At 51.3% G+C, this 57671-nt stretch carries 43 protein-coding genes and 1 pseudogene (2 of these 44 running past the window's edge); 13 read left to right on the top strand and 31 right to left on the bottom strand.

Annotation, left to right across the window (positions count from 1 at the left end):
* The 8 genes from Q9L42_RS08475 to Q9L42_RS08440 form a co-directional block, all read right to left on the bottom strand.
* On the bottom strand, window positions 1-1336 hold the 5' portion of the coding sequence (locus Q9L42_RS08475; protein WP_349432621.1) for a hypothetical protein. 443 nt of this gene lie to the left of the window's left edge; 1336 of the gene's 1779 nt are visible here — the first part of the coding sequence; its start codon is at window positions 1334-1336; its stop codon lies off the left edge, out of view.
* 91 nt (window positions 1337-1427) lie between these two features.
* Complete coding sequence (locus tag Q9L42_RS08470) at window positions 1428-1814, bottom strand: hypothetical protein (protein ID WP_305908876.1); 387 nt, start codon at window positions 1812-1814, stop codon at window positions 1428-1430.
* 106 nt (window positions 1815-1920) lie between these two features.
* Window positions 1921-3003 carry a type II secretion system protein gene (locus Q9L42_RS08465; protein WP_305908877.1) on the bottom strand — a complete coding sequence of 361 codons (1083 nt, stop codon included), beginning with the start codon at window positions 3001-3003 and terminating at the stop codon, window positions 1921-1923.
* Complete coding sequence (locus Q9L42_RS08460) at window positions 3000-3671, bottom strand: type II secretion system protein (protein ID WP_349432620.1); 672 nt, start codon at window positions 3669-3671, stop codon at window positions 3000-3002. The genes Q9L42_RS08465 and Q9L42_RS08460 overlap by 4 nt, the downstream gene beginning before the upstream one ends.
* Window positions 3672-3777: 106 nt before the next feature.
* A complete protein-coding gene (locus Q9L42_RS08455) occupies window positions 3778-4971 on the bottom strand; it encodes a type II secretion system protein (RefSeq protein ID WP_305908879.1) in 1194 nt (397 codons plus the stop codon).
* Window positions 4972-5085: 114 nt separating this feature from the next.
* Window positions 5086-5277 (bottom strand): hypothetical protein, encoded by a 192-nt coding sequence (locus Q9L42_RS08450; RefSeq protein WP_305908880.1) that lies wholly within the window; start codon window positions 5275-5277, stop codon window positions 5086-5088.
* 483 nt (window positions 5278-5760) lie between these two features.
* Complete coding sequence (locus Q9L42_RS08445) at window positions 5761-6177, bottom strand: hypothetical protein (RefSeq protein WP_305908881.1); 417 nt, start codon at window positions 6175-6177, stop codon at window positions 5761-5763.
* On the bottom strand, window positions 6174-7904 hold the full coding sequence (locus tag Q9L42_RS08440; protein WP_349432619.1) for a type II secretion system protein GspD: 1731 nt from the start codon (window positions 7902-7904) through the stop codon (window positions 6174-6176). The genes Q9L42_RS08445 and Q9L42_RS08440 overlap by 4 nt, the downstream gene beginning before the upstream one ends.
* A gap of 607 nt (window positions 7905-8511) precedes the next feature.
* Between Q9L42_RS08440 and Q9L42_RS08435 the strand changes: the two genes are divergently transcribed.
* Together Q9L42_RS08435 and Q9L42_RS08430 are read left to right on the top strand one after the other, a co-directional pair.
* Window positions 8512-9165 (top strand): response regulator, encoded by a 654-nt coding sequence (locus Q9L42_RS08435; RefSeq protein ID WP_305908884.1) that lies wholly within the window; start codon window positions 8512-8514, stop codon window positions 9163-9165.
* 22 nt (window positions 9166-9187) lie between these two features.
* The gene (locus Q9L42_RS08430) at window positions 9188-10144 is read left to right on the top strand and encodes a PQQ-dependent catabolism-associated beta-propeller protein (protein ID WP_305908885.1); all 957 of its coding nucleotides are present in this window, start codon (window positions 9188-9190) and stop codon (window positions 10142-10144) included.
* A 313-nt stretch (window positions 10145-10457) separates the two neighbouring features.
* Here Q9L42_RS08430 and Q9L42_RS08425 read toward each other — a convergent pair whose 3' ends face one another.
* From Q9L42_RS08425 to can, 5 genes are all read right to left on the bottom strand, one after another.
* Complete coding sequence (locus Q9L42_RS08425; protein WP_305908886.1) at window positions 10458-10979, bottom strand: PepSY domain-containing protein; 522 nt, start codon at window positions 10977-10979, stop codon at window positions 10458-10460.
* A gap of 467 nt (window positions 10980-11446) precedes the next feature.
* Window positions 11447-11779, bottom strand: a complete 333-nt coding sequence (locus Q9L42_RS08420; RefSeq protein ID WP_305908887.1) for a hypothetical protein — start codon at window positions 11777-11779, stop codon at window positions 11447-11449.
* 509 nt (window positions 11780-12288) lie between these two features.
* Entirely contained in the window at window positions 12289-16056 is a 3768-nt protein-coding gene (locus tag Q9L42_RS08415; RefSeq protein WP_349432618.1) for an EAL domain-containing protein, read from the bottom strand.
* Window positions 16057-16366: 310 nt separating this feature from the next.
* Window positions 16367-17905: a SulP family inorganic anion transporter gene (locus Q9L42_RS08410; protein WP_305908889.1), complete on the bottom strand. Its 1539-nt coding sequence runs from the start codon at window positions 17903-17905 to the stop codon at window positions 16367-16369.
* Window positions 17906-18126: 221 nt separating this feature from the next.
* The gene (gene can, locus Q9L42_RS08405; RefSeq protein ID WP_305908890.1) at window positions 18127-18771 is read right to left on the bottom strand and encodes a carbonate dehydratase; all 645 of its coding nucleotides are present in this window, start codon (window positions 18769-18771) and stop codon (window positions 18127-18129) included.
* A gap of 218 nt (window positions 18772-18989) precedes the next feature.
* Between can and Q9L42_RS08400 the strand changes: the two genes are divergently transcribed.
* Both Q9L42_RS08400 and Q9L42_RS08395 read left to right on the top strand, forming a co-directional pair.
* A complete protein-coding gene (locus Q9L42_RS08400; protein ID WP_305908891.1) occupies window positions 18990-19664 on the top strand; it encodes a response regulator in 675 nt (224 codons plus the stop codon).
* The gene (locus Q9L42_RS08395) at window positions 19657-21048 is read left to right on the top strand and encodes a sensor histidine kinase (protein WP_305908892.1); all 1392 of its coding nucleotides are present in this window, start codon (window positions 19657-19659) and stop codon (window positions 21046-21048) included. Before Q9L42_RS08400 ends, Q9L42_RS08395 begins: the two co-directional genes overlap by 8 nt.
* Before the next feature lie 338 nt (window positions 21049-21386).
* On the opposite strand, the gene Q9L42_RS08390 is transcribed toward Q9L42_RS08395, so the two are convergent.
* The 12 genes from Q9L42_RS08390 to hxlA (Q9L42_RS08335) all read right to left on the bottom strand — a co-directional run bounded on the left by Q9L42_RS08390 (window position 21387) and on the right by hxlA (Q9L42_RS08335) (window position 37835).
* Window positions 21387-21992: a nitroreductase family protein gene (locus Q9L42_RS08390; RefSeq protein WP_305908893.1), complete on the bottom strand. Its 606-nt coding sequence runs from the start codon at window positions 21990-21992 to the stop codon at window positions 21387-21389.
* A gap of 9 nt (window positions 21993-22001) precedes the next feature.
* A complete protein-coding gene (locus Q9L42_RS08385; RefSeq protein ID WP_349432617.1) occupies window positions 22002-23012 on the bottom strand; it encodes a class 1 fructose-bisphosphatase in 1011 nt (336 codons plus the stop codon).
* 1025 nt (window positions 23013-24037) lie between these two features.
* Window positions 24038-25492: an aldehyde dehydrogenase family protein gene (locus Q9L42_RS08380; protein WP_305908896.1), complete on the bottom strand. Its 1455-nt coding sequence runs from the start codon at window positions 25490-25492 to the stop codon at window positions 24038-24040.
* Window positions 25493-26220: 728 nt separating this feature from the next.
* The gene (gene fbaA / locus Q9L42_RS08375) at window positions 26221-27300 is read right to left on the bottom strand and encodes a class II fructose-bisphosphate aldolase (RefSeq protein WP_305908897.1); all 1080 of its coding nucleotides are present in this window, start codon (window positions 27298-27300) and stop codon (window positions 26221-26223) included.
* A gap of 127 nt (window positions 27301-27427) precedes the next feature.
* Window positions 27428-28414, bottom strand: coding sequence for a transaldolase (locus tag Q9L42_RS08370; protein WP_305908898.1), 987 nt, complete (start codon window positions 28412-28414; stop codon window positions 27428-27430).
* 377 nt (window positions 28415-28791) lie between these two features.
* Window positions 28792-29472 (bottom strand): hypothetical protein, encoded by a 681-nt coding sequence (locus Q9L42_RS08365; RefSeq protein ID WP_349432616.1) that lies wholly within the window; start codon window positions 29470-29472, stop codon window positions 28792-28794.
* 111 nt (window positions 29473-29583) lie between these two features.
* The gene (tkt, locus tag Q9L42_RS08360; RefSeq protein WP_305908900.1) at window positions 29584-31596 is read right to left on the bottom strand and encodes a transketolase; all 2013 of its coding nucleotides are present in this window, start codon (window positions 31594-31596) and stop codon (window positions 29584-29586) included.
* Between the two features lie 114 nt (window positions 31597-31710).
* Entirely contained in the window at window positions 31711-32244 is a 534-nt protein-coding gene (gene hxlB / locus Q9L42_RS08355) for a 6-phospho-3-hexuloisomerase (protein ID WP_305908901.1), read from the bottom strand.
* Between the two features lie 2 nt (window positions 32245-32246).
* Window positions 32247-32894, bottom strand: a complete 648-nt coding sequence (gene hxlA, locus Q9L42_RS08350) for a 3-hexulose-6-phosphate synthase (RefSeq protein WP_305908902.1) — start codon at window positions 32892-32894, stop codon at window positions 32247-32249.
* A gap of 2075 nt (window positions 32895-34969) precedes the next feature.
* Complete coding sequence (locus tag Q9L42_RS08345; RefSeq protein ID WP_349432613.1) at window positions 34970-36118, bottom strand: hypothetical protein; 1149 nt, start codon at window positions 36116-36118, stop codon at window positions 34970-34972.
* Window positions 36119-36650: 532 nt separating this feature from the next.
* The gene (gene hxlB / locus Q9L42_RS08340; RefSeq protein ID WP_305908905.1) at window positions 36651-37184 is read right to left on the bottom strand and encodes a 6-phospho-3-hexuloisomerase; all 534 of its coding nucleotides are present in this window, start codon (window positions 37182-37184) and stop codon (window positions 36651-36653) included.
* Window positions 37185-37187: 3 nt separating this feature from the next.
* Window positions 37188-37835 (bottom strand): 3-hexulose-6-phosphate synthase, encoded by a 648-nt coding sequence (gene hxlA / locus Q9L42_RS08335; protein ID WP_305908906.1) that lies wholly within the window; start codon window positions 37833-37835, stop codon window positions 37188-37190.
* Between the two features lie 272 nt (window positions 37836-38107).
* On the opposite strand from hxlA (Q9L42_RS08335), the gene Q9L42_RS08330 reads away from it, so the two are divergent.
* Window positions 38108-38938: an HAD-IIA family hydrolase gene (locus tag Q9L42_RS08330; RefSeq protein WP_349432611.1), complete on the top strand. Its 831-nt coding sequence runs from the start codon at window positions 38108-38110 to the stop codon at window positions 38936-38938.
* 327 nt (window positions 38939-39265) lie between these two features.
* The gene (gene dhaK / locus Q9L42_RS08325) at window positions 39266-40258 is read left to right on the top strand and encodes a dihydroxyacetone kinase subunit DhaK (RefSeq protein WP_305908907.1); all 993 of its coding nucleotides are present in this window, start codon (window positions 39266-39268) and stop codon (window positions 40256-40258) included.
* A 548-nt stretch (window positions 40259-40806) separates the two neighbouring features.
* Here dhaK and dhaL read toward each other — a convergent pair.
* Together dhaL and Q9L42_RS08315 are read right to left on the bottom strand one after the other, a co-directional pair.
* The gene (gene dhaL, locus Q9L42_RS08320; protein WP_305908908.1) at window positions 40807-41439 is read right to left on the bottom strand and encodes a dihydroxyacetone kinase subunit DhaL; all 633 of its coding nucleotides are present in this window, start codon (window positions 41437-41439) and stop codon (window positions 40807-40809) included.
* A 97-nt stretch (window positions 41440-41536) separates the two neighbouring features.
* Window positions 41537-42825 (bottom strand): annotated as a pseudogene (locus Q9L42_RS08315) (transposase).
* 284 nt (window positions 42826-43109) lie between these two features.
* Between Q9L42_RS08315 and Q9L42_RS08310 the strand changes: the two are divergent.
* The 6 genes from Q9L42_RS08310 (at window position 43110) to Q9L42_RS08285 (ending at window position 50965) form a co-directional block, all read left to right on the top strand.
* Window positions 43110-44012, top strand: coding sequence for a carbohydrate kinase family protein (locus tag Q9L42_RS08310; RefSeq protein WP_349432609.1), 903 nt, complete (start codon window positions 43110-43112; stop codon window positions 44010-44012).
* An 841-nt stretch (window positions 44013-44853) separates the two neighbouring features.
* Entirely contained in the window at window positions 44854-46323 is a 1470-nt protein-coding gene (zwf, locus tag Q9L42_RS08305; protein ID WP_349432607.1) for a glucose-6-phosphate dehydrogenase, read from the top strand.
* A 23-nt stretch (window positions 46324-46346) separates the two neighbouring features.
* Complete coding sequence (pgl, locus tag Q9L42_RS08300) at window positions 46347-47057, top strand: 6-phosphogluconolactonase (protein ID WP_305908909.1); 711 nt, start codon at window positions 46347-46349, stop codon at window positions 47055-47057.
* 102 nt (window positions 47058-47159) lie between these two features.
* Complete coding sequence (edd, locus tag Q9L42_RS08295; protein WP_305908910.1) at window positions 47160-48980, top strand: phosphogluconate dehydratase; 1821 nt, start codon at window positions 47160-47162, stop codon at window positions 48978-48980.
* A 488-nt stretch (window positions 48981-49468) separates the two neighbouring features.
* Window positions 49469-50095, top strand: a complete 627-nt coding sequence (locus tag Q9L42_RS08290; RefSeq protein ID WP_305908911.1) for a bifunctional 4-hydroxy-2-oxoglutarate aldolase/2-dehydro-3-deoxy-phosphogluconate aldolase — start codon at window positions 49469-49471, stop codon at window positions 50093-50095.
* 105 nt (window positions 50096-50200) lie between these two features.
* Window positions 50201-50965 (top strand): exodeoxyribonuclease III, encoded by a 765-nt coding sequence (locus Q9L42_RS08285; protein ID WP_349432605.1) that lies wholly within the window; start codon window positions 50201-50203, stop codon window positions 50963-50965.
* A gap of 37 nt (window positions 50966-51002) precedes the next feature.
* Here Q9L42_RS08285 and Q9L42_RS08280 read toward each other — a convergent pair whose 3' ends face one another.
* Together Q9L42_RS08280 and Q9L42_RS08275 are read right to left on the bottom strand one after the other, a co-directional pair.
* Window positions 51003-51932 carry an HDOD domain-containing protein gene (locus Q9L42_RS08280; protein WP_305908912.1) on the bottom strand — a complete coding sequence of 310 codons (930 nt, stop codon included), beginning with the start codon at window positions 51930-51932 and terminating at the stop codon, window positions 51003-51005.
* A gap of 10 nt (window positions 51933-51942) precedes the next feature.
* Window positions 51943-53259, bottom strand: coding sequence for a sigma-54 interaction domain-containing protein (locus tag Q9L42_RS08275; RefSeq protein WP_305908913.1), 1317 nt, complete (start codon window positions 53257-53259; stop codon window positions 51943-51945).
* 252 nt (window positions 53260-53511) lie between these two features.
* On the opposite strand from Q9L42_RS08275, the gene Q9L42_RS08270 reads away from it, so the two are divergent.
* The gene (locus Q9L42_RS08270; RefSeq protein WP_349432602.1) at window positions 53512-54198 is read left to right on the top strand and encodes a PEP-CTERM sorting domain-containing protein; all 687 of its coding nucleotides are present in this window, start codon (window positions 53512-53514) and stop codon (window positions 54196-54198) included.
* A gap of 674 nt (window positions 54199-54872) precedes the next feature.
* On the opposite strand, the gene zwf (Q9L42_RS08265) is transcribed toward Q9L42_RS08270, so the two are convergent.
* Together zwf (Q9L42_RS08265) and gnd are read right to left on the bottom strand one after the other, a co-directional pair.
* Window positions 54873-56360 carry a glucose-6-phosphate dehydrogenase gene (gene zwf / locus Q9L42_RS08265; protein ID WP_305910254.1) on the bottom strand — a complete coding sequence of 496 codons (1488 nt, stop codon included), beginning with the start codon at window positions 56358-56360 and terminating at the stop codon, window positions 54873-54875.
* Window positions 56361-56369: 9 nt separating this feature from the next.
* Window positions 56370-57671, bottom strand: partial view of a decarboxylating NADP(+)-dependent phosphogluconate dehydrogenase gene (gene gnd / locus Q9L42_RS08260; RefSeq protein WP_305908917.1) — the 3' portion only. Its footprint extends 144 nt past the window's final position; 1302 of the gene's 1446 nt are visible here — the last part of the coding sequence; its start codon lies off the right edge, out of view; the stop codon is at window positions 56370-56372.

The following is a 57671-nucleotide window of genomic DNA, read 5'->3' as shown; positions in this document are numbered from 1 at the left end:
CCTGTTTGCGTTGCTTGATCGCCTGGATCTGCGCGTCGATACGTTTTTTCGCCGCGCTGATGCTCTTCCAGCGCGCCTCTATTTCATCGTTGTGACTTTGCGCCTCGCTCTGTCGCAGCTGTAGCGACGCCTCCGTCCCCGCGAGCCCGAGCAACAATACGCCTGCCAAGGCGGCGGCTCTCACTTCCAAACGTTGCGCCAGCGGCGGCAAGGGGCCGCCCACCCTGACTTCGATACAACGTCCCGGTTCGCAGCCCCCCAAGGCATGACGCGCGACGCCGAGCATACCCGGCGTGAGCGAGTCGTCCAGCGCCGGATCGTGGAGTAAATTGACCTCCACTTCGAGCATACGCCGCAATTCGTTCGCCAAGTCTTCCCCATTTTCATCCCAGCTCGCCAGCCACAACGCTTCGTTGGGCGCGACATGCATGGCGTGATAACTTTCCAGGCACAATTCCAACGCCGATTTGTTGAAATGTAAATAGGCTTGTCGGGCGGTCATCTGACCCGACTGCAACCTGATTGCCTTAACCAGGCCCGGATGCGTTTCCAACAGCACCTCGGATAACGAACTTTCTGGCAACAGACCGGCGGCGCAACCGGTCAACGGATACATCGCTTTAAGCTTCACCCCCTGGCGAGCGAACACCTCCAACCATCGTTGAAGCAAAGATTGGCTGACACAACTGACCAACCAATTAAACGTACCCGGAATATCCTCCACCGCTCCCTGCGGGGTCCAGTTACACTCGATGTGTTCGTCATCGATCTTTAACCATTCCTGGCCGGTCAGGCAAGCGTTCAACTGGCTGCGTTTGATATAACCGAGTTCCTCGGCCAGTTCGCCGAAACGGCGAAAGGAAAATTTATCCAATATTTCCAGGCCGCCGGCCGGATTGGGCTTGCCCTGCTGCAAATCCATCACCGCCTCGACCTGCTCCTCGGTCATATACCCCCGACTGACCAGCAAATGTCCTAGCGACCAACGCGCCAGGTGCTGCAACAACACGGCCTCCGCCTCACCCTGCACCAGCGCCATCATCTGCGGCAAGGACCGCGGTTTTTTCGGATTGACCGGCAATTCCACCAGGGTAGACAAGACCGCCGGGGACAACAGCACCGCCGAACCGCCGCCTTGCCAACCGTCCGCCTTCAGCGTTTCGGTCAGATCCATCACCGCATCGGCCATATCCACCTGATTGATCGTCGCACGGTGCAGCACCTCGATACGCGTACCGAACCGTTTCACCACCGCGCCGCGCAGGGAGAAGCCGTCGGTTTCGCAGACCAGCAACTGGCTTGATCGGGCGAAGGAAAGGATTTTATCGAACATCATAGTCGTTCACCCCGCGCGGCGCGTAGGAACGTGGCATGGTTGAAAAAAGAACTTAATCATTCGATGACAACCATTTAGTGTGTATTGAACCTTAAACATGACCGAGCAACACAAAACCAATCCATCCAAAGCCAACCGTCGTTATCGCAAAACTTACCGCGGTATAGACTTTCCACCGCTTTTTCTCCCAAAAATCGGGATCGAACGAAGCGATCACGAACACCGAAGGATTGGTAAAACCGCCTATCGCGACACACCAGCAGGCAATAACCGGCAAATCCAGCCCCAACCCATAGAACCCGAGGTTAAACAATGCCATCAACGCATAATCGATATGCGCCCGAATCATCGTTTTATAATCCACCAAAAACTTACCATCCACGCCCTCGATCGGAAACCAACGCGCAAAGGTCATCAACCACGCCGACACAATCAAGGCGAATATGCACGCCACCGCGCCCACCAATAAAATACCCATCACATTCTCCTTACCAAAAAGCCAATCTTTTTATCACCGGCCGTGTTCATTCTTACGCTCCCGCAAGGGAATGCCGAACGAGACCAAGGAATTAAGCCTGACACATTCAAGATACGATCCATTCAAGATTAATGCTTAGCCGTGGAGCCGCAATGAACTTGCGAATATCGTTATTGCCGGGCACTCCATTATCAGAATCGCAATTACCGTCAAACAGGACAAAATTGTCCGCATCCGGCTCTGCGGCGTCATGACAAACGATCGCATAGGCACGGCTACCCAAAGGTACGGCGGAGGTCGTGCTGAAAATGAAAGTCCGGCTGTCCGTGCCATTGGCGGCAACCGAGCCGCCGGTAAGCCTTAAATAGTTGTTTGTCCCATCGCCGCCATCGACGTAGCTTGTTGAGTCGTTCAAATAAACTCTCAACACCAGGTCTTCATTGGCGACGGGCAAGTCGCCAGCGCTTTCATTTTTGAACGTGACATTAATATCCGTGACTTGCCAGTCCGATCCGACCACTAATTTATCCGCGTTCACATCGTCGGCTGGATCGAGTACGTCAAACCCTGAACTGGTCAAACTGATTTCGCTACCCGTCACCGTATAATCCCACCCCGAATTCAGCGCATCGTTGGTATCCGAATTGCCATAACCATCGCGGAAACGCAGTTCTCCGTTTCGTTCCGGCAAAACATGAATATAAGGCCCGCGCCAGCCAAAACCGATCCCCGTCGTCGTGTCCGTATTCCATTCCGTGATAGTGACCGATGAATCGCATGGCGACTCAAATGTTCTCGGATCGGTAACCGGCGTTTTTTCATCCCCCAACTCCAATAGTTCCGCCAAACACCCAGGCAACCGCCCCATATCGGCGACAAAGCCGCTGATTTCCGGCCCGCCGTTGACGGTGCGGGTCGGGTCGCCGACGATGGCCTTGCGAATCATTTCCATGCGGCGCTTGGTTTCGTCGTATTTGGCCTGGTCTTCGACGCCCTCGGTCAACATCATAGCCGCCGACGCCATCAGCCCGACCAAAAACAGCACCAGCACCATTTCCAGCAACGTGAAGCCGGCGCAAAACGGTAGAGTGCGCTCCGCGCACCTTTGCCCGCGCACCAAGACGACCACCTTGGTGCGCGGAGCGCACCCTACGGCCGGTGCGGTTAACGTGAAAAGGGATTGATTCATCGCAGCAAAAATAATGTTTTATCGCCTGAACCGGCGCCTCGACTCACAAGGCGTGCAGTCTCGTCATCGTCCAGTCCTTGTATTTCATACGGTTCTTGATAAGGATCGAGAATGCCCCACGCCCCATTCGCCAGCAGGCTGTTTTTTCGTTGAATATAAGGCCCGTTCCAGCCGCGTTTCCGGTCTTTATCCCAGCCATCGCCTATTGGATCGGTAAACAGCATCCAGAAATTTGTAGGAGATTCGCACCAGGCGATTTTTTCGGCATCGGTGCTTCCTGCTTCAGCAGGAAAAGTCATCGCCGTATTGGCATCGGTATCACTGCCGCCATTGACACTGTCGCTGCAATCATAAATCCCCTGGCCCGGAAAATCGTTGGAACCGCTGTCTCGGCGAAATTGCAACAAGGCCTTTCTGATCTCGGCCATTTCGAACCGGGTGACATCCTCGCGGCCCTGGTCCTGCACGCCTTCGTAGCCCAACACCACGGCGCCGGCGACGAGGCCCAGCAGGGTGATGACGACCAGCAGTTCGAGCAGCGTGAAACCGCTTTGTTTACATGCCACGGACGGGTGATGGGAAAAATGCTCGGTTTGGCGTTTTAAACGCAATTCGGTCAACGCGCCAACGGTGAAAAAAGGGAAATGCACAAACAATAAACCTCTCATTTACTTGCTTGTATGGATTGAATACAGCTTGGGTGGATGGCGTGAATGCGCCCACCATCAACATGGGTTCCCACGGGGGACCGTGGGAACCAGGCTAAGCTAACGATTAAGCGCCTTGGTTAGCGCCGGCGATCGCCGCGTCCAGCGTACGGCCTTCCGGATCGACCACGCCGATCAGGCGGGCTCTTGGAAAAATTTCTGCAGCTGTAATATCACCATCAGCTGTTGAACCGTCTGAACCATCTTCGCCGACCTGGAACAAGGCGATATAGCGCGCATAGTTGGTCGCTGGATTGACGTTTTCGGTGCCGGCGGTCGGCGCCTGGCCGATCGCCACGCGGCTGTCGATGGTGGTGCCCGGCACGTCCTTACCGAAGCCGAATGCCATAACCAGATGACAGTCATCATCACCCAATGCATCGTTGATCAGATTAAGCGTTTTGTTATCAGTCGCCGTCGTGGTGCCGTCATAAAAGGTACTGATAGTGGCGCCATCGGCGGTACAGGTTGAAGCGACACCTGCAATTTCGCCGCCCGATGGAACGATCGACAAGGCGACTGGGCTGCCCAATTGTGTCGTTTCATCCCACAGTATATCTTGTAAAACACCATCATCATCTACATCAAACTCCAACTCAGACGCCCCGCCCGCAGTTACGCCAGGCGCGCTTTCGTTCCAGGACAGGTTTGGAATGGGATTAGTGTAAGTTGTCGTGGGATCCAGCGTTTGCAACTCGTCAATCCCGACCGCCGCCAATGCCTGACCGACGGCTTCCAATACCGTGCCACCTGCCAGAGTAGCCGCAGGCGTAGTCACCCATTGCCCCAAGAACGCTTCGGTCGCATCGGCCAGTAACGGTTCGGTTCCGGTCGTTCCTGGTATCGTGCCGTCCAAATTCGCCAAATTATCCCACTGGTTCGGATAGACGTTTTCCACCGCGCGGTAGTTGCGGATAGAACTTTCCGCCGCCAGGATATTGTTGGCATTGGCGGTATCCTGGGCGTTTTCGCCGATACCTTCATAGGCCACCAGCGCCGCGGTCGACAAGGTCGCCAGCAGCGTGATCACGACCAACAGTTCCAGCAGCGTGAAACCGCCTTGCTTGGCTTGTAGTTTTCGCGCCCTGGCGCGCAGTTTTTGGTCTTCGATCAGCGACACGTCGGCCGCGCGGAAGCGTTTGATCGCAGATTGCATTTGTTTGATGTTCATTTGCCTTTCTCTTTGCTTGAATGCCGCAACCGCCTCGCGCGGCCTGTTGGTCATCGATTTTTCTAGTTGTTGCTGATGTGACCCGTTCACACTCATTTTCCAATTCCCCGCCGGTTTGTAGCCCGCATGAAGCGCCGCGTAATGCGGGAACGATCGCCGCCACAAACGCCGGCTGTCGCCAAACCGCCTTCCGGCGGGCGTACGCTACGCCGGCGCATCCACGATAAAGCGGTATTGTTTGCCGCAATGGATGATCACCTCTTTTTGCTTGCGCTTGAGGATCTTGACTTCCACGCGAATGTCGCCGAAACCGTCGTGTCTCAACACGTCGTCTAGCAGTTCCAGCAGTTTGTTTTTGACAGGGTCGGTCTGGTAGTCGATTCCTGTTGTCGTCATGTTCTGAGTTACTCCCATTCAGTTTTCGTTCGTTCACACGTACCCGTCTGGCTTAAAAACGGGTATATACTGTTCGCACTTCAAATTTCACTTCTTTTGATGCCCTCATCCAGCCTTCTCCCGGAGGGCGAAGGTATTAAGGCGTCGAACGTTGAAGTGCGATGACTATATGTACCTGCCGGTTTCCTCGCTTCCCATTTCAATCGCGCCGAGGGCGGCGCTCCTACCTCTATCCGGGCATGGCCAGCAAACCGCTGCGCCTGGCCTGTTTAAGCCGGTAATCGTATTATCATGGCTCCCATGCTCCAGCGTGGGAGCACGCCCCCGCCGCTCTGCGGCGCGGGACGCAGAGCGTCCCCAAATGCATATCCACGCTGGAGCATGGATACGAGTACATTGGGCATTCCAGAAAGTTATTTTTATCAAATCCTTACCGTGTCAATCGCGCCGGCGGCGGGCGGCGCGCCTGCCCATAGCGCCCACTCATTTCTGCAAGGCCAGCTTGTAACCGCTTAGCCTGGCCTGTTTCAGCCAATAGTCGGCTTGTTCGCGTTCATCGCCTTGTTCGCTATGCCGGTAAATCCGGTACAGCATGTATTGGCTGTGGGCATGGCCTTGTTTGGCGGCCTTGCCGTACCACTGCGCGGCCAGGGTCCAATCCTGCGCCCCGCCCAATCCCAGGTAATAGAGTTCGCCCAACAGCGTCTGGCTGTTGGCGTCGCCCCAACGCGCCGCGCGATGACACCAATCGAAGGCCTGGGCGAAATTGATGCGCCGCAGTTTGTCGCCATAACGATAGGCGTAACAGTTTTCCGCCGCCACGTCGGCTTCCGAATCCAGGCCGACATGGGCGCAAGCCTGAAGACTAAGCGCGACAACCATCACCGCCAGCCGCGTCATAAGTCCGAGCGCCTTAAATTGGCCGGCGCGCAATAGTCGCCGCACAGCGGCGGCGCGTCTTTCTCGTCTTTCGGCAAGGGCTTGGACTTGAAGGCCAAATCCGGCGCGTAATGGTGGTATTTATCGGTCGGGTCGAACGCCGCCTGTTCTTCGCCCTGATTCAGAACATAAGGCGTGATCAACAACACCATTTCCGATTTGCTGTCCTGGTCCTCGGTGCTGCGAAACACGTTACCGACCACCGGTATATCGGCCAGATACGGCACTTTACGCCGGCTTCTGGAAAAACTGTCGCGAATCAGGCCGCCCACCGCGACGGTGTAACCATGCCGGGCGAAGATCTCGCCTTGCAATCGCGCCGTCGTCACCGTGTCCACCGGCAGATCGATCACGCCGCCGCTGCCGTCCGCAACCGGAATCAGGGCCGCGCCTTCATTCAGCGTCGCATTCTCCTGTTTCAACTGGATATGAATGCTGCCGTCGTTGTTGATATGCGGCGTGATTTCCAGGGTCGTGCCGATTTCCTCCAATTCGGTTTCCGGCGTCGTGATCGTGCGCGTGGTATTCAGGTTGTCGATGGTGTCGATCGAATAGCCTCTCACCATGATCCGTTCCTCGCCGACGAACAACGTCGCCGGCCGATGATTGGACGCCACCAGCATCGGGTTGGAAATGACGTTGACGCGGTTGTTTTGTTCCAGCAACTCGATATTGGCCTTGATGTTCTGACTGACGAACTCGTAAACCAGGCTGCCGCCCCCCGATAACGCCGCCGCGCCGCCGAGTATGATCGGGTTGACGCTGTCGCCGCTCAGCTTGGTATCGGTCAATTCAAAATTGAACAAGGAGTTAAAGTCCTCGCCGACCTTGATGTCGACAATTTTCATTTCCAGCATCACCTGGGTTTGCGGCCGGTCTAATTGCTCGACCAGACTGGCGATGGATTTCAGAATCGTCGGGTCGCTGGTCTTGACGATCAATAGATTGTGTTCGGTATTGACGGTCACATAAATCAACTTGCTCATGCCGGACACCGACGCCAGTTGCCCGGCTTCGACCTGACTGCCGCCGGCGGACAACGCCGCCAATTGTTCCACGGTCAAATCCTCCGGCAAGGTCTGTTGCCGGCTTAAAGTCCCGGAACCGCTACGCCCCGAACCGTTCCGATTCCTGTTTCTGGAATTATTTCGCCGACTGTTATTGCCGGCGTTGCCGCGCCCGCCGAAACGATTATTGCCTTGACCGACATTGCCGCCGGCGCCGGTAACATTACGGCCATAGGACACCTCGACCCGGTCGCCGTATAAATCCTCGATCGCCGAGGCGATGGCGATCACGTTGGGGTTGCGCAATTGAAACACGCGTATCGCATCGTCCTGTCCGACCACCAAGTCCTTGCTGTATTGTTCCTTGGTCATCAGCCTGAACGCGCCGCTTTCGTCGCGCCGATACCATAAATCGCTGATACGGCAGATCGCTCGGATCGCCTGCTCCAGCGTCACTTTTTTCAAAAATATCGTGACTTTCTTCTCCCCCGCCTCCGGGGTCGCGATGATGTTGTTGCGCGCATCTTCGGACAATACCCGGATAATGTCCATGACTCGAGTCCCTTTGAATTCCAGCTCCTCGATTTCAAAGGGTTTGGCCGCGTCCAGCGCGGCAAACGGCATTAACATCAACATCACGGATAAAAACTTGATCAGTTTTTTTACACTATTCAACAGCACCTTCGTTAACCTGGTAATCCATTCTTCATACGCCAGTCGAAAACAGTTGCCCCCCACGGGCTCAACCGTCTGCTTTCGGCTTTAATCGGCCCTAACGGATCAGCCGGATTAATACAGTTCCCATCGCTTTCAAACCTCTAATAAAAAAAATCTGCGGGCGTCGTCTTAAAAACGTACCGCAGATTAAATCAGCTTAAAACTACACACTCATAGGAAACATAACATTGCAAACACCTTCCCTAACGCTTCTGACAACTACCATGCCGTCCGCACCCGTCCATCACAATCTAGCTGATAGCAAGCGCTGTAGCAGCATCCTATTGCATCTGCCGATAGAGATAAATATTGGCAAGGCGTATTGTATGGAAGCATTCATATACTGGTTAGGGAACTATTCCTAATGAGGCCAGGAATTTTTCCCGGCGTCAGAAATACGGAAGCCTTCCTGTTAGCAACGACTCACTTTAGGAATAATTCCTATGGCATTCAGTCTTAATACAAGGGAAGATTGCATCTCTTTGACACGACTGTAACGAACGACAATACTTCGAGTGCTTGCCTGGCCAAACCATGAATTCAATCAGTAAACCGACTAAAGGAGTCCGCTATGGCCGCTAAGATCAGTGTCTTATTAGTTGATGATCATGCCGTCGTCCGAGCCGGTTATAAGACCTATCTAGGCCTGTCGGAAAAAATCGGCGACGTCTTTGAAAGCGATCGCGGCGAAAATGCTTGCCAGCTATACGAACAACATCGTCCCGATATCGTAGTGTTGGATATATCGATGCCCGGCATCGGCGGTTTCGAGACCATGCGGCGCTTGCTTAGCCGCGATCCGCAGTGTAGGGTTTTAATCTTCAGTATCCATGATGAACTGATTTATGTCGCCCGCGCCATCAAGGCCGGCGCCAAAGGCTATATCGTTAAAAACAGTGTTCCGGAAACCCTGATCACGGCGGTTTGCACCATAGCCCAAGGAAAAACCTTCGTAGCGCCGGAACTAGCGCAAAAATTGGCTGTCACCATGGCGGTCGAGGAAAATGAAGACGACAAGATCAAACAATTATCGCCGCGCGAGTTCGACATCTTCTGCCTGCTGGCCAACGGCATGACCACACGGGAGGCGGCGGAAAAGCTCTGCCTCAGTTACAAGACGGTTTGCAACCATAGCACCGCGATCAAGGATAAATTGGGTACTAAATCGATTGCGGAAATGACGCTGCTGGCAAGCCGCCAGGGACTGATCAACTCGATACATTAGCTTTATATCTAAAGGAGGACTCATGAAACACTTTTTTTGCGCCGCCCTGCTGTTGACCAGCAGCCAGGCTTTTTCAGAAACGCTATTTGTCACGCTGGAGAAGGACAACGCGCTGGCCGTGGTCGATCCGATTGAAGGCAAACTGCTGAAGACCGTGCCGGTCGGTCAACGTCCGCGCGGTATCGCGATCAGCAAAGATCATCGTCATCTGTATATCGCCGCCAGCGATGACGACACCATTCAAGTCGTCGACACCACCACTTTTCAGGTTGTCGGCACACTGCCTTCGGGCGAGGACCCAGAAACCTTCGCGCTCGGCCCGAGCGGCAAGCGACTCTATGTTTCCAATGAAGATGACAGCCTGGTCACGGCCATCGATATCGAACCGGCCAAGGCGATCAAGAAAATACCGGTCGGCGTCGAACCTGAGCCGGTCGCGGTGAGTCCGGATAATAAATGGGTGGCCTGTGCTTCGGAAGCGACCAATATGGTGCACTGGATCGATCGCGCAACCCTGGAGGTCGTCGACAACACCCTGGTCGACCCGAGACCGCGCGGCCTGACCTTTACCGACGACAGCGAACAGCTCTGGGCCAGTTCGGAGCTAGGCGGCAGCGTCAGCGTCATCGATGTCGCAACCCGCAAAATCATCAAGACGCTGAAATTCCACATATCCGGTGTCACCGACGACAAGATCCAACCGGTCGGCATCGCCATCGACAAGGAGCGAAAATGGGCCTTCGTCGCCCTTGGCCCGGCCAATCGGGTGGCGCTGGTCAATGCGCAAACGCTGGAAGTGGAGGATTATTTTCTGGTCGGCCAACGGGTGTGGAATCTGGCATTTTCGCCTGACCAAAAGCGGCTGTACACGACCAATGGCGTCAGCAACGACATCTCGATCATCGACCTGGAAGACATGAAAGTCACCAAATCCATCGGCGTCGGCCGTTATCCCTGGGGCGTGGCGGTCAAGCCTTAAAGGGATTCAAAAAAATGGCGCATGGAATGCGCCCTACGGGAATTTGTGTACCCGAAGACCGGTAAATGTCCAAATGCAGTGGAGATGATCAGGCAACAAGATCCAACCTTCTATCGTGAAAGGATGCTCAATTCGGATGGTCCGGATGGCTTCGCGCAATGAGGCTCTAACGTCCTCATTACATAGGAAAGGCCGGCGATGGCGAGTCACGACGGTAAAGAAATAGGTCGCGCCTGGGGTGATCGCTCGCCGGCAGTTTGACATAATCGTTGAATTTTTTTTCGGCAGGTGCATGGAATGCACCCTATTTGCCTTATCTTCTTTCGTCGGCTTCCTCGCCGATTTCCCATTCCTCGATGGAAACCTCGATGATCTTGCCGGTGGCCGCGTCGACTTCGACCTTGGTTTCGACGCCTTTGTCGTCGACGATGTCGAATTCATAGGACGCGTCGCCGTTGGACTCGATTTCGTACTCGACTTCCTCGATCACGCCGGGATGGGCCTTCAACGCAATCGCGGCCGCATCTTCCTCGGTCACTTTCATTTTGCTTTTGAAAGCCTTGCTGTCGACGGAACTGACTTCGCTTTCGGTTTCGGTGATCTTACCGCTTTCGACATCGCACATGAATTCCCACTCGAAGCCGTTGGCGTCCCGAATTTCCAGTTCGTACATGGCCTTACCGTCTACCTTCAGCTTCTCCAGCTTGAGCATATCGCCGGCTTTTTGCTTTTGCGCCGCGGCGATGCAGCTTTCCAGGCCATGATCGGCCGCTTGAACATGAGCGGCCGATCCTGCGGCTAACATAATTACACCACTGATGATTTTTGTGTTCATTATTGGCTCCGTTACAAAACAAATATCGTCGCAAAATGGACGTGAATGCCATTTTTTCGCGGATATTATACCACTACGACCTGTAAAAAACGCTCAAGCCTGCCGATTGTTCCGATAACGCCAACGGAAGCCGCGGCATTAAAAGCAGAAACTCGCTAACGAGTGTACGGGGCGGAAAACTCGACTTACCCACAAAGTCTGTGGATAACTCTGTGGGTATTTTGTCGGAAACCCTCGATAAGGCCCGTCATTATTACATTTTTGTTAAATTGACCAAATTTTAGACAACACATTAATAGCTATAATTATCAATAGCTTATAAAAGTCAACAACAAATTTAACCGACAATAAAATTCCTTTCCAAGAATAATATCGACACCGAACCATTATGTGCATAAACCCGTAGCACCCACCGTTTTTATCCCTAGCCCGGATAACGGATCAAGACCCTCGAAGTCAACGATTGGCTAGCCAGTGATCCAGAGATATTGTCGAATTGAATCAATCCCGCGGCGATGCTGACCGCGATCACCATCGGGGTGTGGCTGTTGATCGGCAAGCCCAGCGGCGCATGTATCTTTCCCAGGCTTTTTCATTGACTGTGTCAGCCAAAGTTTGCTCGATGGTATCGAGCTTGCGTCGACGAAACCGGGCAGCAAATAAGCCGAGCCGGGGCGCTCATCGCCTAGCTGACGAATGTCCCGGATGATGCCCTGCCGCCAACGGATTTCAGCAAAGAAAATACGCCGCTGAATGATGTCGACCAGGTTGCTTACGATGTTGCCGCTCTGTTGTTCCATGATTTCATTATAGGACCGAATCGCTAAATAAAATAGCGTCCTTCAATCGGCGCGCCAGTGCGTGTCTCATGATAGATTTTGGGACTCCATGTCACCAAAAGAACGGCACGGGGTCTAGAAAAATAGCTCTAAATCTAGACCTGACACTGTTTTTGTTTCGCTTCCTATCGTCAGCACACCCTACCGCACCGTAGGGCGGCTGCCGCCAAAAACCGCCACCGGGGCAAAATTGGCCGTGCACGCGGGGTGGGGTATTTAACACACCCTAAACGTTTAACTTACTTTAGGCGTATTTGTCGTTAAATTCTGTTTTGCCACTCATTCATTTAATGAGGTAGCCCTGGCATATATAAAATGACTGAGTACTAGCTGCCAACTGACTTAATTTACATACTATTGCACAATCCTTATGACCAGCAAAACGTTCGGGAGGAAATGTGCTATTTTCCCGTGCCAATTCAAATTCAGACATCATCGCCAAACGGGTCTGATCACAAGGGCAATAGATCTCAGCCGGCTTCTTGCTGACGCAAATTATCTTTTGCCATTAACTCGGCAAACTTTTCGGCGGTGACCGGTTTGCTCAAATAAAAACCTTGCAGCTCATCGCAATGTTTTTGCTGCAACAGCCGTAATTGGGGATCGTTTTCGACACCCTCGGCAATGGTGCGCAGGCGCAGACTCTTCGCCAGGCCGATGATAGAATCGACAATATTTTCGCTGTCTTTGTTGGCCATCATATTTTTAATGAATGACCGATCAATTTTCAGCTTATCCAACGCAAACCTCTGCAGATAGCTGAGTGATGAATAGCCGGTTCCGAAGTCATCGATGGCTAATTGAATGCCCAAGCCTTTCAGCCGACGCAGAATATCGACCGCATATTCGGCGTTATGCATCGCAATACTTTCCGTCAATTCAAGTTCCAAATAATGGGGCGACAATTGATGACGCTCCAATGAGTCCCTGATGGTTTGGTAAAGGGTATTTTCTTTAAATTGCGCCATCGACAGATTTACCGCGATACAAATCGGTTTAAAACCGGCCCGTTGCCAATTGGCCGCCTGGGCGACCGCTTGTTCCAATACCCAGCCGCCTATCGGCAGAATCAAGCCGCATTCTTCCGCCACCGGTATGAACTCAGCCGGGGAAACCATGCCCCATTCGGGATGATGCCAGCGCAGCAATGCTTCCGCGCCAATGATTTTTCCATTCCCGGCATCCACTTGCGGCTGATAATAAACCTGCAGTTGACTTTTTTCCATGGCTTGTCTTAGGTCGTGCTCAATTTCCATGCGCCTCATCGCCGCCTGTTGCATCGCTTCGGTAAAAAATGCAAATTGATTGCGACCTTTTTGTTTGCACTGAAACATTGCCGTATCGGCGTTTTTCGATAGCGTTTCATAATCCTCGCCGTTTTCCGGATAAAGGCTGATGCCGATCGAAGCTCTAACATGCAACTGATACTGATCTATCTCTATCGGTTGCGCGATGATGTGAATCATGTTGTCTGCGACATGGGCCGCGCCGCGAAAATCGGTATTCGGCAACAGGACATTGAACTCGTCACCGCCCAGTCTCGCTACGGCGTCCTCTTCCCGCAGCGCCTGTTTCAGCCTTTCCGAGACTTTGAGCAACAACTGATCCCCGACTGAGTGGCCTAACGAGTCATTGATATTTTGGAAATGATCCAAATCCAAAAACAGCAACGCAAACGGCTGGTGCTGACGCTCAGAGACAGTCAGTTCATGATCGACATAGGCTTTGAACAGAATACGATTAGGTAAATCAGTTAACGGATCATAATGAGCCAGATGCTCGATGCGCGCTTCCGACTCTTTGTATTCGGTAATATCGGAAAAAATACCGATGTAATGCGTGATATTCTGACGACTGTCCTTGACGCCACTGATGGTCATCCATTCCGGAAATAATTCGCCATTCTTGCGCCGATTCCAGATTTCTCCCTGCCAATAATTATTTTCATTGATCATTTGCCACATCTGGCGATAGAAATCTCGATCATGACGGCCTGATGACAGTATGTGCGGATTTTGCCCCAATACCTCCGCCTCGCTGAAACCGGTGATCTCGGTGAACGCTCGATTGACACAAATAATCGCGTTGTTTTGATCGCTAATCAGAATCGCATCACGACTTTGCTGAAAGACCTTGGCCGCCAATTTGAGATCTTCCTCCGCTCTCCGACGCGTTATTTCACGATCATAGGCATCCAAGGCAAAATTCAGATCATTTTTCATTTCGACAAATAACTGGACGATTTCCTCATCGAAATAATCCACTAGGGACGTATAGACATTGAGCACCGCATATACGTCCCGCTGACGTGAAATAGGAATCGCACAGCTCGAGGCCCATTGATGTTGACTGCCCTGTTCATGCCAAGGGGCGGTTGTCGGATCATGAAGAAAATCATTGCAGACGACAATGTTACCGCTGTGATAAGCCTTGGCCGTAGGACCTTGTCCTTCCGGTAACTCGGCGTTGACGGAAATGCTTATTTGCCGGGTATATTCCTGGCGCTCACCGACGACCGCCACCGGCACAATCGACTCCTGTTCGCTGACAACGCCTATCCAGGCCAGCTCCAGATGCCCGAACTCGACGGTAATTCTACAAATCTCTTGGAATAACTCATCTTCGTTACTGATGGTTAGGATGGCATGATTAACCTGATGCAGAGTCTGATAGAGATGAGTCATACGTTTGATTTTTTCATCGTAGACCTTGCGCTCCGTGACATCATTAATCAATGCATAAAAAAACGGCTGACGCTCATCGTTATAATACTGTAGATCGACTTCCACCGGATAAAGACTGCCGTCTTTACGTTTATGGACCGTTTCAAACACGACCTTGCCCAAGCCGGCTTTCAACATCTCTGTCATACGGGTCAACTGAGCCGGCATAAAATCTGGTTTTAAATCCAACGGCGTTAACGCCGTTAACTCTTCCATGCTATAGCCTAGATTTTTACGCGCCGCATCATTCACCTGAATGAACAGCAAGGTCTCCGCATCGAAAATATAAATCTCATTCAATGAATGCTCCAGGATATCTCCCAGACGCAAGCTATCGGCCTCGGCCTGCTGCCGCGCCGCAATCTGTACTTTCAGGGCGCGACTCAGCCGCCAGTAATAGAGGGCGCCGATCAGCGCGATCGTCAACAACGCCAATGCGCCATAGTAGTATTCGGCCGGATATTTCCGATACCATGGTTCAGGCTGTCGATAGATAAAGCCATTCAAGCCGCCATCTTGCGGCGCCAGCCCCTGACTGACCAAGATGTCCGCCATGCGCCGCCAGCGCCGAGGATTGGCATGCCCGATTTCTATCAGGTCGGGCATGATCAATCGTCTGATCGCTGCGGCTTCGAACTGTAAATGCTCACGGGATTTGTTGACGCCGTATTGTTCAATCAGCAAGTCGATGATTTCATCGGGATGGGCCATCGCATAACGCCAACCACGCAAGGTGGCGGCGCGGAACCGTCGAACGCGGTCCGGGTGCCGCTTGATCTCTTCCTCGGTGGTGTAAAGTGTGTCACCATAAAAATCGATGCCGTAATTGAGCGGATTCAGGATATGATAGCCGACTCCTCGCTGTTTCAGCTCAAAGGGTCTATTCGTCAGATACACGCCAACCGCATCGACTTGTCGAGACAGCAGTTCTTCGACGCCATAGCTTTGCTTGACGATGTCCAAGTCTTCCAGCTGCACGCCTTCCTGCTTCAACATGGCGATAATGCTGGTCGCATGATCGCCCAACTCCAGCATCACTCGTTTGCCCTTCAGGTCATGCGGCGAACGGATGCCGCTATCCTTACGCACCAACAACACCGACGGCGAATGCTGAAAAATAGGAGCCAAAGCGACCAGCGGCTTGCCATGCAGGCGATAATAAAGTAAATCGACCTGGGTCTGGCCATACTGAGCATTGCCCAACAACACCTGATCGATCGAATTAGAGGCTAACGAGGGCTGAACCAGATCCACCTCCAGGCCGGCATCTCGGTAATAGCCCTGGGCGATAGCGGCGTAAAAGCCGGCAAACTGAAACTGATGAAAATAACGCAGCTGTACCGTGACTTTTTCCGGTGCTGATTGTTGTTTCTGTGGGTTTGCGTCTACGCACCCCATGTTCAGCAACAAAAACGCCAATAATAATCGGTGGATTTTTTTAGCGGAAAGACAGCCGTTTAATCGTCCTATTACCTGCTTCAGGACAATATTGGCATGAACACCTACGCCAGCCATTTTCGATATAAATCCTTTTCCGGCTTTGAGAGCTTAGCCCCTCCTGCGTCAAGACCTTGACCACAAAACGACGACAATGCATAACAACATCGCTGAGTAAATCGTATCCGACGCCTATCGGTCGGCCAACCGCTTATTGTGACGAAATGATGATCCATAGTAACTGCCCTGAGCGCCGACTCGGCTTCCATCTGTGATCAATGAAAACCAAATCCGGGAATATCCTGGATAAATGTACCAGAATTCAGAGCAATACCCTAGCTAATTTAGAGATGGGCTTTCCCGGACAGGCAAACCCTTAACTGCGCGATTATAGGCTTTTCATCTCTACCGTTTCGACCACGATATTGTCATCCGGCGCCGTCTTTAAGAAATCCTGCAATGTTTCCATGATGTCATGATCGATAAATTGCGCCTTGCTGGCGTCTATCGTCACAGTGCTGTTTTCATCTATCTGTAACAACTGCCTACGCAATAAGGGCTTATTGAGAAAAGACACGTCTTTGTTCAATGATAAGCTGTAGTGACTGCCTTCCTGATGCAGGGTAATGGAGGCATGGTAATGAGCCCGAATGACAAAATACAAACCCACAACGATACCGATAATGATGCCTTGCAGCAAATCGCTGATCAGAATGGCGATCACGGTGACGACAAACGGCAAAAACTGTCCCCAACCCTGTCTGAAAACTTCCCTGAATAGCTTCGGCGTGGCCAGCTTATAGCCGGTCTGTAGTAAAATGGCCGACAGGCAGGCCAGCGGAATCAGGTTGAGAAACTGCGTCAAATACATCACGCTCAACAGCAACAGGATGCCATGGATAAAGCTGGCGATTCGGGTTCGACCGCCGGCATTGATATTGGCGGAACTACGAACGATAACCGCGGTTATCGGCAAACCGCCGACCAGACCACTGATCATATTGCCCAAACCTTGGGCCTTGAGTTCGCGATTTGTCGGCGCGGTACGTTTCAACGGATCGAGTTTATCCACCGCCTCCAGACTCAACAAGGTTTCCAGGCTGGCAATGATCGCCAGGGTCGCCGCTATGACATAGACTTGCGGGTTGGCAAAAAAACTGAAATCAGGCAATTGAAATAACTGCACAAATTGCTCGACGTCGGCCGTGACGGGCAAGGTCACCAGATGTTTGCCCGTCACCGCCCACTCCGGATAGTAATTCAACGCGACAATGTTATAGGCGATACCCCAGGCGACGGCTATCAATGGCCCGGGGATCAACCTGACCAGCATAAAGCGCTTCATCCACGACAACTCCCAGACGAAAAGAATCGCTAAGGCCACTGTGGAGATCAAGGTAGCGCCCGGGGAAAGCGCGGAAAACGATGAAATCAGCTCCTGAAAACTGGAAGCCGCCGTTTCATGCATATAACTTTCATCGCCCTCAAAACTGACGTCATAACCGACTGCATGAGGAATTTGTTTGATAATCAAGATAATGCCTATCGCCGCCAGCATGCCTTTGATCACCGATGACGGAAAAAAGGCCCCGATAATGCCGGCGCGCAAGAAACCCAGAATCAGCTGCAGAACGCCGGCCAAAAAAACACAAAGCAAAAATCCGCTATAACTGCCCAACTGCTCGATGGCGTTGAAAACAATCACCGTCAAGCCGGCGGCCGGCCCGGAAACACTGAGCTGCGAGCCGCTGCACCAGGACACCAAGATGCCGCCTATCATGCCGGCAATCACGCCGGCGAACAACGGCGCTCCCGACGCCATCGCAATCCCCAAACACAACGGCAAGGCGACCAAAAAAACCACAATGCCCGCCGGAATGTCCTGTTTAATATGTTCGATATAGTAATTTAGATGTTTATGAATCATAAGTGCAGTAGCAGTGAAGACCGGTTAAGGCACTGCCGATGCATTAGGCGGTGCCGGGTGTGCAGGGATGCGAAGCCAAAACGAATGACATTCGAACGAGTGATTGACTTTAGCATAAAAGAAAAATGCTAAGCGCCCTAACTAAGGCGCAGTTAAAGTCTCAGAGGATTACGCCGACGGCAATCTTTTTTCTTGGCGCTGTTGAACGGAGTATCTTGCAATCAGCTTTCCGCCGGTTCATATTCATAAATAGGATGAATCGCATCCCCCGCTTTGAGTTTAATCAATGGATTTATCAGGCCGTCGCTGATGCCGTAAACCCAGCCATGTATCATCGGTCTTTTATGTTTATCCCAGGCTTCCTGGATAATCGACGTATGCGACAAGGCATGGACTTGTTCGATGATATTCAGCTCGACCAATCTATTGACTCGTTGCTCTTCGGTAGGAAGCATGTCTATTTCATTTTGATACAAACGATAAACATTTTTTATATGCATCAACCACTTGTTGGTAATCAGCAATTGCGCATTCTGCTTATTGAGCGCCGCCTTGACGCCGCCGCAGTTGTAATGCCCGCAGACGACAATATGCTTAACCTGCAGTACATTAACCGCATACTGTAAAACGCTTAGGCAATTGAAATCGGTGGCAATGACCTGATTGGCGATATTACGATGGATGAACATTTCACCGGGCTGGGCGCTGACCACCAGTTCCGCCGGCACCCGACTGTCGGAACAGCCTATCCACAACAATTCGGGCTTTTGTTCCTTAGCCAACAGTTCGAAATAAGCCGGGTTTTCTTTCTTTATCTTGTTGGCCCAAAGCTTGTTATTATTTAAAAAGTCGTCAATCTTTTGCATGCTTAATCCTTTTGATAATGTATTTTGACGTTGTTAACAATAGCCGCTTAGCAAGCGACTAGACTTCGATGCCTGAAAAACTACAGCATAGGTTAATGGCTATTTTTTTATTAGAATAGCTTGGATAATTATCCTGCTCCGGCACAGTAGCGTGATTATTTTGCAGAAACCTTGATCAGCATTGTAAGTTCTAAACCTTTCAACAACCTTTCACCTTAATGAATATCTTATTAATTGAAGATGATGCGGTCTTGGCCGATGGCCTGACCCACACTCTGACCAAAAACGGCTTTGTCGTCACCGTTGCCACTTCGGGCGCTTATGCCGAACACTTGCTCCACGCGCAGGACTTCGACCTGATTGTCCTTGACCTATGTTTGCCGGATATGGACGGCCTGGAATTGTTGCGTAAATTACGCAATCAGAAGCTCCCGGTGCCGATTATGATTTTGACCGCCCGCGATGGCTTGAACGATCGCATCGACGGCATCCGGCAGGGCGCCGATGATTATATGACCAAGCCGTTTGAACTCAGGGAGTTGGAAGCGCGATTACAGGCGCTGATCAGACGTTGTTATGGCGGTTTCAGCAACACCATCGAAGTGGGCCGCCTGATATTGGATACCCGAAACCATCAAGTCCAGGCGGATGGCCAATTACTGTCGTTGTCTGCACGCGAATCCGCGGTGCTGGAGATCTTGTTGATGCAGGCCGACAAAGTGGTCAGTAAAGAGCGCATCGCGCAGCGCTTATCGGCCGAGGGCGATGCGCTCGCCGATAATGCCATCGAGGTTTATATCCACCGCATCAGGAAACGCATCGAACCTTACGACGTCGTCATTCGCACAGTCCGAGGCCTGGGCTATCTATTGGAAAACAAATCGCATGAATAAACCCGCAAGCCTGAAAACGACGATTATTTCTCGTCTGATCATACCGGTCATCCTGTTTCTGACCATTGAAACGGTGCTATCCTATTTTGTGACCCTGCACTATGTCGACGTGGCCTATGACCGCTGGCTGCTGGACTCGGCCAATTCGTTGACCCAGGAGGTCAAAGTCATTGATGATGACGTTTACGCCAACCTGACCACGACAGCGATGGAAATTTTTAAATGGGACGAGGTCGATAAGACTTATTTTAAAATCATCGCCGAAAACAAGGGGGTGCTCGCCGGCGACATGTTCGTGCCCGAACCGACGACCGAGATAAACTGGAGCAAACCGTACTTTTTCAATTCCACCATCCGCGACACTCCCATCCGTGTCGTTTCCATGGAGGTGCAGAACGCCGATCTGCCGGAACGGGTCTACATCCATGTTGCCGAAACCCTGAACAAGCGTCAGGAAATGATGACCGATATCCTACTCGCCGACCTGGCGCCCCAACTGTTATTAACGCTGATAATCAGTATTTATCTGTTCATCGCCGTTAACCGGGGACTGGCTCCGCTACACAAATTGGCCAATGAAATTTCGCAGCGTTCTCCCCGAGACTTAAGCCCGATACCGGAAACCCATGTTTTCGCCGAGGTGCGCTCGCTGACAGACACGATCAACCATCTGTTAGGAAGGCTCTCGGCCGCGATCGCCGCCCAGCAACGCTTCATCGCCAACGCCGCGCATCAACTGCGCACGCCGCTGGCGGGTCTGAAACTGCAGGCTGAACGGGCGCAGCGCGAAAATGATATCCAGGCCATGCAACCGGCGCTGTTACAAATTCAAAATAGCGCCGACCGGGTTTCACACATGATCGCGCAGTTATTGGCGCTGGCCCGCTCCGGTCCGATTGAGGGGGATCATCGATTCAAAGCGATTGATTTGCGCCGATTGGCCCGAGATACGTGTATCGAATGGGTGCCGAAAGCCCTGCAAAAACAAATCGATCTGAGTTTCGATGAGCCGAAACAGCCTCTCTATGTCAAAGGCGATAAATTTCTATTGGGCGAATTATTGTCCAATTTGCTGGATAACGCCATTGCCTATGGGAAGCAACACGGCCATATCGCCGTCAAATTGACACACCATCCCAACCCCAGCCTCAGCGTCATCGATGATGGCCCCGGCATACCCGCCGCCGAAGTCGATAAGATCTTTGAACGTTTCTATCGCATCCCAGGCAGTCCGGGCAACGGCTGCGGCCTGGGTCTGGCCATCGTCAGAGAAATAGCCGACCTGCATCAGGCTCAGCTAAGCGTCGATGCCTCCGATGCCGGCGGCACGCGCATCGAACTGAGATTTAAGCCTAATCCGGATATTTCCCAAAGTCGGCCTTAGTGTTTGAAATAAGCATTGGAATATTAACAAAATAACTTCGATAAATAGTAAGCTTTTTGAAGGTTCGATAACTCGCTTGACAGGGCGCCGTGAATACATCCATGTAGGCTTGACGGCGGCTATCCATGCCACCGACACCTGTCAATCGAGATACCGAACCCTCTTCGCATATTTGAAAGTTATTTCATGCTCGTTCCATTGTAACTATTTAGCGTCTTTCAGTATTTAGGCGGCAGGGATACCACCGTCAAACCTCAAAGATGAGTTTACCCAGGCCCTAAACACCGCTAAAACGCTCAAGCCGGGAATGAGGTGGAACGAAATTGTTAGCCATATCCTCAGCCGAATCTGTCCTCGATCACCACTTCTTCGAACGTCAGTTGTCCCGGTCTTGGTCTAGCTTCCTCGGCGCCTTTACCGATGGCGACAAATAAACTGATAACATGATCGTCGGGTAAGTTAATCAATTTGCCCACCTGCTCGAAATCGAAACCGTCCATCGGACAGGAATCGTAGCCCATCGCCTTCGCCGCCAACATCAAGGTCTGGGCGGCCATACCGCAGGAACGCATCGCTTCGTCGCGTTGCACCCGTTCATTATCCCGGTAATAGCTGTCGATTGCCGGCAACACAAACTCCTGCACCTGTTGGCCGGCGTTGCGCCAATAGCGTTGCGGCTGCTTTTCCCAGGCTTTCAGATCGGCGCACAAAATCACTAACAGCGAAGCATCGGTGACCTGGGGCTGATCCCAGGCGGCGGCTCTGACCTGTCGTCGCAACGCCTCATCCTTGACGACGATAAAACGCCAGTGTTGAAGGTTGAATGCGGTTGGCGATAACATGCCCAATGACAGAATTTCTTCGATTTCCTGATTTGTCATGCGATGTTCGGGATCATACTGTTTAACCGAACGGCGTAGTTTTATCGCTTCTTTGGTCTCCATGATATTTCCTCAACTCTGTTGTTCGCGGTGATAGGCGACGATACGCTCGACTTCATGCTTGGAACCCAAAACCAGCGGCACTCGCTGGTGTATCTCTTCCGGTTCGATATCCATGATCCGTTCGCGGCCAGTCGAACAAGCGCCGCCCGCCTGTTCGACAATGAAAGCCATCGGATTGGCTTCATACATCAAACGCAAACGGCCCGCCGAAGCAGGGTCTTTGCTATCGTAAGGATACATGAATATCCCCCCTCGGGTCAGAATACGATATACCTCGGCGACCAAGGAGGCAATCCAACGCATGTTGAAGTACTTGCCGCGAGGCCCTTCCGTCCCTTGCACGCATTCGTCGACATAACGTTTAACCGGTGCTTCCCAGAAACGCTGATTGGACATGTTGATCGCGAACTCGCTGCAGTCGGCCGGAATTTTCATGTCGGGATGAGTCAAATAGAATTCTCCGACTTCCTGATCCAGGGTGAAACCATTGACGCCTTGGCCGGTGGTCAGCACCATGATCGTCGAGGGCCCATAGAGAACAAAACCGGCGCAAACCTGTTCGGCGCCTTTGCGTAGGAAGTCGACCATGTCCGGCTCGGCGCCATCCCCGCAGCGCAAAATAGAAAAAATCGTTCCCACCGTCAGATTCAAGTCAATATTCGAGGACCCGTCCAGCGGATCAAACAGGGCCAAATACTTGCCTTTCGGCGCCTGGTCCGGAATCTTAATCAAATCATCGACTTCTTCCGAGGCCATGCCGGCTAGATGACCGTTCCAGCTCAGCGCATCGACCATAATCTCGTTGCTGATGATGTCCAGCTTCTTCTGAACTTCGCCTTGTACATTTTCAGAATCGGCGTTGCCAAGCACACCGACTAAATCGCCTTGGTTGACGAGATGGGAAATTTTCTTGCAGGCCGTGACGATATCATTCAGTAATAACGTAAATGATCCCGACGCCCCGGGCATTCCGCGCTGTTGCTCAATTATGAACTGGGTCAAAGTCACTTTAGCGGTCATCTCGCTGCTGTCTCCGTCAGATTTATTAGCAAAGATCGACAGTTTACACGATTTTTCTGATGGTTTTCAGCGCGATTGGTTGAACTCAGGCTCCCCCATTAAAAAATACCTGACCCAACACCGTTGAACGTTTTGGTTTTTAGTTTGGCAGTGGATTGAAAGATTCAGGCCGGGGTTAAAAACCCTGGCCTGCTCAGTGTTTGGCGAGGATGTCGGCGGTAGGGATGCCCTCTGGGCGGGGCGGGTTATTTAACCCGCCCCGAACGCTTAACTTACTCTAGTCACGGTTGAATCGTTCAGGACCTCGTTGACCCGCATTTCGCAAGCGATGCGGACTACTTGCTTTTCGCGTCGAGGGCGGCGCTCCTACGCAAAGCAGCGTCTTGCCTTCGGATGTGTCGAACAGCGTGAAGCGCATCGAAACCGGTGCGCTTCCTATCGTCAGCACACCCTACTCACATCCGTGAGGCGGATCAAGCGCAGTGGATCCGCCAACGTAGGGCGGCTTCGCGAAGCAAGCCGCCACAACCCGCCAGGGGCAAAATTGGCCATTGTGCGTATCCAGGCGGATTGCCTGGCGGCGAATCCACCCTACGGTCGCATGCCAATGTAGCCTTGCCTTCGGATGCGTCGAACAGCGTGAAGCGCATCGAAACCGATGCGCTTCCTATCGTCAGCACACCCTACCCTACCCGCACCGGTAGGGCGGATCAAGCGCAGCGGATCCGCCAACGTAGGGCGGCTTCGCGAAGCAAGCCGCCAAAACCCCGCCAGGGGCAAAATTGGCCATTGTGCGTATCCAGGCGGATTGCCTGGCGGCGAATCCACCCTACGGTCGCATGCCAATGAAGCCTTGCCTTCGGATGTGTCGAACAGCGTGAAGCGCATCGAAACAAGGTGCGCTTGCTTCATCTCACGGATGTCGGCTGCTGTGCCTGCCGCCGACACCGGGAAACCGAACGCCCGAACCTGCTTCTAAGCAAACATCAAGCAAAAAAGGACGTAATTGTCGGCCATATCCTAAGCTACAAGGTCTGATTGTGATCCATGACCAACACCTTCGGCTCCAGCATATCCAACAACGCATATCTGGGGCCTTCCCTGCCGAGACCGGAATCCTTGATCCCACCATAAGGCATATGATCGGCCCGAAAGGTCGGCGTCTCATTGATGATCACCCCACCGACCCGGAGATGATGAAAGGCATAATATATCTTACGGCTGTCGAAGGTAAAAATACCGGCCTGCAGACCGAATTCGGAATCATTTACCGCGGCTATGGCCTGCTTGAAGTCGGAGAAAGGTTCGATCACGACGACAGGAGCAAAGGCTTCTTGTGCGCAGATTTTCATCTGTTTGTCAGTGTTGGTCAATACCGTGGGCGCATATAAAGCGCAGTCGCGATTGCCGCCGGCGATCAAGGTCGCCCCGGCCGCGACCGCTTCATTGACCCAGGCTTCGATTCTCGTGGCATGCTGTTCGTTGATCATCACCGACATATCGGTTTCGGCCGATTCAGGATCGCCGATGACCAGATCATTGATACGATCCCGAAACAAGGCGACAAAGTCGTCAAAGCGCGATGCCTCGACATAGATGCGTTGGGTGTGAATACAGGATTGGCCGGCATAGCCGAATCCGCCTTTGACGGCTTTAGCGACCGCAGTCTGTAGGTCGGCATCCTGATCGACGACCAGCGCCGCGTTGCCGCCCAACTCCAGCACCACCCTCTTCTTACCGGCGCGTTGTTTCATTTCCCAACCGACTTCCGACGAACCGGTGAAACTGAGCAGATCAAAGCGTTCATCGGTCACCAGCTGATTGCCGGTCTGACGATCCATGGGCAACACCGACAAGGCCCCCGTTGGCAAATCGGTTTGATCGATGATCTTGGCCAATAACAGGGCGCTGATCGGCGTCTTCGAAGCCGGCTTCAAGACGATCGGACAACCGGCGGCAATGGCCGGAGCGATTTTATGCGCGACCAGATTGAGCGGAAAATTAAACGGGGTGATCGCCGCGACGATACCAATCGGAAAATATTTGACGATGGCGTCCTTACCGGCCCCGGAGGGATGCCAATCGATACTCAGCAGTTCTCCGGGCAGACGCTTGGCTTCTTCGGCCGCTATCTGAAAGGTCTGTACCGCCCGGTCTATCTCGACAAAGGCGGTTTTTAACGGCTTGCCGGCCTCCCTCGCCATGATCGTCGCAAACTGTTCGCGATGCGCCGAGATGGCTTCCGCTATCTGCATCAGAACCCGATAACGATGATAAACCGGAAAATCCTGCATGACCGTTTTCGCCGAACAGGCGGCCTGTAGCGCGATTTCGAATTCGTCGGGACCGGCAAGATAGGTTTTATAAACCGGTTTGCCGCTGTAAGGGCTGAACACATCTAAGGCATGCGGCGTCAGTTGAAAATGTCCGCCGATGTAAGGAGAATATTGGGAGGGATGATAATGTTCAAAGGCTGACATACTATTTGCGCTCCGTAAATAAGGCAGGCCGCATCTTTCCGAATAGCCCCTGCTGTTTACTGGAATGGATCGGCTTCCGCCCGATAATCATCTTTAGACACTGTACACCAATTCTTTGCCGGACTGCAGTAGTTTTCTTATAACGTAATTATTCAGCGTATTTTTATCAGAGGGAGTAGGCTATTGATTTATCGGGCTGTCTGCAACAGGACGTTGCAGCCAGAGCTTACATGGATGTATTCACCCAGCACCTAAATACCATAGACTATTGGCAATGATTTATAATCGTCGTTTATTTAAGTGCTGGGTGAACGCGTCCCGAGAAATCAATGGTCTACTCCCTAAACCCTGAAAGATACTGAGAAAATATTTCTTTTACTATCAATTGCTTGTGGAAGAAGTGTATGCGACAGGGATGTCGCATCCAAGCCTATAGGGACATATTGACCCAGCACCTAAATTCCATAGGCTAATGGCTGCGATAAATCATCTTCGTTTATTTAGGTGCAGGGTGAACGGCATCTTCTGGAGCAAGTAACTGACAGTAAAAGCATTTTTATACTGAATAGTTACCTTATAACTAAGACACGCTCATCATGCATTGATCGTTGTCGACCACCTCTCGCAACTAAAGCGCACAGCTCTGACGGGCTAGAGTTGCCCGAACGACAAGCAAAAAAAAAGGCCGATTCGAACGAATCGGCCTTGGCTTTATCAACTTAAACGGCTTATAAAATATCAACCGCATTCAGTTCTTTGAAAGCCTGTTCCAAACGCGTCACCATGCCAACTTGGCCGGCGCGTTGCCAAGCGCGTGGATCATAATATTTCTTGTTGGGGCTATCGGCGCCATCCGGGTTGCCGATTTGGCCTTGCAGATAGGCTTCGTTTTTCTTGTAGTAGTTCTTCACACCTTCCCAAGTCGCCCATTGGGTATCGGTATCAATGTTCATTTTGATGACCCCATAGCTGATCGATTCCTTGATTTCTTCGGCGGAAGAGCCGGAACCACCGTGGAAAACGAAATTCAGGGTATTGGTCGGGACACCGTATTTCTCGGAAACATAAGTCTGAGAATCTCTCAGGATAGTCGGCGTCAGTTTTACATTACCCGGTTTGTAGACACCATGAACGTTACCGAAAGAAGCGGCAATGGTGAAACGCGGGCTGACCTTGCTTAATTCCTCGTAAGCATAAGCGACTTCTTCCGGTTGCGTATACAACAGGGAATGATCCATATCGGTATTATCAACGCCGTCTTCTTCACCGCCGGTACAACCCAGTTCGATTTCCAGGGTCATATCCATTTTCGACATGCGCTCCAAATATTTTGCGCAAGTCTCGATGTTTTCTTCCAGACTTTCTTCGGAAAGATCCAGCATGTGAGAGCTGAACAAGGGCTTACCGGTTTCGGCAAAATGTTTTTCGCCGGCATCTAACAATCCGTCGATCCATGGCAATAATTTTTTCGCCGCATGATCGGTATGCAAAATAACGGGAACACCGTAGTGCTCAGCCATATTGTGCACATGTTTTGCCCCGGAAATTGCCCCCAAGATAGAGCTGCGCTGCCCTTCAACAGGTAAACCCTTACCTGCAAAGAACGCCGCACCGCCATTGGAAAACTGGATGATAACCGGGGATTTCACCTTCGCGGCGGCTTCCAACACGGCGTTGATCGTGTCGGTGCTGATGCAGTTTACTGCTGGCAACGCACATTTGTTTTGTTTACAGAATTCGAAAACTTTTTGTACGTCTTCGCCGGTCACAACGCCTGGCTTGACGATGTCTAAAATTTTTTGTGCCATTGATTTAGGTCCTGATTTAAAAAGTAACACCGCTCTTAAACAGCATTCAAGAGCGGTGTATGACTAAACAATAATTGCGCTGGGATTCAAACAATCAACTGTCCACCCCGCATACCATTTAGATTAATTAAGCTTCCAACGTTGCTAAACGATCCTTCAACATTTGTTCCAAGGATACCAACGCCTTGGCGAAGCCATCGATACCTTCAGACAGCTTGTCGGTCGCCATACGGTTGTCGGCATGCATTTTTTCGAAAGTATCTTTATCGATAGAGATTTTTTCGATGCTTTGCTCGGCGGCTTTAGCAGGGTCAAGTTTGCGCACCAACTCACCTTCAGATGATTGTAATTCCGCTAACAACGCAGGAGAAATAGTCAACAGATCGCAACCGGCCAATTCGGTGATTTCACCGATATTACGGAAGCTCGCTCCCATAACTTCGGTTTTATAACCAAATTTCTTGTAATAGTTGTAAACCTCGGTGACAGACAGAACACCTGGATCTTCAGGCGCAGGATATGAATCGCGTCCGGTATCTTTCTTGTACCAGTCCAGAATACGACCCACGAAAGGAGAAATCAGGGTCACGCCGGCCTCGGCGCAAGCAATCGCTTGGTGCAAACCGAATAACAGCGTCAAGTTACAGTGTATGCCTTCTTTTTCCAGAATTTCAGCGGCTTTAATACCTTCCCAAGTGGAAGCGATTTTAATCAAAATTCGTTCTTTAGAAACGCCTTTCGCTTCATATTGGGCGATAATTTCACGACCTTTGGCGACGGTGCCTTCGGTGTCAAAAGACAGTCTGGCGTCAACTTCAGTGGAAACACGGCCTGGAATGATTTCCAGAATTTTCAGGCCGAATGATACCGCCAAACGGTCGAAGGCCAATGTCGCGACTTCATCTGCCGAGGCAGCGGCGCCCAGTGATTCTCTCGCTCCTTTCAGAGTATCATCGACAATGCTTTGATACTGTGGCATTTGAGCGGCCGCGGTAATCAACGAAGGGTTAGTGGTGGCATCACGTGGTTTAAATGTCTCAATGGCTTCAAGATCACCGGTATCAGCCACAACTACGGTCATTTCACTAAGTTGTTCAAGTAAATTTTTTGCCATAATGATGGTACCTTTATTTGATTGATAAAAAAATTTGTTAACGGACTATCATAAATTAAATTACGAAAGTCGGCATTGCATATTTTTGTATGTGGTTCGGAAGGCTAGCGATGCAACTCTAAATTCCCTAGAATTGAACAGATGATGGGAAGATCGTTTAGTCCGGAAGATAACCTGACTATGACTTGGCGACCACACTAACATCTATATTAATCAGCCAGAACGCTTGGCCCGATGAGACGCAATGTCATCACTCTCAGTTACGGAGGCGTTCAGTAAGCTTCTAGTTAAAACCCGCTCCGTCCACTTTGCATAATTCTGAATAAAATACGGAGCCCTATCCCTAAGACTCCGTATTAACATGTCATAAGGGCTGTTTAGCCTTTATTGCGCAAGTATTTTTCAACACCGGTCGCTTTTTCAGCGGCGGCTTGTCTTGCAGCAACCACTTGTTTCGCCATGTATTTGGCTACACCCGTGGCTGGTTTTTCCTCTTTACTGGCCAGATATTTAGCAACACCCGTGCTTTTTTCTTCTTTCTCCGCCAGATATTTGGCGACCCCTGTCAGGCCGCCTTCTTCGCCGGCATAAGCAGATCTCGCGGCTACTGCACCCGCTGCTGCTTTTGGCTGTCCAGCAGAACCTTTTCTGAAGAAGTAAAAGCCTACTGCAGCCAGCGCAATCAAACCGAACAGCATAGTATTGTCAGAGCCTTCTTCCGCTGCTTGGCCAGTTGGCGCAGCTTCGCTGCTGCTGACAGATGCAGACGGAGCCGCGCTTGTTTTAGGCGCCGCGACAACATCTTTTTTATGCTTATAATCACTATCCTTGTAAACCACTTTAGGCTCGAAGTTTGCTGCCGGGAATCTGGGATCGACTTCCGCTTTTTTTGCGGGAGCCGCAGCCGGCGCCGATTCAGCATGCTCGTATTCGGCATCGCTGTACAGAACCTGAGGTTTGAAATCGGATGCTGGATATTGTGTTTCAGCGCCAGCTAATGGACTCGCCAAAAGCATTGCCGCCAAAACAGCCTTTTTAAAGTTATAGTTTTTCACCATGTTCACCTATGCGTCATTCAGGAGCGGTTGAGACCCCGCCGGATTCATCAAAAAGTGAGTCCTAGTATAAGGGGTCTCTTCGTTAAATGGAATGGCTAAATTCCTTTTATATTAAAGCACCGCTTCTACGTTTGCGACTACGTTGTCAACAGTGAAACCGAACTCTTTAAACAGTTCGCCCGCAGGAGCCGACTCACCGAAGTGATCCAGACCTACGACTTTTCCATTGCTGCCAACATATTTCCACCAACCGTCAGTGCAGCCCGCTTCAACGGAAACGCGCTGAGTCACGGCAGGCGGCAATACAGAATCGCGGTATGATTGATCTTGAGCATCAAAGACGTTAGTAGAAGGCATGGAAACGACGCGAATTTTCTTACCTTTAGCCGTTAATTGCTCTGCCGCCTTGACTGCCAGATCGACTTCCGAGCCGGTTGCGATGATGATGGCATCAGCCTGTCCGTCACAGTCTCTTAACACATAACCGCCACGAGTGATCGCATCAATTTGATCTTGGCTGCGCTCGATGTGCGGCAGACCTTGGCGAGAGAAAATCAATGTCGAAGGACCATCGACGCGTTCAATCGCAGACTTCCAAGAAACCGCCGATTCAACCGCATCACAAGGACGCCAAACGGCCATGTTTGGAATCATGCGCAGTGTAGCAGTTTGCTCGACAGGTTGGTGAGTCGGACCGTCTTCACCCAGACCGATAGAGTCATGAGTATAGACGAAGATATTGCGAATTTTCATCAATGCCGCCATACGCAATGCGTTACGGGCATATTCAGAGAACATTTCGAAAGTCGCGCCATAAGGGATAAAGCCGCCATACAGCGCTTCACCGTTCATCATCGCGGACATACCGAACTCACGCACACCGTAGTACACGTAGTTGCCATCATGGCCCGGCGCATTGACGTCCTTACAACCTGACCAAATTGTCAGGTTGGAACCCGCCAAGTCAGCCGAACCACCCAACAACTCAGGCAGAACAGGTCCAAAACCGTTCAGAGTGTTTTGCGACGCTTTGCGGCTTGCGATATTTTCGGCCTTGCTGTTCACTTCGGCGATGAAGGCGTTGGCTTTTTCCTGCCAGTCGTTTGGCAAGTCACCTGCGACGCGGCGTTCGAATTCAGCCGCTAATTCAGGGTATTCGCTGCGGTATTTTTCAAACGCCTCATTCCATTCGGCTTCTTTCTTAGCGCCACTGTCATTGGCATCCCAACCCTCGTAAATTTCTTTTGGCACTTCGAAGGCCTCATGCGGCCAGCCGATCGTTACCCGAACCAAGGCACATTCATCTTCGCCCAATGCGGCGCCGTGACAATCTTCCTTACCTTGTTTGTTAGGCGAGCCCCAACCGATTGTAGTCTGACAGCAGATAATAGAAGGCTTGTCGGTGACTGAACGCGCTTCTTCGATGGCCGCTTTCACGGCATCCGCGTCATGACCGTCGACAACGGGGATAACGTGCCAGCCGTAAGCTTCGAAACGCTTAGGCGTGTCGTCCATGAACCAACCTGGGACACCGTGCTCGCCGCGAACTTCACCATCGATGGAGATGTTGTTGTCGTCATAGAAAGCGATCAGTTTGCCCAGCTTCATTGAACCGGCTAATGAACAGGCTTCGTGAGAAATACCTTCCATCAAACAACCGTCGCCTAAAAACACATAGGTGTAGTTATCTACGATCGTATGACCTGGACGGTTGAACTGACCCGCCAGCGTTCGTTCCGCTAACGCCATACCGACGGCATTAGTGATGCCCTGACCTAAAGGTCCAGTTGTGGTTTCCACGCCCGGCGCGTACCCATACTCAGGGTGACCCGGTGTTTTAGAATGTAATTGACGGAAGTTTTTCAACTCCTCAATCGGTAAATCGTAACCGGTCAGGTGCAACAATGAGTAAACCAACATGGAACCATGGCCGTTCGATAATACGAAACGGTCACGACCTGGCCATTTTGGATTGGCCGGATTGTGGTCCATGTAATCGTTCCACAATACTTCAGCGATATCGGCCATCCCCATGGGCGCACCCGGGTGACCTGAATTTGCTTTTTGAACAGCATCCATGCTTAAAACGCGTATGGCGTTCGCTAATTCTCGGCGCGAAGGCATATTCTTCTCCTTACTATAATTTGTTAACTATGAATTCTTCTGAGGAATCGTAATGCTTACGATCGGTGATTTGATACAAACATAACGGGCGGATTAACCGCCCGTTTTTCTGCATTATTCCAGATTTGCGTGTCTGCTACGCATGATCTCTTCCTCAATGCCTTTCTCATGGATGATATGAGAAACGGTCGCCTCCAGGAAGAACAGGGTAGACAGTTCAAATACCGTACCCATTGGCATGCCTTTCACTTTTTCATATTGTTCAGCTTTGCCAATTTGGAATACGCCGTCCGCCAGGTCGCCAATGGTTGAATCACTTTTAGCAGAAATCAGCATGATTTTAGCGCCGATATCTTTTGCCCTTTTAGTGAATGCAATCAATTGTTCTGTCTCACCCGAGCCGGAAATAATGATCAGCAGATCACCGGCTTTAATGCTAGGCGTTACGATCTCGCCGACGACGCTGACATCATAACCGCCATGCATTAAACGCATCGCGAAGAAATTACCGACTAGCTTCGAACGACCGGCTCCCGAAATAAAGACCCGGTTCGCCTGATCCAGCATTTCAGTCAATTTTTCAGAATAGGAATCCTCAGTTGATTCCAAAATACCTGCGATCTTGTCTACGATAAGTTGCTTGTGCATGATTATGCCCCTGCAGCATCAACCAGTTCGCGGATTTCACGAGCAGCTTCAGCGGGTGATGGAGCACCGTAAATGGCCGCGCCAACAACGATGATGTCCGCGCCTGCTTCAACAACTTGTTGGACGGTAGATTGCTTGATGCCGCCAGCAACCGATACACGCACATCCAGACCCAGATCAGAGATGTCCTGCAGATCGCCGAAAGGAGTTTGGCCCGCTGCTTGCGCATCCAGACCCGTGTGTACGCCTACGATTTGCGCACCGGCTTCGGCGCTTGCTCTTGCGCATTCAACTTTGTTTGGCACGTTGATCAGGTCAACTTGCACTTCTGCGTTATGCGCTTTCGCTGCGTTGATTACGCCGCCGATAGTCGCTAAACCAGACACACCCAGTACCGTACAAATGTCTGCGCCTGCCGCGTAGAATGGAGTGGCTTCGTATTCGCCGGCATCCATAGTTTTCAGGTCAACTAAAATCAGTTGATTCGGGAATCTTGCTCTTAATTCTTCAACCAGCTTTAGGCCATTGTATTTGATGCATGGTGTACCGATTTCAAAGATGTCGACATAAGGAGCGACTTGATCAGCAAGCGCTACTGTTGCATCGAAATCTAATGAATCTAAGGCCATTTGAATTAATGGTTTTGCCATGTTATATGCTCCGTTAGGGTTAGTTGTTGTTTATAGTTTTTTGTTTCAGACTTATTTCGCGGAAGGAACTTTAAAACAGAACTAGGTTAAATGTCAATTCTAACAGACTGACTGGCAAAATTGTCACCCGGCTCGACAACATATTTACCTTATCAGGACTTAGCGGCGTACGTCCGCTGTCCTGTTCCGTATAACAGCGGTGTCGATCATACTTCATGGGCAAAATTTAACCATTTCACAACATTCCATAATCGCGATATTCTGCCAAATCGCCGCCTTTCATCCTCCAGCCGTCGGCCAGGAAAGCCAACAATACCCCCTTCACCTCACCTTTTATTAAGCAATAATAGCTTGATAAACATAAAGTAATGAACATTAGTTAATCAATGATATTAAGCTCATTAAATTTTCAACAACTTGCGCTTTCAAGTTGGCGCCAAGCTAGACATACAAAAGCCTTGTTGTACAAATCTGACAAAAGTGATCGCATTCCAGTCTGCGAGTTTGGAAACAATTCAGCGTCTATCAGCATTCAGACAGCAAATCATTGATTGCTCGGGACGCGTTCATCCCGCATTTTATTGAATGAAAATTAGCACCTATTCAGCTTGATACTGAGAAAATATTTCTTTTACTATCAATTGCTTGTGGAAGAAGTGTATGCGACAGGGATGTCGCATCCAAGCCTATAGGGACATATTCACCCAGCACCTAAATTCCATAGGCTAATGGCTGCGATAAATCATCTTCGTTTATTTAGGTGCTGGGTAAACGGCGTCTTCTGGTACAAGTAACTGATAGTAAAAGCATTTTTATACTGAATAGTTACGGAAATTATTAATCATAGCCAATAGCCAAGGGTATTTAGCTGCTGGATGAACGGTGCCTGGCGACGATGCCGGAGGCATGAATGCCGACGTTGCCTCCACCAAAGGACGGGGCTAAAGCGCTCCTCGACAGACACACCTCATATGCTTAATGCCGCTAAAATGCTCAAATTGAAAATTGCTGCCTGAATGGTTTTCTGAAAAATCGGGCTTATAAACCTGAACGAAATCGCTCAAGCCAAAGCCTGTTAAGCGCGATGCCTCACAGCTCTTATCCATATATATAAGGTATCAACGATTAATTAACCTCAGTTCAGGATAAAAGAATCATATATTGCAAAAGATTACCTGATTACCCATAAGTTTCCGCCAACTTTAAAGAATAATTAGTAACTATTCAGTATCTTTCGGGTTTTAGGCAGTAGGTTATTGATTTCTCGGGACGCGTGAATACTTCCATGGCAGCTAACGGCATCCTGCCTCACGCGGCACTTGCACTTCCCTGTGCGGCGTAAGCTCTGACTGCAACGTCCTGTTGCAGACAGCCCGATTAATCAATAACCTACTCCCTCTTATAAAACTACGCTGAATAATTACAATAATTATTAACTACATTAAGCGTACTTGCTAAGATAGGTGAAAAACGAGCATTCGGTAACTCGCTCTGCAAGACGCTGTTCACCCAGCACCTAAATAAACGAAGATGATTTATCGCAGCCATTAGCCTATGGAATTTAGGTGCTGGGTGAATATATCCCTATAAGCTTGGGTTCGGCATCTGACCGCCAGGGATGGTGGAAATGCAGATTTTGCAAGGAGCAAAAATCTGTCATGCCTCACACACTTGCAGAACAAGCCACCGAACACTCGCCAAGTAGCTGAGAGTTATAAGTAATCAAGAAAGATTAAGCCGGTATCCGGTCGCTCTGGAAACAGTGTGCGCGGCATGACCGATTTTTGCTCTGACCGCCAAACACACTCCATGCCCTTTTTGAACGCCAAACTGATGACAGGGAAATGCTGAGGTAGCTGCGAATTTATTCGCATTGCGCGGCTAAATCCGCAGACATGCACTTGCCGACAGAACATTATTGACTATGTACTAGGCTAGACCGAACTCTGGCCGCCGATTGCTGATCGGCACAGATAAGTTGGGTGGGATTGATGACGTGAGTTTGCAGATCCGATAAGAAAATCTCACGAAGAGAGGTTGGAAACGCCCCTATTCGATAGGGGCGTAAAAGCGAATCACGCTCTATTGCGCAGATATTTTTCGACGCCTGTGACCGGCTCCGGCTCGGAAACGGCTTCTACTCTGACGGGTGGAACAGTTTTAGCCTTCTCAGCCAGATACTTAGCCACCCCGGTCAGTTCCGCAGGACCTTCCTCAACCATGACTTCGGATTCTTGCGGCAATTCCTCGACAATATCCCGACTAACTTCTTCAGGCCTGACATCAGCGGTTGTATTTTTTGTCAAAATAGCCCTTTTAGTAAGATATTTAGCAACGCTACTGGCTTTTGGCATTTCGCTGGCAACTTGCTCTTGTCTATCCATGTATTTTTCAACCCCAGTCGGGACATCAACCACCTTGGTCGACAATATCTGCCGGGTCATATATTTGGCAACGCCAGTCGGCGCCTCTCTGACGATCGACGCTTGTTTAGCGACATACTTGGCCACCCCGGTTTTAGCCGGAGCCACACTGGATGCGCCTACTTTTTTTGCCATATATTTGGCGACACCAGTCGCCCTGCCTTTATTTTCCGCCTCCAACTTCGCCAGGTATTGAGAAACTCCTGATGCCGAGGGATCATAATTATCGACTGCGGCCGGCTCTTCCTGAGCTTCCGCCCGTTGTTCAGCCGCTAATTGGGCTGCTTTCGCTTCGGCTTCTAAAAATCTCGCCACCAGCTCAACCGCGGCAGCCTGCTTAGCCGCCTTATGTTGCTCGTATAGATATTTTTCTACGCCGGTAGTCGGTGCATTTTCCTTTTCCAGCTTGGCCAGTCTGGATAAATAACTAGCCACTCCGGTGGCTACCGGTCTTTGCTTGATTCTTAAACTCTGCTTTGCCACATATCTGGCAACGCTGCTGACAGCCGGCTTTTCCTTGTCGGAAATCATCTGCCGGGTAATGTATTTCGCCACGCCCGTGCTGGCGGGCCTGTCATTAGCAGACAAAATTTGTCTAGCCATATATTTTGCAACGCCGGTAGCCGGGTTATGCCGATGGCTTTTCAGATATTTATCGACCCCTGTCACCGATGGCATATTGCCTAAATAACGGGCGACACCGGTCGGCTGATTAGACGTTTGCTCGCTTTTTTCAGCGCGGGAACCGGCCTGTTCATCAAAGGAAAAAATGGGTAACACACCCAATAAACTATTTATCAAACTATTCTTCTTCACCTGTGCCTGCCTCTTCTGTAAATTGTTCTGTATCTTTTCAACATGATTTTCCACAAGGGGTCGGATGTTGATTTATCTAGCTGTCCGCAACTGAGCGAATTTTGCCCCTGAAAACTTACAGCGCCAATATCTCCGGTCAGAAATACCCCAGTCGAAGCTCAAGCCACAACAACGGGGTAACGACTAGAAGCTATCAAGCCTATTGCACACATCCAGATAAATTAACGACCTGTTCCTATGAAATAGTGAATAGTTACATTGTTCTTTTGTATGAAAGTACAGCTCCTTAGTAGTAACACGTTCCCAACGATGAAGCCGACTTTGATAAAGCTTATTGATTGATATTTATTGGCAACAGCCTTATTGCGTTCAGATCTTTCTCAACCGGCAAAACAGACTGCAACCTTCTCAATTGAGCTCTCTGTCAACATGACTATGAGCCACACCATGAAAATCCGATGTAACTTGAAAATGGGTAAAAAAACGGGCGAAATCGAATTTCGCCCGTTTTGCAGTACTATTCCAAATTTGCGTGCCTGCTACGCATGACTTCTTCCTCGATGCCTTTGTCATGAATGATATGAGAGACGGTCGATTCAAGAAAAGCCAGGGTAGACAGTTCGAACACGGTTCCCATCGGCATGCCTTTCACTTTTTCATATTGTTCGGGCTTGCCTATCTGAAACACCGCATCCGCCAAATCACCGATAGTTGAATTACTTCTCGCAGAAATCAAAATGATATCGGCACCCAATTTTTTTGCTTTTTTGGTGAACGATATCAGTTGTTCAGTTTCACCCGAACCGGAAATAATGATCAATAAATCACCATCTTTAATGCTCGGCGTAACGATCTCGCCGACAACGCTGACATCATAACCGCCATGCATCAAACGCATGGCAAAAAAGTTACCGACAAGTTTAGAACGGCCGGCGCCAGAAATAAAAATCCGGCCCGCCCTGTCCAGTAAATACGTCAGCTTCTGGTCATAGGATTCTTTAGTTGAATTCAGAATATCCTTGATTTTTTCTACGACAAGTTGTTTATGCATTGCTTACACCGCTGCTGCATCTACCAATTCACGGATTTCACGAGCAGCTTCAGCGGGTGATGGAGCACCGTAGATGGCTGCGCCAACAACGATGATGTCCGCACCTGCTTCTACAACTTGTTGGACGGTAGATTGCTTGATGCCGCCGGCAACCGATACACGCACATCCAGACCCAGATCAGAGATGTCCTGCAGATCGCCGAAAGGAGTTTGGCCCGCTGCTTGCGCGTCCAGACCCGTGTGTACGCCTACGATTTGCGCACCGGCTTCGGCGCTTGCTCTTGCGCATTCAACTTTGTTTGGCACGTTGATCAGGTCAACCTGCACTTCTGCGTTATGCGCTTTCGCCGCGTTGATTACGCCGCCGATAGTCGCTAAACCAGACACACCCAGTACCGTACAAATGTCTGCGCCTGCCGCATAGAATGGTGTCGCTTCGTATTCACCGGCATCCATTGTTTTCAGATCAACCAAAATCAGTTGATTCGGGAATCTTGCTCTTAATTCTTCAACCAGCTTCAGACCATTGTATTTAATGCATGGTGTACCAATCTCAAAAATATCGACATAAGGAGCGACTTGATCAGCAAGCGCTACTGTTGCATCGAAATCTAATGAATCTAAGGCCATTTGAATTAATGGTTTTGCCATGTTATATGCTCCGTTGTTACAGTTATTGTTAAAACATAAAATTACCAGCTAACGGTGAACTCTAAAACAGTTAGAGGGTTGTGTCAATTTGCTGGCATAACTGTATGTTTCAAATTTTGTTAGAATGATACTCATTCAAGCGACACACAGAATTATCAAAATCGCGCGTTGACAATTCGACACCGGCCAATCTGGCTGTTTTATTCACTTTCGGCGCCTCTACCGAGTGTCCGCAGTAAAGCTATCATATTCCATTACAGAGAAACAACATTATGGCGTCTTTTTCCAACATAAACGCACTCATCATTGATATGGACGGCGTTTTATGGCAAGGCAATAAACCCTTACCTGGTTTAAACGATTTTTTTCGCACTCTGCGCGCATTACGCCTGCCTTTTATTCTGGCGACTAATAACGCCAGCCTGACCGCAGACCAATATATTGACAAACTCGAAGCGCTAGGAGTCACCGTTGGTCCTTCGGAAGTACTTACCTCCGGCATGGCGACCGCTCAATACCTCGCGAGTCGGTACGAACCGACATCAACCCGAGTTTACGTGATCGGCGAAAGCGGCGCAAAAATCCCCCTACAGCAACAGGGATTTATCCTAACGGATCATGATCACACCAATGCAGACATCGTCGTTAGCGGTCTCGACAAAAGCCTTTCCTGGGACAAGCTGGCGACAGCGGCCTTAAACATCCGCGCCGGCGCACATTTTGTCGGCACCAATGGCGATGTGACGCTGCCGACCGAACGGGGCTTCGTTCCCGGCAATGGGGCAACCTTGGCCGCATTGGAAGCCGCGACCGGTATCAAACCGACCCTGATAGGCAAACCGGAGCCGATCATGTATCAACAAGCGATGGCGATACTGAGCACTCCTGCGGCGGAAACCATAGCCATCGGCGACCGCCTGGACACGGACATCCTCGGCGCAGTCCGTGCGGACATGCGCAGCCTGATGGTGCTCAGCGGAATTTCGTCAGAACAAGACATAGAGAACGTCGATTATCAGCCGACCTGGGTCATGTCCGATATACGGGAAGTGACGAAAATGTTGAAAAACAGAGGTAACTATTCAGGGTCTTGCAGTCTTTAGAGAGCAGGTCATTGATTTCTCGGGACGCGTGAATACATCCGTGTAAGCTCTGACTGCAACATCCTGTTGCAGACAGCCCGATAAATCAATAACCTACTCCCTCTGAAAAAACTATACTGAATAGTTACAAACAGAGATGACAACCTTTGAGTATAAAAAGGCCTTTTCTATCAGTCACCTGCTCCAGAGGACACCCTTCCTCGACAGACCCCAAACACCGCTAAAACGCTCAAACCGGGAATTGCGGCTCTTTCGCCTCTACATACATTTGAACAACCTACCTGCAAACGCTACTATTAGACGATATCTCAAAATTTCGGAGCCGCCATGAAAAAATTCATCAACGATGTCGACAGCCTGCTCGACGAAAGCATCCTCGGCTTTGCCAAAGCCCACGCCGATATCATTAAACTACAAACCGATCCTACTTTCGTCACCCGGGTCGAGCCCACCCGCGCCGGCAAGGTCGTATTGATTTCCGGCGGCGGTTCCGGTCACGAACCCTTGCATACAGGCTTTGTCGGCCGAGGCATGCTTGATGCGGCCTGCCCCGGCCAAATATTTACCTCGCCGACCCCTGATCAAATGCTAGCCGCCGCTCAAGCCGTCGACAATGGCGGCGGGGTCTTGTTTATCGTCAAGAATTATGCCGGCGATGTCATGAATTTTGAAATTGCCGCGGAAATGCTGGAAGAAACACCCAATGCCAGCGTACTGATCAATGATGATGTTTCCTTACCTAAAGATCATAGCACTGGCCGGCGTGGCGTGGCCGGCACCCTGGTCGTCGAGAAAATAGTCGGCGCCGCCGCCGAAAACGGCGCCGATCTCGCCAGCTGCAAAGCCTTAGGCGACAAGGTTAACCAGGCGACCGCATCGATGGGCGTCGCACTCAGCAGCTGCACGGTCCCGGCCTTAGGCAAACCCACCTTCGAGCTGGGGGCCGATGAAATGGAAATGGGGGTCGGTATCCATGGCGAACACGGCTGCGAAACAATGAAATTAGCCAGCGCGACAGAAATCGTCGAACATATTGCCGAACTGATCGACGACGAATTAAAACCGAAAAAAGACCAGCAGGTGCTATTGCATGTCAACGGTTTCGGCGCCACCCCACTGCTGGAATTACATTTAATTTACGATCTGGCCGCACAATATTGGGAAAAACGCGGCCTCGACATTTGCCGCTCGCTGGTTGGCAACTATACGACGTCGCTGGACATGGCCGGCTGCTCGATCACGCTGACCTTAATGGATGAAGGAATGCTCAAATTATGGGATGCCCCGGTCAACACCGCCTCTTTGCGCTGGGGCTGTTGAGGGACAGGTCGTCTCGACAAAGCGGAAGGCTTACCCGCAATAGACTTAGCTTTGCTATCATGCAATCCTACAAATTATTGGACGGGAGGCCGCACTAACTATTCAGCTTGATACTGAGAAAATATTTCTTTTACTGTAATTATTCAGCGTAGCTTTACTAAGATGGAGTAGGTTATTGATTTATCGGGCTGTCTGCAACAGGACGTTGCAGACAGAGCTTACGCCGCACAGGGAAGTGCAAGTGCCGCGTGAGGCAGGATGCCGTTAGCTGCCATGGATGTATTCACGCGTCCCGAGAAATCAATGACCTACTGCCTAAAACCCGAAAGATACTGAATAGTTACCTTTTACTATCAATTGCTTGTAGAAGAAGTGTATGCGGCAGGGATGTCGCATCCAAGCCTATAGGGACATATTTACGGCGTCTTCTGGAGCAAGCAACTGATAGTAAAAGCATTTTTATACTGAATAGTTACGGACGGGATAGATATCCCGTCCCGCCGAGCGCAACAATTCCCATTTGGATAACGAAGAGGGTTTCAGGCGATTCACTGTTTTTCTATCACCGACACGACGGCGGCGATCATCAACTGAGCCGTCTTCGCTCCGGCATCGATATGCCCTTTCGTACGTTCCCCAAGAAAAGAGGCCCGACCCTTAGTGGCCACCATGTCTCGAGTCGACTCCACGCCTTGTTCAGCGACTTGATTGATTTTATTCAACAATTCCGGCAATGCCGCGTTATCTGCAGCCGCCTGCTTCAAACACTCCGCGACCGGCGCCAACACATCGAGCATCGTCTTTTCGCCCACATCGGCGCGCCCCCGCTTCTTGATCGATTCAACGCCTTCGCTCAAGGCGTCGGCAAAAACCGATAAATCCATCTGCTGATCACGCGCCGCCTTACTCATCGTGACGAAAAAAGTACCGTATAACGAACCGGAAGCACCGCCAATTTTAGACATCAACGTCATGCCAATTTTTTGCCAGGCATCCACCCAATCAAGCTGCGACAACGCCTCTTCCTGTTTTTTCAAGGCGTCGATGCCGCGCTGTAAGTTATACACATGATCGCCATCACCAATTTCCTGATCCAACGCCGTCACTTCCTCGGCATTAGCCGTGATCGTCTGATCGATCGCTTCGATCATTTCCGGCAGTAATAAAGGGCTAATTTGCATCGTCTTTCCCCAAAATCAACATAAAATTTGAGCATAACGCGTCAATCGAACCCTGTCCACCTTGCACCTTGCACCCAGCAATTCCCAATTTAAAACCTTACGTTTTCCTGGGTATTAGATTTTCACCATATAGCATGAACCGCATCAGATGCTGCCAATTATCAAAAGGCATGAACTGAAGCAAGGTTCGGAATTGTTCGAAGAAAGTGCGCCTGGAGGGCGCCGCATGGCGGACGGCCCGGTAAGCCTCGTCCAACCATTCAAGCGCGGTATGAGCGAGGAAAGCCAATAAGTTAAGGGTCGCCAAGAAGTTGGACAAATGCTGCTTGCCGTGGGCAAAGTTATGCTCGAAATGATAGCCGTGATTCTTGAGAACATTGTTGTTTTCGTTCTCTATTTTCCAGCGCGCGCGGCCTGCAGCGACCATGTCGATCACATTGTGTTCGTCGAGGGTGTGTGATGTCGCCCAGGCATTACGGTAGACCACTTCTTGTTTGGCATTGAGGATCGTCACTTCGCACCAATTGACCATTAACGCATCGTCGCTGTTGCGGAGCGGGACTTGATTGAGGTAACGGTAGCGTTCGGTCAGGCGTTGTTTGCCGTTCCAACGGCTTTTTTCGAGCGTTTGGACCTCGCCGGTCCGGGTAAAATCGTCGAGCCATTCGTACAATAACGCATGGGAATCAGGCTTGCAGACGAACAGAAAATCCAGGTGCTGCGCACGCACGGCCTCACAAAACGGCTGGTGACAATACAAATCATCGCCCAGCACGGTGATGCCTCGAGGAGCGTAATGAGCACCCCACGTGGTGAGCCAGCGCTTGGCCGCCGCCAATTCGCAGTCTTGTTTGTCGACGCCGTCTTGACGCGAACAAATTCCGGCGGCAAAGGCACCACGCGGCTTTGCCCGGGGGCGACAATCACCGGTGTCACGACGGTGTGACGGTATAAGGTTTGGCCGTTTTTCAGCGTTTGTTGAGTACAGCACGGACAGGAAATCTTTTCCGAGCTGAAGGAATCGGTGCCGTCCATCGCCACCAACAAGGTGCCGCCAACACTCATGAACGGCTTCAGACAACCCTGCGTGTAAAGCTGGTCACCCACCTCGGCCAACACCGGATAGAGTGTTTCCGGTGCAATCGGATCCAGCAGGTTGCCGATTTGGCTGGTCGAAGGAATTTGATGGACACCAAAAATTGATTGCGCATTATTTCGATTGTGAAGCTTTTGCATTCGCTGCTGATAGTCCAGAAAAGACGGGCTTTGCGTAAAGAAGACCGAGAAGGCGCTCAGGGCGGCATCTTCCACCGCATATTTCCGATTGTTGCCGGGTTTGCGGTGGTCAGGCAGGTTTTCGAAGGTAGTGCGAATCTGGTTAATTATTTCCAAGTCCATTTGAATTGACCTATGGGATTATGGGGGGTGATTTACAGGTTTAAAATTGCCACTATTTTACCAGGGTTTTAAATTGGGAATTGCTGCCTTGCACCTTGCACCTTGCACCTTGCACCTTTCGTCTTTCGTCTTTCGTCTTTCGTCTTTCGTCTTTCGTCTTTCGTCTTTCGTCTTTCGTCTTTCGTCTTTCGTCTTTCGTCTTTCGTCTTTCGTCTTTCGTCTTAAAAAATGCTAACCTCATGCTTTTTTCACTGTATTGAAAGCCGCTTAGAATGAGTCATTCGGTCAATAATTTCGACGTCTTGTGTGTCGGACACGCCTGCTACGACCTGATCTTTTCGGTCGACCATCACCCTTCGGAAGATGAAAAAATATTTGCGCAAAGTTATCACGACTGTGGCGGCGGCCCGGCAGCCAACGCCGCGGTGATCGCGGCACGCCTGGGCTTTAACGTCGCCTTTGCCGGCTATCTGGGCAACGATCTCTATGGTGAAAAACATTTGCGAGAATTACGAGACAATGGCGTCGACGCCAGCTTTGTTGTCCGCGGCGCTAACCCCACGCCTTTGTCCACGGTGCTGGTCAAGCCGGATGGCAAAAGAGCGCTAATCAATTACAAGGGCGCTACCCGCCCCTTGCCTGCCGACGCCTTGAATTTCTCAGGACTGCGCGCCGGCGCCGTATTGTTTGACGGCCATGAACCAGATCTGTCGCCGCCGCTAGCCGACTATTGCCGGCGTCAGGCTATTGCCACGGTGCTGGACGCCGGCTCTGTCCATCCTGGAACCCTGGCCTTAATGGACAGCGTCGATTACCTGGTCTGCTCGGAAAAATTCGCCCGCCAGCTTGCCGGCGATGAGGAAGCAGCGCTAGGCCTATTGGCAAAAAAATCCCCCGCCGTCGTCATCACTCTTGGACATCGAGGCTTGATCTGGCGACAAGGCTCGGAACGCGGCCATTTACCGGCCTTCCCGATCTCCGCCGTTGACAGCACCGGCGCCGGGGACGCCTTTCATGGCGCTTTTGCTGCCGCCATTGCCGCCGACATGAATTGGACCGAGACGTTGCGTTACGCCAGCGCCGCCGGCGCGATTTGCTGCACCCGAACCGGAGCGCGTCAGGGGTTGGCAACCCGACAGGAATTACAAACATTCCTCCGCCAACATCCGGGCTGATTGGATAATGATTAAAATGAATCGTAATTATTCAGCATATTTTTATCAGAGGGAGTAGGCTATTGATTTATCGGGCTGTCTGCAACAGGACGTTGCAGTCAGAGCTTACATGGAAGTATTCACGCGTCCCGAGAAATCAATGGTCTACTCCCTAAACCCTGAAAGATACTGAATAGTTACAATGAATCAAGGGTTTGACAAAAAGGAGGATTACATCCCCATACGCATCAAGCTAAGCGCCACTCCCCGTTGCTAAATCACTGTCGATCTGAACACGGAGTAACCCCGTTTCCTTTAGGCACGGTTGAACCGCTCAGGACATCGTTGACCTGCATTTCGCATAGCGACATGCGACTACTTGCGCCGCGCCTCCGCCAAAGTCTGCCCGTAGGAGGCCCGCCCTCGGGCCGAATGGCTCTTTTCGCGCCGAGGGCGGCGCTCCTACGCAAAGCACCGTCTTGCCTTCGGATGTGCTGAACGGCGTGAAGCGCATCAAAAACGGGTGCGCTTCCTATCGTCAGCACACCCTACCGCATCGTAGGGCGGCTTCGCGAAGCAAGCCGCCAAAAACCTGCACGCGGGGGCGGGTTATTTAACCCGCCCTAAACGTTTAACTTACTTTAGGCGTATTTGTTGTAATTTCTGTTTTGCCACTCATTCATTTGAGGTAGCCCTGATGGGATTTCACTCACCCCTTGTTCAGTAAAACAACGAATATTATAATGGAGGGATTTTTTCCGAGCAGGACTGAGGCAACGCAATATTGCGGGCACTTCAAATTTACGCCTGCGCCTGCGCTTCTACGGCGCGCCTATTTCTTCATTTCCTACACAAAACAATAATGCCGAGAAACAAAACATATAAACCTTGCGACCTGGTCATCTACGGCGGTTTGGGCGATCTCTCCACCCGCAAGCTGATTATTTCTTTATACCGCCTGGAAAAGGCCGGCTTAATTGAAAAAGATACTCGCATTATCGCGGTCGACAGACATGAAAAGGAAACCTCAGAGTTTGTTGAAATAGCCAACAATAGTTTGCGCACGTTCTTAAATGAAAGCATTGACGAGGAACTTTGGCAACGCTTTTCGGCGCGTCTGTCCTATCTAAAAATCGACCTGACTCAAATGGATGAATATCAGCGTCTACATGAAGTCCTGACCCCAGAAACCAACGTGCTGGTCAATTACTTCGCCGTGTCGCCGATGCTGTTCAAGAGCATCTGCCAGGGACTGCAACAGTCCGAGGTATTGAACGCCGAGTCTCGCATCGTCATGGAAAAACCGATCGGTCACGACCTGAAGTCTTCCCAAGAAATCAATGACGTGGTGGCCAATGTTTTCAACGAAGACCAGGTTTTCCGGATCGACCATTATCTAGGCAAGGAAACGGTATTGAATTTATTGGCGCTGCGTTTCGCCAATTCATTCTTCACCACCAACTGGGACCACAACACCATCGACCATATCCAGATTACCGTCGCCGAAGAAGTCGGCATCGAAGGCCGCTGGGAATACTTCGACCAGACCGGCCAATTACGCGACATGCTGCAGAACCACCTGCTACAGATTCTGACCTTCGTTGCAATGGAGCCTCCAGTCAACCTGGAAGCGCAAAGCATTCACAGCGAGAAAATCAAGGTATTGAAAGCGCTGCGCCCGATCACAGAAAGTAATGTCGAACAAACCACGGTGCGCGGTCAATATACTCAGGGCTTCCAGAAAGCCACGCCGGTTCCCGGCTACCTGGAGGAAGATGGCGCCAACACCGAAAGTAAAACCGAAAGCTTCGTCGCGGTCAGAGTCGATATCGACAACTGGCGCTGGGCTGGCGTTCCCTTTTATCTGCGCTCAGGCAAACGCATGAATTACAAACGCACCGAAATCGTCGTTTACTTCAAGCAACTGCCGCATAATATTTTCAAGGAAAGCTTCCGCCATCTGCCGCCGAACAAACTGATCATCCACTTGCAGCCGAACGAAGCGATAGAAATCGAAATGCTCAACAAGGTCCCCGGCATTGACGGCGACATCAAGCTGCAGAAAACCAAACTGGATTTAAGTTTTTCCGAAGCCTTTAAGGAAAACAAGCTATTCGGCGGTTACGAAAAACTGATTCTGGAAGCGCTGCGCGGCAATCCGACCTTGTTCCTTAGCCGTGAAGAAATCGAACAGGCCTGGACCTGGGTCGACTCGATTCAAAACGCGTGGAAAAAAACCAACGACGAACCTAGACCTTATCCCGCCGGCACCTGGGGTCCGATTGCATCGGACTCGCTATTGGCTCGTGATGGCCGCGCCTGGGAAGGTTAATTGCACTACAGGACATACTAGATATGGTTAAACAATTTTTATTCGAAGACCGCGACAGCTTATTCAATGCCTTGGCCCTGGCCTGCGAAAGACATCTAAGCAAGGCGCTGAGCACTCAAGGCCAGGCCAGCTTCATGGTTTCCGGCGGCGACACCCCCGCCCCGCTCTACCAGGCCTTATCGCACTCCGACCTGGACTGGACCAACACTCATGTAGCGTTGGTCGATGAACGCTGGGTCGACAAAGACCATGAGGCCAGCAACGAAGCGCTGATACATCGCTGTTTGCTGATCAATGAGGCGACCCAAGCTCCGTTTACCGGGATGAAAACGACTGCCGAAACGGCCCTGGAAGGCTGTGCGGAAAGCGAAGAAAACTACCGACAATTGCCTAAACCGTTCACCGTCTCGATTTTGGGCATGGGCAATGATGGCCATACGGCGTCGCTGTTTCCTCATGCGCAAGGACTGAACGAAGCCTTGGCGGAAGATAACGATCAACTGATCGCCGCTATTAACGCTCATGAAAGCGAGGTCACGGGTCCCAATACCGAACGCATGACCCTAACTCTAAACGGCCTGCTCAATTCCAAACGTCTGATTATCTTGCTGACCGGGGAGGAAAAATTGGCCGTTTTCAAGCAAGCGCTAGGCGACGGCGATGTTGAGGACATGCCGATCCGCGCAATACTGCGTCAGAACAAGGCGCCGGTGGAACTCTACTGGGCGCCATGATCAAAGTAGCAACGGCTTTAGAAATTTATCACCGGTGAATGAAATCGCCGCAACAGAATCATCCGCCATTGCCACCGCAATAGCCTAAAGGAGGAACGCATTATGCATCCCATCATCGAAAAAGTGACGCAAGAAGTCATCGAACGCAGTCATGAGTCGCGCTCGGCCTATCTGAAATACATCGACAAGGCCGCCCAAGAAGGCCCCAACCGCTCCACACTCCCATGCGGAAACCTGGCGCACGGCTTTGCCGCCTGCAGCAGCGCCGACAAAGCCGACCTGACCGGCAATCAGAAGCCCAATATCGCCATTATTTCCGCTTACAACGACATGTTGTCGGCGCACGAGCCTTATAAGGATTTTCCGGCTCTGATCAAGGAAGCCGCTCATGAAGCCGGCGGCGTCGCCCAATTCGCCGGCGGCGTGCCGGCCATGTGTGACGGCATCACCCAAGGACAGCCCGGCATGGAATTATCCTTGTTCAGCCGCGATCTTATCGCGATGGCGACGGCGATCGGCATGAGCCACAACATGTTCGACGCCGCCTTGTATCTGGGCGTCTGCGACAAGATCGTACCGGGCCTATTGATCGGCGCCCTCAGCTTCGGCCACTTGCCGGCCGTCTTCGTCCCTGCCGGTCCGATGCCCAGCGGCCTGACCAACAAGGAAAAAGCCCGCGCCCGACAGGCCTATGCCGTCGGTAAGATCGGTCGCAAAGAGTTGCTGGAAGCGGAATCGGCGTCCTACCATTCTCCCGGCACCTGCACCTTCTACGGCACCGCCAACAGCAACCAGATGATGATGGAAATCATGGGTCTGCATCTGCCCGGCAGTTCCTTCGTCAACCCTTATACGCCGTTGCGCGACGAATTGACCAAGCAAGCGGCGCGGCAAGTGCTGAAATTCACTGCCTTGGGCGATGATTACCGCCCTATCGCCCGCATGGTCGACGAGAAAGCGATTATCAACGCCGTCATCGGTCTGCTGGCGACCGGCGGTTCGACCAACCATACCATGCACCTGATCGCCATCGCCCGAGCTTCCGGCATCACATTGAATTGGGACGATTTCGACAATCTGTCCAAGGCCATTCCACAGCTGAGCAAAATCTATCCGAACGGTCCGGCCGACGTCAACCATTTCCATGCCGCCGGCGGCATGGGCGTGTTGATCGCCGAACTGCTGAAACACGGTCTATTGCATGAAGACATACTGACCGTCGCCGATGAAAAAGGCATGAACAGCTATACCCAGGAACCGAAATTAAAAGACGGCAAATTGGTTTGGGAACCCTGCCCGACAAGCTCGATGGACACCGAGGTCCTGAGCACGGTGGAAAAACCCTTCGCCGCCACCGGCGGCCTGCATGTGATGCAAGGCAATCTGGGACGCGGCGTCTCCAAGCTCTCCGCGGTCTCGGCCGATCACCGAATTGTCGAAGCGCCGGCGGTGGTATTCGATGACCAGGAAGATTTTCTGGCCGCGTTCAAACGTGGCGAACTGGAAAAAGACTTTGTCGCGGTGATTCGCTTCCAAGGCCCTAGGGCCAATGGCATGCCGGAGCTGCATAAGCTGACGCCGCCTTTAGGCGTATTGCAAGACAAGGGCTTCAAAGTGGCGCTGGTCACCGACGGTCGTATGTCCGGCGCCTCCGGCAAAGTGCCTTCGGTGATTCATTTATGCCCCGAATGCGAAATGGGCGGGCCGCTGGCCAAGGTATTAGACGGCGACATCATTTCGCTGAATTTGCAAACCGGCGAGATCACCGCGAAGGTCGCTGAGGCGGAATTCAATGCCCGCACGCCGATTCCGAATCGCGCCAACAATCACCATTACGGCATGGGACGCGAGATGTTCGGCAATTTCCGCTTAGGCGCCTCGACCGCCGAAACCGGCGCATCGAATCTGTTTCCGGTGGATTAAAAGAAGCTGTCGGGTTACGCTTCGCTAACCCGACCTACAACTAAAACCTACGGGTAACTATTCAGTATAGTTTTTTTTCAGAGGGAGTAGGTTATTGATTTATCGGGCCAGCAATTCCCACTTTGGCGTTCAAAAAGGGCATGGGATGTGTTTGGCGAGGATGTCGGCAGCAAGGATGCTGCCGTCAAGCCCCCAGGGATGGGTTTACCCAGCACCTAAATTCCATGGTTACTGGACTATAATTTACATTCCAGGATAATTTAGGTGCTGGGTGAACGGCGCTCCTCGACAGACACTCCCCATACCCTAAACACCGCTAAAACGTTCAAACTGGGAATTGCTGTTATCGGGCTGTCTGCAACAGGAGGTTACAGTCAGAGCTTACACGGATGTATTCACGCGTCCCGAGAAATCAATGACCTGCTCCCTAAAGACTGCAAGACCCTGAATAGTTACAACCTACGAATCATCTTAATCACATAAAAATTATGACAGCGATCAAAGACATCATGCACACCTCCCCGGTCATCCCGGTGATGGTCATCAACCGGCTCGAGCATGCGGTTCCCTTGGCTCACGCCCTGGTCGAAGGCGGCCTGAAAGTGCTGGAAATCACCCTGCGCACTCCGGTGGCTCTGGAAGCGATCAAGCGAATCAAAGCCGAGGTGCCGGATGCGATCGTCGGCGCCGGCACCGTGATCAACCAGGAGACGCTGAAACAAGCCGTCGATGCCGGCTCAGAATTTCTGGTCAGTCCAGGGGTCACCGACAACCTGATCGATGCCGCGCTGAAATCCGGCGTACCGATTCTACCGGGCGTCATCAGCCCCAGCGAAGTGATGCGTTTGCTGGAAAAAGGCATCTCCGAAATGAAATTCTTCCCGGCCGAAGCGGCAGGCGGCATACCGATGTTGAAATCGATCGGCGGCCCGTTGCCGCAAGTGACCTTCTGCCCAACCGGCGGCGTCAGTCCGAAAAATGCCGCCGAATACCTGGCATTGAAAAACGTCGCCTGTGTCGGCGGCTCTTGGATGGCGCCGGCCGATCTGGTCGATGCCGAAGACTGGACGGAAATCACCCGTCGAGCAAAAGAAGCCTCGGCCCTCTCGGCCTAAGCATCGATTAGCCCCCAACAAAGCCTCGACCCGCCGAAAAGGCCAGTCGAGGCCTCGTTAACCTATTAAGTCCTCAACGCCTAGCTCATCGGAAGGAATCATCAGATGAAAATCATTTCCTGGAACGTCAACGGCATACGCGCCATACAAAAAAAAGGCTTTGCCGAAACGATAGCCCAGTTAGACGCCGACTGCATTTTGCTGCAAGAAACCAAAGCCCAGGATGATCAAGTCTTCAAGGCATTGGACGACATCGACGGTTACCATGTTTATTCCAATTGTGCGGAACGCAAGGGTTACTCCGGCGTCGCGCTATTGACTCGGCAGCCGCCGCTAAAGCTGAGCAATGATATCGGCATAGATGAGCACGATCAGGAAGGTCGCGTGCTCGTCGCCGAATACGAACATTTCTTTCTGCTCAATGTCTATGTCCCGAATTCGGGCCAGGATCTAGTGCGCCTGGATTACCGGCAAAACTGGGATCGCGAATTTTGCGCCTATCTGCAGCAACTGCAAAAGCAAAAACCGCTGATCGCTTGCGGCGATTTCAATGTCGCTCACCAGGAAATCGATATCGCACGTCCCAAGCCGAATTACAATAAAACGGCCGGCTATACCCAAGCCGAAATCGACGGCTTCAGCCGCTTCCTCGACATCGGCTTGGCCGACAGCTTCCGTCACTTCCATCCGGACACGGTCGCCTATAGCTGGTGGAGCTACCGCGCCAATGCCCGAGCAAAAAATATCGGCTGGCGCATCGACTACGTATTGACCAGCGAAACATTACTCGACAAAATCGATGACGCCTTCATCGCGCCGGAAATCACCGGCTCGGATCACTGCCCGGTCGGCATCGAAATCGATTTCTAAATCATTAAATCGACGAGGTTGGCGCAGGTATATAGCCTTACTGGTAGCGGGTTAGCCGTACCGCCATCGAGTCAATCTGTTCAAGCGAATCCTCTAATTCGGCGACTTTTTGCATGGCGAACTCACAGTCCAAATTCAACGCTGCGAATACTTCATCGTCATAAGACTGATTTTGTCCATCGCCGATTCCCAGTGTTCCTAATAGACAATCGCTCAAATACACCAGCAAATTGATTTGATAGTTGTCGCCGCGATAATGAGGGTTATGATGGTGATAAACGACATCGATAATCGGTTTTGGCATCGACCAGGTTCGCATCAGCCAGGCGCCCAATGAACAGTGATCGACACCAAATGCGAAACGCTCGACACTGTAGACAGTGAGCGAAGGATTGGCGTCAATCATCGTTGCCAAGTAGTTGAATTCATCTAGAAACTCATGGCCCATTAATGGAAAACCGATGTTATGCAGTAAAGCGGACAGAAATATTGTTTTACGATCCGGTCTTTCCTGCCTAGGCATGTTTTCGCTCAGCGACACAGCCAAACGCGATCCGGCTATCGCTTGTAACCAAAACATGCGGGTTCCGATTTTTCCCTGGCTAGGTGCTTTAAGCGCTGATAGCGCACTGAGGCTCAGAGCCAAATTCATCACAAAATCATAGCCCAATACTCGGACTATCGCCTCTTGCACCGACACGATACGACCGCGATATCCGTACAATGCCGAACCCGCCCAACGGATGATTTGCGAGGTCAGCAATGGGTCCAATTCTATAATCAACGCTAGTTTTTTCGCATCGGCCAGTGGATCCGAGGCCAATTGTATGATCTGTTGCGCGATGCCCGGCAAGGGCGGCAAAGCCTTGATGCGATTAATGTGATCACGCATGTCGACCGGGGGCGCAAAGTCGTCTAAACCCGAATCGATGGTATTGAGTGTCCAACTGCGTAGGTAAGGTTCCATTGCAGGCTCGTTAATTCACGTTAAGGCGTTTTAATTTTCTGTACAACGTTCTTTCACTGACGTTCATTTCAGCGGCAATCAGTTTGCGGTTTCCTTGATGTTTATCGATCAAGGACCTTATGTATTCGGCTTCGATAGCCTCTAAAGGATTCATGTCCGTAGCCTTCCGCGCTTCAGTGGCCGATCCTTGACCACGCCTCTCGACCATCCCTGGCTTTAAAGGCATCTCGTTTCGGCGCATGATCGAAATATCCCGCTCTTCGATATGATGTTTGTTGCAAAGACAGGTCGCCAGTTGTAGACAATTTTTCAATTCGCGGATATTGCCCGGCCATCGATGGCCCATTAATTTTTGCAAGGCCGCGCCACTCATCCGGTAAACGCATCGGTCACGTTGTCCGAAGGACTCAAGAAAATATTCGACAAGTTCTTGAATGTCTTCAACTCTATCCCGCAATGCCGGAATCTCCAACGGGAAAACCGATAATCGGTAAAACAAATCCTCCCGGAACAGGCCTTCCTTAACCATCCCGCTGAGATTTCGATGTGTCGCCGTCACGACACGAACCGTCGATTTTAACGCTGTCGTTCCGCCCACCCGTCTGAACTGGCCGCTTTCCAACGCCCTCAGCAATTTAGGTTGCAACGAGATCGGTAATTCACCCACTTCATCGAGGAACAATGTTCCTCCGTCGGCCAGCTCGAACAAACCTTTTTTTACCGTAGCGGCTCCAGTAAAGGCGCCTTTTTCGTGACCAAAAAGTTCGCTTTCGAACAGATCCTCACCCAGCACCGTGCAATCGACGATGACGAATTCGCCATCGGCATTCGATGATTGACGATGTATATATTCGGCGGCAAACTCCTTACCGGTGCCGGTTTCGCCGTTCAACATAACCGGAACATTCGACTGAGCCGCTTGTTGCAATTTGGTTTTCAAATTTAAGAAAGCAGAAGATGTGCCAACCATCTGCGGATTTCCTGTCATCGAGGCAGATTTACCGACCGTTAAAACCGACTCGCCCAGATAAACCGTGCCGTCCACATCGAGCAAGGGATAACCGCGCACTTTCAGAAGATGTTCCTGACTCCCCAAAGTTTCGCTAAACATCCCAGTATAGGGTTCAAGCGTCTGAAAAAAACGTTTATGCCGGCAATCACTCGGATTATTGCAGCAAATAGCGCCTAAACGCCGTTCGCGCGGAAGGGCGAAATGACCTTCCCAGGCGCGATTGACGGCGATGATTTGTTGGTCCGCATTGATGATGCTAAAGGGTTGGTCATGCGTTTCCAGCAGAGAGTCCAACGTAAATGAGTTTGTGCGCATAGTTCCAATAAGCCGGTTTTTCCTAAATCCTAAGTCGAGCCGCGTTTGTCAGCATTCCGCTTACACTGACATGACAGCCGCGTCAGCCAGTCTGACGACTCTGTCAGCCCCAACGACTATTCTAGTCGATCAACCGCCGATTCACAGGCTTATCAAACTTGGCATTGAAATTGTAAGAGATTTAGTCAACAAGTTTTCAACAAAAAACAGCCATCGCCCCGTTTAGATGACTGAAAATCGGTCAAACAAAAAATGAATATCATCAAAAAGATCGCCAAACTCTCGGCATTGATTGCCGCCACGCTTTTGTTACAGCCCCCTGGCGCCAGTGCGGCATCGATGACTTTTACCGATACATATGATCCAGCCTCCGATAAGCTGATAAGTTTTGGCGCTAAGAAGACATTTGAATTTATCCACAGCATCATCGACGACAAGGATGGCGCCGACGATGAGTGGAGCGGTCTATACGGCTATGATCAGCACAGCGATTTAATATCCAGCGCATCGATCGAGCTCAGATTCAAGGATGGAAGTGACGGAAGCGCCCCAGAGTGCCGGTCAGGAAAGTCACGAAACCAAGCATCGTGTGTTGCCGATGAAAGTGACGACAGTGCCGCAGAGTCGGTGTCTTTTTTCTTTGATCAAGACTCTTTTGGGACACAAACGATCACCAGCGGCGGAACATCCTATATCGCCACATTTTCAAGCGACTTGAATTCATTGTTAAGCGATGGCCTCTTGCAAGTCAAGCTTCAAAACACCGGCACCACGAATAAGAAACCAGAAGACAGAAGCGATTTCCTGTTCCTAAAGTCAACATTAACCGTTCATGTAAATAAGGCGGCACAAGCGCAACAAGTTCCGGAACCAGCGACACTGGCGCTTGTCGGACTGGGCGTGTTCGGCTTCGTTATCGGCCGCCGCAAAAAGATTTGACCCTTTAGGGCCTTTTGCTTTACAGGCACTCGGCTCTAATTTATCAAGACGCCGATGGTATGCCCGCAGGGCTCCCTCATTAAAAAATACCTTTTTGGTGGACGGGTTATTTAACCCGCCCCGAACGTTTAACTTACTCTAGTCACGGTTGAATCGTTCAGGACCTCGTTGACCTGCATTTCACATAGCGATGCGGACTACTCTTTTCGCGCCGAGGGCGGCGCTCCTCCGCAAAGCACCGTCTTGCCTTCGGATGTGCTGAACACCGTGAAGCGCATCAAAAACCGGTGCGCTTCCTCTCGTCATCACACTCTACCCGCACAGGTAGGGCGGATCAAGCGCAGCGGATCCGCCAACGTAGGGCGGCTTCGCGAAGCAAGCCGCCAAAAAACGCCACCGGAGGCAAAATTGGTCATTGTGGTATCCAGGCGCATTGCCTGGCGGCGAATCACCCTACGGTTGCATGCCAATGTAGCCTTGCCTTCGGATGTGTCGAACAGCGTGAAGCGCATCAAAAACCGGTGCGCTTCCTATCGTCAGCACACCCTACCCGTGAGATGGATCACGCACAGCGGATCCCCCTGGCGTATTTGTTGTTAAATTCTGTTTTGCCACGCATTCATTTAATGAGGTAGCCCTGGAGATTGCTAGCTTCCCTTTGAACTCAGCGCCCATTAGTTACATTCCGGCGTCAGCGAATAACGCCAGTGCTGGTGTTCCTTGTCGAACAGGCGGCGAGATTCCTCCGGCCCCCAGGAACCGGCCGGATAGGTGGCGATGTAGTCGCGTTCTTCGGACCATTTTTGCAGAATCGGGTCGACGATGCGCCAGGCGTGCTCGACTTCATCCCAACGTAAAAACAACGAACGATCCCCCTGTAGCACATCGAGCAATAGATCCTCATAGGCATCGGTATGATGTTCGTCATGATTGCGATAGCTGGCGTCCAGGCTGGTGATGCGGGTGCTCATTTCCAAGCCCGGCTCTTTGACCGTCATTTCCATACGAATGCATTCTTCCGGCTGTATGCCAAGCAGTAGCCAGTTCGGACTGTTGCAGCTGACATGGGTATCACGGAAAAACTGCAACGGCGGCCGGCGGAAACAGATGGAAATCACCGATTGCGCCTTGGCCATGCGTTTTCCGGTGCGTAGATAAATGGGGACGTTTTTCCAGCGCCAGTTATCGATATACAGTTTCAACGCGGCATAGGTTTCGGTGACGCTGTTTTGCGGAACACCTGTCTCCTGCAGATAACCGTTGACCTTCTCGCCGTTGATGTTGCCGCCGGCATACTGGGCGCGAAAAGCGTAGGCGTTGACGGCTTCTTTGACGATGGGACGGATCGATTTCAACACCTTGACTTTCTCGTCGCGCAAGGCCTCCGCTTCCATCGACGCCGGCGGCTCCATCGTCACCAGCGTCATCAATTGCATCAGGTGGCTTTGCAGCATGTCGCGCATCGCGCCGGAACTGTCGTAATATTGCGCCCGGCTGCCGATGCCCAGCTCCTCCGAATGGGTAATCTGGATATGATCGATAAAATTGCGGTTCCATAACGGCTCCAACATCGTGTTGGCGAAACGGAACACCAATAGATTCTGCACGGTGCCCTTGCCCAGATAATGATCGATCCGGTAAATCTGCTCTTCGCGCAAATAGTGACCGATGCGCCTTTGCAAGGCCTGGGCGCTTTGCAGGTCATAACCGAACGGTTTCTCGATGATGACACGGCTCCAGCCCGCTTCTTCTTGCAACAGGCCGACATCGCTCAGCCGTTCTATCGTGCCGCCGAAGTCGGCCGGACTGATCGCCAGGTAAAAGGCCTTGTTTTGAGGATATTTTTTACTGTCATGCAGTGTTTCCGCCAGCCCAGTATAGCTTTCCGCTTGTTTCAAATCGCCCTGATGGAAATACAGACGCTGACAAAAACGCTTGTAAACCGTCTCATCCAGACCGTTGCGCGCCTTCGCTTGCAACATCTCGCGCACTTCGGCTTGCCATTGCTGTTGATCCCAATCGCGGCGGCCGATGGCGAGAATTTTCGTCCCTTCCGGCAGCAAATTTTCCACATCCAAATGGTAGAGGGCGGGCATTAACTTGATGCGCGACAAATTGCCGGTCGCACCGAAAATCACATAAGTACAGGCTTCTGCTTTCATCATATCGCCTTATACGGTGTAAGTGGACGAGGCCGTTTTGCCGCCGTGCCCGGTCCAGTCGGTATGAAAAAACTCACCGCGCGGTTTGTCGGTGCGCTCGTAGGAATGGGCGCCGAAATAGTCGCGCTGCGCCTGCAATAAATTGGCCGGCAACCTGGCCGTGCGGTAACCATCGAAATAAGCCAGGGCCGAGGAAAAGGCCGGCGTCGGCACCTGCAGTTCGATCGCTTGGATGACCGCTTTGCGCCATCCAGACTCGGCCTTAGCCATCGCCTCGGCAAAGAAATCGGCCAACAACAGATTTTCCAATTCGGGATTGTGGTCATAGGCCTGTTTGATGTTGCCCAAAAACTGACTGCGTATGATGCAGCCGCCGCGCCACATCAACGCGATGTCGCCGTAATTCAAGCTCCACTGGTATTCTTTGGCGGCCTCGCGCATTAACTGAAAGCCTTGCGCATAAGAAATGATCTTGGAGGCGTAGAGCGCGTCATGAATAGCGTCGATCATGACCTGTTTATCGCCGGAGAAGCCGCCCGGCTGCTTCGGCAAATGCTGAGCCGCTTTGACTCTTTCTTGTTTTTGCGCCGACAGACAACGGGCGAACACCGATTCGGCGATCAAAGTCAGCGGAATGCCCATCTCCAGGGCATTGATGCCGGTCCATTTACCGGTGCCTTTCTGTCCCGCCGTATCCAATATGCTGTCGATCAGCGGCTCACCGTTTTCATCTTTGTAGGCCAGGATGTTGGCGGTGATCTCGATCAGATAGGAATCCAAGACGCCATGGTTCCACTCGGCGAAAATGGCCTGGATCTCATCGACGTTCAAGCCCAATCCCTCTCGCATCAACTGATAGGCTTCGCAGATCAGTTGCATGTCGCCATATTCGATGCCGTTATGCACCATTTTGACATAATGACCGCCGCCGTTGTCGCCGACCCATTGACAGCAAGGATCGCCATCGACCTTGGCGCTGATCGCTTGAAAAATCGGTTTAACCGCCTCCCAGGCGTCTTTATTGCCGCCGGGCATTATCGAAGGCCCATGTCTCGCCCCTTCTTCCCCGCCGGAAACGCCGGTTCCGATATACAAGATGTTCTTGCCACGCAAATAGTCGGTGCGGCGATTGGTATCGGAATAAAGCGAATTACCGCCATCGATGATGATATCGCCGGCCGATAACAAAGGCAGCAGCTTTTCAATATACAGATCAACCACCTCGCCGGCTTTGACCATCAGCATAACTCTCCGGGGAGCCTCCAGGCTGTCCACCAGCTCTTCAAGCGAGTAAGTGCCGACGATGTCCGA

Source organism: Methylomarinum sp. Ch1-1, from assembly GCF_030717995.2.
In the GTDB taxonomy this organism is placed as follows: Bacteria; Pseudomonadota; Gammaproteobacteria; order Methylococcales; family Methylomonadaceae; genus Methylomarinum; species Methylomarinum roseum.
This window is presented reverse-complemented; position numbering and strand designations above follow the sequence as displayed.

What these genes read in the sequence shown, in the direction of transcription:
- Q9L42_RS08310 (WP_349432609.1), top strand. Translation starts at nt 43,110, where the DNA reads ATGAGTCATTCGGTCAATAATTTCGACGTCTTGTGTGTCGGACACGCC.
- Q9L42_RS08385 (WP_349432617.1), bottom strand. Translation starts at nt 23,012, where the DNA reads ATGACCGCTAAAGTGACTTTGACCCAGTTCATAATTGAGCAACAGCGC.
- Q9L42_RS08280 (WP_305908912.1), bottom strand. Translation starts at nt 51,932, where the DNA reads ATGGAACCTTACCTACGCAGTTGGACACTCAATACCATCGATTCGGGT.
- Q9L42_RS08390 (WP_305908893.1), bottom strand. Translation starts at nt 21,992, where the DNA reads ATGGAGACCAAAGAAGCGATAAAACTACGCCGTTCGGTTAAACAGTAT.
- hxlA (WP_305908906.1), bottom strand. Translation starts at nt 37,835, where the DNA reads ATGGCAAAACCATTAATTCAAATGGCCTTAGATTCATTAGATTTCGAT.
- can (WP_305908890.1), bottom strand. Translation starts at nt 18,771, where the DNA reads ATGCAAAAGATTGACGACTTTTTAAATAATAACAAGCTTTGGGCCAAC.
- zwf (WP_305910254.1), bottom strand. Translation starts at nt 56,360, where the DNA reads ATGAAAGCAGAAGCCTGTACTTATGTGATTTTCGGTGCGACCGGCAAT.
- Q9L42_RS08420 (WP_305908887.1), bottom strand. Translation starts at nt 11,779, where the DNA reads ATGGAACAACAGAGCGGCAACATCGTAAGCAACCTGGTCGACATCATT.
- zwf (WP_349432607.1), top strand. Translation starts at nt 44,854, where the DNA reads ATGCCGAGAAACAAAACATATAAACCTTGCGACCTGGTCATCTACGGC.
- Q9L42_RS08470 (WP_305908876.1), bottom strand. Translation starts at nt 1,814, where the DNA reads ATGGGTATTTTATTGGTGGGCGCGGTGGCGTGCATATTCGCCTTGATT.
- Q9L42_RS08430 (WP_305908885.1), top strand. Translation starts at nt 9,188, where the DNA reads ATGAAACACTTTTTTTGCGCCGCCCTGCTGTTGACCAGCAGCCAGGCT.
- Q9L42_RS08275 (WP_305908913.1), bottom strand. Translation starts at nt 53,259, where the DNA reads ATGCGCACAAACTCATTTACGTTGGACTCTCTGCTGGAAACGCATGAC.
- Q9L42_RS08365 (WP_349432616.1), bottom strand. Translation starts at nt 29,472, where the DNA reads ATGGTGAAAAACTATAACTTTAAAAAGGCTGTTTTGGCGGCAATGCTT.
- Q9L42_RS08270 (WP_349432602.1), top strand. Translation starts at nt 53,512, where the DNA reads ATGAATATCATCAAAAAGATCGCCAAACTCTCGGCATTGATTGCCGCC.
- edd (WP_305908910.1), top strand. Translation starts at nt 47,160, where the DNA reads ATGCATCCCATCATCGAAAAAGTGACGCAAGAAGTCATCGAACGCAGT.
- Q9L42_RS08425 (WP_305908886.1), bottom strand. Translation starts at nt 10,979, where the DNA reads ATGAACACAAAAATCATCAGTGGTGTAATTATGTTAGCCGCAGGATCG.
- tkt (WP_305908900.1), bottom strand. Translation starts at nt 31,596, where the DNA reads ATGCCTTCGCGCCGAGAATTAGCGAACGCCATACGCGTTTTAAGCATG.
- dhaL (WP_305908908.1), bottom strand. Translation starts at nt 41,439, where the DNA reads ATGCAAATTAGCCCTTTATTACTGCCGGAAATGATCGAAGCGATCGAT.
- Q9L42_RS08380 (WP_305908896.1), bottom strand. Translation starts at nt 25,492, where the DNA reads ATGTCAGCCTTTGAACATTATCATCCCTCCCAATATTCTCCTTACATC.
- pgl (WP_305908909.1), top strand. Translation starts at nt 46,347, where the DNA reads ATGGTTAAACAATTTTTATTCGAAGACCGCGACAGCTTATTCAATGCC.
- dhaK (WP_305908907.1), top strand. Translation starts at nt 39,266, where the DNA reads ATGAAAAAATTCATCAACGATGTCGACAGCCTGCTCGACGAAAGCATC.
- hxlB (WP_305908905.1), bottom strand. Translation starts at nt 37,184, where the DNA reads ATGCATAAACAACTTGTCGTAGAAAAAATCAAGGATATTCTGAATTCA.
- Q9L42_RS08460 (WP_349432620.1), bottom strand. Translation starts at nt 3,671, where the DNA reads ATGAGAGGTTTATTGTTTGTGCATTTCCCTTTTTTCACCGTTGGCGCG.
- Q9L42_RS08395 (WP_305908892.1), top strand. Translation starts at nt 19,657, where the DNA reads ATGAATAAACCCGCAAGCCTGAAAACGACGATTATTTCTCGTCTGATC.
- Q9L42_RS08285 (WP_349432605.1), top strand. Translation starts at nt 50,201, where the DNA reads ATGAAAATCATTTCCTGGAACGTCAACGGCATACGCGCCATACAAAAA.
- Q9L42_RS08445 (WP_305908881.1), bottom strand. Translation starts at nt 6,177, where the DNA reads ATGACGCGGCTGGCGGTGATGGTTGTCGCGCTTAGTCTTCAGGCTTGC.
- Q9L42_RS08330 (WP_349432611.1), top strand. Translation starts at nt 38,108, where the DNA reads ATGGCGTCTTTTTCCAACATAAACGCACTCATCATTGATATGGACGGC.
- Q9L42_RS08450 (WP_305908880.1), bottom strand. Translation starts at nt 5,277, where the DNA reads ATGACGACAACAGGAATCGACTACCAGACCGACCCTGTCAAAAACAAA.
- Q9L42_RS08400 (WP_305908891.1), top strand. Translation starts at nt 18,990, where the DNA reads ATGAATATCTTATTAATTGAAGATGATGCGGTCTTGGCCGATGGCCTG.
- Q9L42_RS08465 (WP_305908877.1), bottom strand. Translation starts at nt 3,003, where the DNA reads ATGAATCAATCCCTTTTCACGTTAACCGCACCGGCCGTAGGGTGCGCT.
- Q9L42_RS08410 (WP_305908889.1), bottom strand. Translation starts at nt 17,905, where the DNA reads ATGATTCATAAACATCTAAATTACTATATCGAACATATTAAACAGGAC.
- fbaA (WP_305908897.1), bottom strand. Translation starts at nt 27,300, where the DNA reads ATGGCACAAAAAATTTTAGACATCGTCAAGCCAGGCGTTGTGACCGGC.
- hxlB (WP_305908901.1), bottom strand. Translation starts at nt 32,244, where the DNA reads ATGCACAAGCAACTTATCGTAGACAAGATCGCAGGTATTTTGGAATCA.
- Q9L42_RS08370 (WP_305908898.1), bottom strand. Translation starts at nt 28,414, where the DNA reads ATGGCAAAAAATTTACTTGAACAACTTAGTGAAATGACCGTAGTTGTG.
- hxlA (WP_305908902.1), bottom strand. Translation starts at nt 32,894, where the DNA reads ATGGCAAAACCATTAATTCAAATGGCCTTAGATTCATTAGATTTCGAT.
- Q9L42_RS08435 (WP_305908884.1), top strand. Translation starts at nt 8,512, where the DNA reads ATGGCCGCTAAGATCAGTGTCTTATTAGTTGATGATCATGCCGTCGTC.
- Q9L42_RS08290 (WP_305908911.1), top strand. Translation starts at nt 49,469, where the DNA reads ATGACAGCGATCAAAGACATCATGCACACCTCCCCGGTCATCCCGGTG.
- Q9L42_RS08415 (WP_349432618.1), bottom strand. Translation starts at nt 16,056, where the DNA reads ATGGCTGGCGTAGGTGTTCATGCCAATATTGTCCTGAAGCAGGTAATA.